General features: G+C 63.9%; 56 protein-coding genes and 1 pseudogene. 39 read left to right on the top strand and 18 right to left on the bottom strand.

Features of this window, described 5'->3' with window-relative positions; all coding sequences use genetic code 11:
- Positions 1-44 precede the first annotated feature (44 nt).
- Entirely contained in the window at positions 45-560 is a 516-nt protein-coding gene (locus FXB38_RS30130) for a hypothetical protein (protein ID WP_148754614.1), read from the top strand.
- Between the two features lie 257 nt (positions 561-817).
- Positions 818-4186, top strand: a complete 3369-nt coding sequence (locus FXB38_RS30125; RefSeq protein ID WP_347340244.1) for an adenylate/guanylate cyclase domain-containing protein — start codon at positions 818-820, stop codon at positions 4184-4186.
- A 128-nt stretch (positions 4187-4314) separates the two neighbouring features.
- Here the strand turns inward: FXB38_RS30125 and FXB38_RS30120 are convergent, their stop codons facing one another.
- Positions 4315-5538: a polyhydroxyalkanoate depolymerase gene (locus tag FXB38_RS30120; RefSeq protein ID WP_148754612.1), complete on the bottom strand. Its 1224-nt coding sequence runs from the start codon at positions 5536-5538 to the stop codon at positions 4315-4317.
- Between the two features lie 178 nt (positions 5539-5716).
- Here FXB38_RS30120 and FXB38_RS30115 point away from each other — a divergent pair, with 178 nt between their 5' ends.
- Positions 5717-6373, top strand: coding sequence for a glutathione S-transferase family protein (locus FXB38_RS30115; protein WP_148754611.1), 657 nt, complete (start codon positions 5717-5719; stop codon positions 6371-6373).
- Positions 6374-6654: 281 nt separating this feature from the next.
- Here FXB38_RS30115 and FXB38_RS30110 read toward each other — a convergent pair whose 3' ends face one another.
- The gene (locus FXB38_RS30110; RefSeq protein WP_148754610.1) at positions 6655-6879 is read right to left on the bottom strand and encodes a hypothetical protein; all 225 of its coding nucleotides are present in this window, start codon (positions 6877-6879) and stop codon (positions 6655-6657) included.
- A gap of 182 nt (positions 6880-7061) precedes the next feature.
- On the opposite strand from FXB38_RS30110, the gene FXB38_RS30105 reads away from it, so the two are divergent.
- The 9 genes from FXB38_RS30105 (at position 7062) to FXB38_RS30065 (ending at position 15357) form a co-directional block, all read left to right on the top strand.
- Entirely contained in the window at positions 7062-7409 is a 348-nt protein-coding gene (locus FXB38_RS30105) for a hypothetical protein (RefSeq protein WP_148754609.1), read from the top strand.
- Positions 7410-7629: 220 nt separating this feature from the next.
- Positions 7630-8463 (top strand): AraC family transcriptional regulator, encoded by an 834-nt coding sequence (locus FXB38_RS30100; RefSeq protein WP_187435245.1) that lies wholly within the window; start codon positions 7630-7632, stop codon positions 8461-8463.
- 137 nt (positions 8464-8600) lie between these two features.
- Positions 8601-9527, top strand: coding sequence for an SMP-30/gluconolactonase/LRE family protein (locus FXB38_RS30095; protein WP_148754608.1), 927 nt, complete (start codon positions 8601-8603; stop codon positions 9525-9527).
- A gap of 108 nt (positions 9528-9635) precedes the next feature.
- Positions 9636-10229, top strand: a complete 594-nt coding sequence (locus tag FXB38_RS30090) for a GNAT family N-acetyltransferase (protein WP_148754607.1) — start codon at positions 9636-9638, stop codon at positions 10227-10229.
- A gap of 14 nt (positions 10230-10243) precedes the next feature.
- A complete protein-coding gene (locus FXB38_RS30085) occupies positions 10244-11890 on the top strand; it encodes a GMC family oxidoreductase (RefSeq protein WP_148754606.1) in 1647 nt (548 codons plus the stop codon).
- A 743-nt stretch (positions 11891-12633) separates the two neighbouring features.
- Entirely contained in the window at positions 12634-13188 is a 555-nt protein-coding gene (locus tag FXB38_RS30080; protein WP_246230242.1) for a TetR/AcrR family transcriptional regulator, read from the top strand.
- A 67-nt stretch (positions 13189-13255) separates the two neighbouring features.
- Complete coding sequence (locus FXB38_RS30075; protein ID WP_148754604.1) at positions 13256-14449, top strand: MFS transporter; 1194 nt, start codon at positions 13256-13258, stop codon at positions 14447-14449.
- Between the two features lie 139 nt (positions 14450-14588).
- Complete coding sequence (locus FXB38_RS30070; protein ID WP_148754603.1) at positions 14589-15008, top strand: DUF4118 domain-containing protein; 420 nt, start codon at positions 14589-14591, stop codon at positions 15006-15008.
- Between the two features lie 139 nt (positions 15009-15147).
- Positions 15148-15357 carry a hypothetical protein gene (locus FXB38_RS30065; protein WP_148754602.1) on the top strand — a complete coding sequence of 70 codons (210 nt, stop codon included), beginning with the start codon at positions 15148-15150 and terminating at the stop codon, positions 15355-15357.
- Positions 15358-15460: 103 nt separating this feature from the next.
- Here FXB38_RS30065 and FXB38_RS30060 read toward each other — a convergent pair whose 3' ends face one another.
- Complete coding sequence (locus FXB38_RS30060) at positions 15461-16438, bottom strand: LysR family transcriptional regulator (protein ID WP_148754601.1); 978 nt, start codon at positions 16436-16438, stop codon at positions 15461-15463.
- Between the two features lie 116 nt (positions 16439-16554).
- Between FXB38_RS30060 and FXB38_RS30055 the strand changes: the two genes are divergently transcribed.
- The 12 genes and pseudogenes from FXB38_RS30055 (at position 16555) to FXB38_RS30000 (ending at position 28316) form a co-directional block, all read left to right on the top strand.
- Positions 16555-17592 (top strand): class 1 fructose-bisphosphatase, encoded by a 1038-nt coding sequence (locus FXB38_RS30055; protein ID WP_148754600.1) that lies wholly within the window; start codon positions 16555-16557, stop codon positions 17590-17592.
- 13 nt (positions 17593-17605) lie between these two features.
- Complete coding sequence (locus FXB38_RS30050; protein ID WP_148754599.1) at positions 17606-18481, top strand: phosphoribulokinase; 876 nt, start codon at positions 17606-17608, stop codon at positions 18479-18481.
- 16 nt (positions 18482-18497) lie between these two features.
- A complete protein-coding gene (gene tkt / locus FXB38_RS30045; RefSeq protein ID WP_148754598.1) occupies positions 18498-20519 on the top strand; it encodes a transketolase in 2022 nt (673 codons plus the stop codon).
- Between the two features lie 14 nt (positions 20520-20533).
- Positions 20534-21619: a class II fructose-bisphosphate aldolase gene (gene fba / locus FXB38_RS30040; RefSeq protein WP_148754597.1), complete on the top strand. Its 1086-nt coding sequence runs from the start codon at positions 20534-20536 to the stop codon at positions 21617-21619.
- A 29-nt stretch (positions 21620-21648) separates the two neighbouring features.
- A complete protein-coding gene (locus FXB38_RS30035) occupies positions 21649-23109 on the top strand; it encodes a form I ribulose bisphosphate carboxylase large subunit (RefSeq protein ID WP_148754596.1) in 1461 nt (486 codons plus the stop codon).
- Positions 23110-23120: 11 nt separating this feature from the next.
- Positions 23121-23528, top strand: a complete 408-nt coding sequence (locus tag FXB38_RS30030; RefSeq protein WP_148754595.1) for a ribulose bisphosphate carboxylase small subunit — start codon at positions 23121-23123, stop codon at positions 23526-23528.
- Positions 23529-23626: 98 nt separating this feature from the next.
- On the top strand, positions 23627-24559 hold the full coding sequence (gene cbbX / locus FXB38_RS30025) for a CbbX protein (protein ID WP_187435244.1): 933 nt from the start codon (positions 23627-23629) through the stop codon (positions 24557-24559).
- Positions 24556-25293: a ribulose-phosphate 3-epimerase gene (rpe, locus tag FXB38_RS30020; RefSeq protein ID WP_148754593.1), complete on the top strand. Its 738-nt coding sequence runs from the start codon at positions 24556-24558 to the stop codon at positions 25291-25293. Before cbbX ends, rpe begins: the two co-directional genes overlap by 4 nt.
- Before the next feature lie 89 nt (positions 25294-25382).
- Positions 25383-25607, top strand: a pseudogene (locus FXB38_RS30015) (hypothetical protein); the annotation flags it as partial.
- 110 nt (positions 25608-25717) lie between these two features.
- A complete protein-coding gene (locus FXB38_RS30010; protein WP_148754591.1) occupies positions 25718-25930 on the top strand; it encodes a hypothetical protein in 213 nt (70 codons plus the stop codon).
- 195 nt (positions 25931-26125) lie between these two features.
- On the top strand, positions 26126-27667 hold the full coding sequence (locus FXB38_RS30005) for a Do family serine endopeptidase (protein ID WP_187435243.1): 1542 nt from the start codon (positions 26126-26128) through the stop codon (positions 27665-27667).
- 286 nt (positions 27668-27953) lie between these two features.
- A complete protein-coding gene (locus FXB38_RS30000) occupies positions 27954-28316 on the top strand; it encodes a hypothetical protein (protein ID WP_148754589.1) in 363 nt (120 codons plus the stop codon).
- Positions 28317-28328: 12 nt separating this feature from the next.
- Here the strand turns inward: FXB38_RS30000 and FXB38_RS29995 are convergent, their stop codons facing one another.
- The 4 genes from FXB38_RS29995 to FXB38_RS29980 all read right to left on the bottom strand — a co-directional run bounded on the left by FXB38_RS29995 (position 28329) and on the right by FXB38_RS29980 (position 29782).
- Positions 28329-28601, bottom strand: coding sequence for a DUF6496 domain-containing protein (locus tag FXB38_RS29995; protein ID WP_148754588.1), 273 nt, complete (start codon positions 28599-28601; stop codon positions 28329-28331).
- A gap of 83 nt (positions 28602-28684) precedes the next feature.
- Positions 28685-28879, bottom strand: coding sequence for a DUF3072 domain-containing protein (locus FXB38_RS29990; RefSeq protein ID WP_148754587.1), 195 nt, complete (start codon positions 28877-28879; stop codon positions 28685-28687).
- 306 nt (positions 28880-29185) lie between these two features.
- A complete protein-coding gene (locus FXB38_RS29985; RefSeq protein WP_148754586.1) occupies positions 29186-29416 on the bottom strand; it encodes a hypothetical protein in 231 nt (76 codons plus the stop codon).
- Positions 29417-29512: 96 nt separating this feature from the next.
- Positions 29513-29782 (bottom strand): hypothetical protein, encoded by a 270-nt coding sequence (locus tag FXB38_RS29980; RefSeq protein WP_148754640.1) that lies wholly within the window; start codon positions 29780-29782, stop codon positions 29513-29515.
- Between the two features lie 112 nt (positions 29783-29894).
- On the opposite strand from FXB38_RS29980, the gene FXB38_RS29975 reads away from it, so the two are divergent.
- Complete coding sequence (locus tag FXB38_RS29975; protein WP_246230240.1) at positions 29895-30146, top strand: hypothetical protein; 252 nt, start codon at positions 29895-29897, stop codon at positions 30144-30146.
- Here the strand turns inward: FXB38_RS29975 and FXB38_RS29970 are convergent.
- Together FXB38_RS29970 and FXB38_RS29965 are read right to left on the bottom strand one after the other, a co-directional pair.
- Positions 30143-31636 carry a sensor histidine kinase gene (locus FXB38_RS29970; protein WP_148754585.1) on the bottom strand — a complete coding sequence of 498 codons (1494 nt, stop codon included), beginning with the start codon at positions 31634-31636 and terminating at the stop codon, positions 30143-30145. The genes FXB38_RS29975 and FXB38_RS29970 overlap by 4 nt on opposite strands.
- A gap of 13 nt (positions 31637-31649) precedes the next feature.
- Complete coding sequence (locus FXB38_RS29965; RefSeq protein ID WP_148754584.1) at positions 31650-37946, bottom strand: HAMP domain-containing protein; 6297 nt, start codon at positions 37944-37946, stop codon at positions 31650-31652.
- A 282-nt stretch (positions 37947-38228) separates the two neighbouring features.
- Between FXB38_RS29965 and FXB38_RS29960 the strand changes: the two genes are divergently transcribed.
- Positions 38229-38525 carry a hypothetical protein gene (locus tag FXB38_RS29960; RefSeq protein WP_148754583.1) on the top strand — a complete coding sequence of 99 codons (297 nt, stop codon included), beginning with the start codon at positions 38229-38231 and terminating at the stop codon, positions 38523-38525.
- Positions 38526-38532: 7 nt separating this feature from the next.
- Here FXB38_RS29960 and FXB38_RS29955 read toward each other — a convergent pair whose 3' ends face one another.
- Positions 38533-39039 carry a DUF4142 domain-containing protein gene (locus FXB38_RS29955; RefSeq protein WP_148754582.1) on the bottom strand — a complete coding sequence of 169 codons (507 nt, stop codon included), beginning with the start codon at positions 39037-39039 and terminating at the stop codon, positions 38533-38535.
- 96 nt (positions 39040-39135) lie between these two features.
- Here FXB38_RS29955 and FXB38_RS29950 point away from each other — a divergent pair, with 96 nt between their 5' ends.
- The 4 genes from FXB38_RS29950 (at position 39136) to FXB38_RS43105 (ending at position 40379) form a co-directional block, all read left to right on the top strand.
- Positions 39136-39330, top strand: a complete 195-nt coding sequence (locus FXB38_RS29950) for a hypothetical protein (protein ID WP_148754581.1) — start codon at positions 39136-39138, stop codon at positions 39328-39330.
- Positions 39331-39463: 133 nt separating this feature from the next.
- Positions 39464-39595 carry a hypothetical protein gene (locus FXB38_RS44675; protein ID WP_283812778.1) on the top strand — a complete coding sequence of 44 codons (132 nt, stop codon included), beginning with the start codon at positions 39464-39466 and terminating at the stop codon, positions 39593-39595.
- Between the two features lie 84 nt (positions 39596-39679).
- Complete coding sequence (locus FXB38_RS29945) at positions 39680-39886, top strand: hypothetical protein (protein ID WP_148754580.1); 207 nt, start codon at positions 39680-39682, stop codon at positions 39884-39886.
- 343 nt (positions 39887-40229) lie between these two features.
- Positions 40230-40379: a hypothetical protein gene (locus FXB38_RS43105; RefSeq protein WP_187435242.1), complete on the top strand. Its 150-nt coding sequence runs from the start codon at positions 40230-40232 to the stop codon at positions 40377-40379.
- Positions 40380-40442: 63 nt separating this feature from the next.
- Here the strand turns inward: FXB38_RS43105 and FXB38_RS29940 are convergent, their stop codons facing one another.
- The 7 genes from FXB38_RS29940 to FXB38_RS29910 form a co-directional block, all read right to left on the bottom strand.
- On the bottom strand, positions 40443-40892 hold the full coding sequence (locus FXB38_RS29940) for a DUF3147 family protein (protein ID WP_148754579.1): 450 nt from the start codon (positions 40890-40892) through the stop codon (positions 40443-40445).
- On the bottom strand, positions 40892-41239 hold the full coding sequence (locus FXB38_RS29935) for a DUF3147 family protein (RefSeq protein WP_148754578.1): 348 nt from the start codon (positions 41237-41239) through the stop codon (positions 40892-40894). The genes FXB38_RS29940 and FXB38_RS29935 overlap by 1 nt, the downstream gene beginning before the upstream one ends.
- Entirely contained in the window at positions 41236-41820 is a 585-nt protein-coding gene (locus tag FXB38_RS29930) for a phosphatase PAP2 family protein (protein WP_148754577.1), read from the bottom strand. The genes FXB38_RS29935 and FXB38_RS29930 overlap by 4 nt, the downstream gene beginning before the upstream one ends.
- A 77-nt stretch (positions 41821-41897) precedes the next feature.
- Positions 41898-42788, bottom strand: a complete 891-nt coding sequence (locus FXB38_RS29925; protein WP_148754576.1) for an SDR family oxidoreductase — start codon at positions 42786-42788, stop codon at positions 41898-41900.
- A gap of 47 nt (positions 42789-42835) precedes the next feature.
- Positions 42836-43387 carry a DUF4142 domain-containing protein gene (locus FXB38_RS29920; RefSeq protein ID WP_148754575.1) on the bottom strand — a complete coding sequence of 184 codons (552 nt, stop codon included), beginning with the start codon at positions 43385-43387 and terminating at the stop codon, positions 42836-42838.
- 81 nt (positions 43388-43468) lie between these two features.
- A complete protein-coding gene (locus tag FXB38_RS29915) occupies positions 43469-43696 on the bottom strand; it encodes a hypothetical protein (RefSeq protein ID WP_128953211.1) in 228 nt (75 codons plus the stop codon).
- An 8-nt stretch (positions 43697-43704) separates the two neighbouring features.
- Entirely contained in the window at positions 43705-45492 is a 1788-nt protein-coding gene (locus tag FXB38_RS29910) for a thiamine pyrophosphate-requiring protein (protein ID WP_148754574.1), read from the bottom strand.
- Positions 45493-45631: 139 nt separating this feature from the next.
- On the opposite strand from FXB38_RS29910, the gene FXB38_RS29905 reads away from it, so the two are divergent.
- From FXB38_RS29905 to FXB38_RS29895, 4 genes are all read left to right on the top strand, one after another.
- Positions 45632-46006: a PRC-barrel domain-containing protein gene (locus tag FXB38_RS29905; RefSeq protein ID WP_148754573.1), complete on the top strand. Its 375-nt coding sequence runs from the start codon at positions 45632-45634 to the stop codon at positions 46004-46006.
- 30 nt (positions 46007-46036) lie between these two features.
- Positions 46037-46195 carry a hypothetical protein gene (locus FXB38_RS43100; protein ID WP_187435241.1) on the top strand — a complete coding sequence of 53 codons (159 nt, stop codon included), beginning with the start codon at positions 46037-46039 and terminating at the stop codon, positions 46193-46195.
- 199 nt (positions 46196-46394) lie between these two features.
- Entirely contained in the window at positions 46395-47552 is a 1158-nt protein-coding gene (locus FXB38_RS29900; protein WP_148754572.1) for an HlyD family secretion protein, read from the top strand.
- The gene (locus tag FXB38_RS29895) at positions 47549-49168 is read left to right on the top strand and encodes a DHA2 family efflux MFS transporter permease subunit (protein ID WP_148754571.1); all 1620 of its coding nucleotides are present in this window, start codon (positions 47549-47551) and stop codon (positions 49166-49168) included. The genes FXB38_RS29900 and FXB38_RS29895 overlap by 4 nt, the downstream gene beginning before the upstream one ends.
- Here FXB38_RS29895 and FXB38_RS29890 read toward each other — a convergent pair.
- Positions 49165-49632 (bottom strand): winged helix-turn-helix transcriptional regulator, encoded by a 468-nt coding sequence (locus FXB38_RS29890; protein ID WP_148754570.1) that lies wholly within the window; start codon positions 49630-49632, stop codon positions 49165-49167. The two genes, FXB38_RS29895 and FXB38_RS29890, sit on opposite strands and share 4 nt — an antisense overlap.
- Positions 49633-49797: 165 nt before the next feature.
- Between FXB38_RS29890 and FXB38_RS29885 the strand changes: the two genes are divergently transcribed.
- The 5 genes from FXB38_RS29885 to FXB38_RS29865 all read left to right on the top strand — a co-directional run bounded on the left by FXB38_RS29885 (position 49798) and on the right by FXB38_RS29865 (position 54899).
- Positions 49798-50535, top strand: a complete 738-nt coding sequence (locus FXB38_RS29885) for an SDR family oxidoreductase (protein WP_148754569.1) — start codon at positions 49798-49800, stop codon at positions 50533-50535.
- A gap of 69 nt (positions 50536-50604) precedes the next feature.
- On the top strand, positions 50605-51606 hold the full coding sequence (locus FXB38_RS29880; protein WP_148754568.1) for an NAD(P)H-dependent flavin oxidoreductase: 1002 nt from the start codon (positions 50605-50607) through the stop codon (positions 51604-51606).
- Positions 51607-51714: 108 nt separating this feature from the next.
- Complete coding sequence (locus tag FXB38_RS29875) at positions 51715-52134, top strand: hypothetical protein (protein ID WP_148754567.1); 420 nt, start codon at positions 51715-51717, stop codon at positions 52132-52134.
- A gap of 118 nt (positions 52135-52252) precedes the next feature.
- A complete protein-coding gene (locus FXB38_RS29870; RefSeq protein WP_148754566.1) occupies positions 52253-53818 on the top strand; it encodes an alkaline phosphatase D family protein in 1566 nt (521 codons plus the stop codon).
- 262 nt (positions 53819-54080) lie between these two features.
- Positions 54081-54899 carry an aldo/keto reductase gene (locus tag FXB38_RS29865; RefSeq protein ID WP_148754565.1) on the top strand — a complete coding sequence of 273 codons (819 nt, stop codon included), beginning with the start codon at positions 54081-54083 and terminating at the stop codon, positions 54897-54899.
- Positions 54900-54915: the final 16 nt, after the last annotated feature.

Here is a 54915-nt window from a genome sequence, read left to right as displayed (position 1 = left end):
TCAGGGGCGGCCGGTAGGTCGCTTATTACCTGAGGAGTTCCCCAATGAAGATAAGCAACGCAGTTTCCAGCGCATTATCCGTAACAGGATACGTCGGAAATCTTCGGATTGCTCGTTCTGACCTGATCAAAGCGGCCCATCTTCTTGAAAGAATTGGGCTCGCAGCCATCGGGGCATCTTGTGGCCTCTATGTGGGTGCGACCTTGTTGCGTCAGAGAGGTGGACTGTTTGAAAGCGGCTGGATCGTGCTGCTAATGATGCTCTACGGAGCTCTTAGCTGTTATGTCGGAATTGATTTGTCTGGCAGCGTCGCGCGGAAGTCGATTTCGAGCATCTCGGAAGAGTGGAATGGTTCCGAGGTGGCAGAGATCATGAGCGCCGCAGGAACGTTCGGCGCTGCGATGGCAGCAACTCTCTCCGTCAGCATCCTTGTCCTTGATCAAAACCTGCCCAATGGCCTGATAGGCTTTGTTGCCGGCTCTTGGGTGGTTGGCTCTTCGCTTCAAGTTGCGGCGGGCACGATGGCTCGTACCCGCGGAGTCCCCATGGACAAGGAATGATGATGTGCTCACGGAAGACATCTGTTTGGACGCTAGTGTTTGGCTTCGGCTTCAGTCTGAAAGCGAGTAGCTGGCGATCTTTCGCAACTCAGTAGTCAAACGTTTGCGTGCCGGCGATTTTAGCGGTGCAACCGTTCGCATCGAGCACTATCCATGGAAGTGGTATCGGCACTGAGCAGCCTAATTTGTCGCACGACAAACAAGGCGTGCCATCGTGGTCACGTTGGGATATCGTCCCCGCGCCGTGGTCCAAAATTCTGCGAAACCGCCAACCACACGATCGGTGGGAGCCAATGCAGATTGCGGAGTGGCTCGAGAACCTTGGACTTGGACAATACGCGGAGCGTTTTGCCCAAAATGGGATCGACGTGGACGTCCTTCCCGAACTGATGAGCGAGGACTTCGATAAGCTCGGAGTCCTGCTCGGCCATCGCCGTAAAATGCTGCGTGCTATTGCTGACCTCGATCCGGCCGCGTTGATCGCATCGCCGGCTCCTCCTCCTCAGGACGCCGAGCGGCGCCACCTCACCGTTATGTTTTGCGATCTGGTCGGCTCGACTGCACTCTCGGCGCGTCTCGATCCCGAGGATATGTGGGAGGTGATCCGGGCCTACCGCGCCGCCTGCGCGAGCGTCATTGCTGCCTATGACGGCAAGATAGTCAGGTTCGTCGGTGACGGAATACTCGTCTATTTCGGCTATCCCCGCGCCCACGAGGATGATGCGGAGCGCGCAGTGCGAGCGGGCCTGGACGCCATCTCAGCGATTAGTCGGCTCAAAACAGGCGCCGACGAGCGGGTTGAACTGCGGATCGCAATCGCGACCGGGCTTGTGGTGGTCGGCGACCTCATCAGCGGCGATGCGTCAGAAGAGCACGCAACGGTCGGCGATACACCAAACCTCGCTGCCCGGCTCCAGAGCCTGGCGGAACCGGGGGCGGTCGTCGTTGCGTCGTCGACGCGACGGCTGCTTGGCGACCTCTTCACTTTTCGCAATCTCGGCCGCCGCGAGGTCAAGGGGATATCCGAACCCATCGCGGTCTGGGCGGTCGAGGGGGCGGGCGCATCGGAGAGCCGGTTCGAGGCGGTCCGTGCGGCCCGCTCGATCGGCTTTGTCGGCCGCAAGGAGGAGATTGAATTCACGCTCTCGCGCCAGCGGCTCGCATGGCAGGGGCAAGGCCAGATGGTGTTGATTTCTGGCGAAGCGGGCATCGGCAAGTCGCGCATTGTCGCAACGCTGTCCGAAAGTCCCGCCTTGGGGGCGCACCGCCGGGTGCGGTATCAGTGTTCGCCCTACCACACCAACAGCGCGCTTCATCCCTTTGTCGCGCAGATCGAGCGTGCCGCCGGCATCTGCTCGCACGACACGCCCAGGCAAAAGCTCGACAAGCTTGAGACAATGCTGGCGCTTGGAACACAGCAGGTCGCCCCAGCTACACCCCTCATTGCGGCTCTCCTTTCGATTCCAACCAGCGACCATTGTCCACCGCTCGGGTTGAGTCCAGCGCAGCAGCGACGACAGACATTTGCCGTCCTTCTCGATCAGCTTGAGGGGCTGGCGCGAGAGCAACCCCTGCTGGTTGTCTGCGAGGATATGCATTGGGCCGATGCCACGACGCTTGAACTGTTCGATCTCGGGGTCGACCGGATCAGGGGACTCCCGATACTCGTGCTCATGACGGCCCGGCCGGAGTTCGAGCCTTCCTGGTCGGGCCTTGCCAACGTCAGCTTGGTGCGGCTCGACCGGCTCGATCGGCGGGACACGCGCGCGCTGGTCGAGGAGGTGACCGTTGGTCGCCATCTGCCACGCGAAATGATGAAGCAGATCATCGACAGGACGGATGGCATCCCGCTATTCGTCGAGGAACTGACAAAGATGGTGCTGGAGTCCGGACTGCTCGTCGAAGATGCCGGGCGCTATCGCCTCGGTCGTCCGCTCCCGCCGCTCGCTATTCCGGCGACGCTGCAGGATTCTCTGATGGCGCGGCTCGACCGGCTGGCTCCAGTCAAGGAGGTGGCGCAGATAGGCGCCGCTATCGGTCGCGAGTTCTCATACCCGCTGCTGAGATATGTGGCGGGACGCGATGATTTGACGCTCAGCGCTGCGCTAGAGCAACTCGGAGAGGCCGGACTGCTGGTGCGTCGCGGGGCTCCTCCCGAAGCAGACTATAGTTTCAAGCACGCTCTCGTTCAGGAAGCAGCTTACGAGAGCCTGCTTAAGAGCAAACGGCAGGTGCTTCACGCGCGTATCGGCGATGTCCTGCGTGAGAAGTTTCCGATCGTCGCCGAGACTGAACCTGAAATTATAGCACACCACTTCACGGAAGCCGGGCTGAGCGAAACCGCCATCGAGTGGTGGCGCAAGGCGGGCCAGCAGGCGTTGAAACGTTCGGCCTATTCCGAAGCGATTGCACATTTTGGCAAGGCGATTGCCACCGCCGATGAATTGCCCGATGAGCCTGGCCGGTTGATGAGCAGGCTGCATCTTCAAATCGCATATGGCCGCGCATTACGAGGCAGTCTCGGGCACAGCGCCCCGGAAACGGTGGCCGCATGGACGCGCGCCCGACGGATCGCAGCCGACATCAACGATCCGGTTGAACTTGCGCCAGTCCATTCGGGCCTCTTCAATGCCTGCCTGACACACGGCGAGTTCGCTCCGATGCGGGAGTTGGCGGATTCCATCATGAGCGCCGCTGACCGACGACCGCACTCGCCAGTGGCCGCCGTCGTCGCGCATTGGACGGGTGGAGTCACCTGCTGGTTCGGGGGTGACTACTTGAACGCGAGAGCGCATCTTGAGCAGGCACTCGATATCTATGGTGCCGAGCCGGATCCCGCGACGTTCAGGGCCTCGGCGCTGGATCTCCCGTTCGTGATCATGAGGTTTCTTGCCCTGGTGCTTTGGCCGCTTGGCGAAATCGCTCGCGCACGCCGCCTCGCCGCTGAAGGGGTGAGCGCTTCGGGCGAAAAGCGGGCGCTTTCCCAGGCCAATGCGCTTGTCCATCGAGCCGTGTTCGACGGACTATGCGGGGGCATGTTGCAGCAAACAGAGACGATCCTGGCGCTCGGTCTCGCTCGCGACCATACGATGCCGCTGTATGTGGCCGCCGGCACCTACCTGCATGGCCTGGCCAAGTGGCGCGCCGGCGATCGAACGGCCGGACTGACGGACATGCGTCGCGGCTGGGCCTTGCTGCACGAGAATGACTGCTATCTCTGTGAACCGTTTTGGGGGATGCATGTCGCGATGGCGAACGCGGAGTCCGGCCAACTCGAAAACGGGCTGGAAATCTTGAGCGAATTGATCACATCCGCAGGGCAATCCGGCCAGCATTGGCTTGATGCCGAGCTGCATCGTGTCCAGGGGGAGCTCTTGTTGCGTCACGACTCTGCGGCCGATTCCATGGCTGAAAATGCCCTCAATCGCGCGCTGGAGATCGCTCGACACCAACAGTCAAGGACTTTTGAGCTGCGCAGCGCCCTTGGACTTGCGCGCCTGCACAAGAAGAATGGCCGGGTGGGCGCAGTGTCCGTGGCGCTGGCTCCCGTGCTCGCTGGATTCGATGCGGAGCGAGATCTTCCAGAAGTTATTGAAGCGAGGGAACTGCTCGAGAGGGAGCCTTAGCTACGTGCCGTTTCTCCAGCTGGCCGTGGCAAGAGAGGCATCTCGATCGTTCCGCCCGCATCTTCGAAGCTCGACGCCCAATTGCCTATTGGGTTCGCAGCGCGACGCGAGGGCGAGGGAATGCAGCCTCACGAATTCACGTGCACGAAGTCCCGCAGCAGTGGATAGATCTCGTTATTCCAGCGCTTGCCGGAGAACACGCCGTAATGGCCGACGCCGGCCTGCATGTGATGGACGCGGCGATAGGCGCGGACGCCGGTGCAGAGGTCCTGCGCTGCGAGCGTCTGGCCGATCGAGCAGATGTCGTCCTTCTCGCCCTCGACGGTCATCAGCCCCATCCGGCCGACGGCCCTGGTGTCCACGGGACGGCCGCGATGCATCAGCTTGCCCAGCGGCAGCAGATGCTCCTGGAATACGTCGCGCACCGTCTCGATGTAGAACTCGGCCGGCAGGTCCATCACCGCAAAGTATTCGTCATAGAAGGTCTTGATGCTCGCCGCCTTCTCCTTCTCGCCCTTGGCGATGTGGTTGGCGAGATCCACGTGCTGCTTGATGTGGCGCTCGAGGTTCATCGAGACGAAGGCGGTGAGCTGCACGAAGCCAGGATAGACTTTCCGGAGCGCGCCGCGGCACTGCACCGGCACGTAGTTGATCAGGTTCTGCTCGAACCATTCGATCGGCTTGCTCTTGGCGAAGTCGTTGACCTTGGTCGGCTGGATCCGCGTGTCGATCGGCCCCGCCATCAGCGTCAGCGTCGCCGGCCGCGAGGGATGGTTGCCCTCGCACATGATCGCGGCGGCCGCGAGCGCCGAGACCGAGGGCTGGCAGATCGCCACCATATGCGGGCGCGGGCCCAATTGCCCGAGGAAGTCGACCAGATGCTCGGTATAGTCGTCGAGCCCAAAGCGGCCCTCGCTGCGCGGGATCTCGCGCGGATTGTGCCAGTCGGTGATGTAGACGTCGTGGTCCTGCAGCAGCGTCTTCACCGTGCCGCGTAGCAGCGTGGCGAAATGGCCGGACATCGGCGCCACCAGCAGCATGCGCGGCTGCTCGGTCACGCCGTCCTTCTTGAAATGCAGCAGCGAGCCGAACGGCGTCGCGTAGGCGACCTCCTCGGTGACGCCGACCTCGCGATTGCCCACCATCACGCTGTCGATGCCGTAGGCCGGGCGGTCATAGGTGAGGGTGGAGCGCGAGATCAGCTCCAGCGCCGCCGAGAGCCGGCCGACGACCTGGTCGGACAGGCCCTGCGGCACCAGATTGAGGAATTTGAGCGCGGACGAGGCGCCCGCCCGCCACGGCGCCGTCAGGTCCATCTGGTTCTGAAAAGCCTGATAATACATCGACATCATACTGAAGCGCCCACCTGTCCGATGGTGCCATGCAATATCGGAGCCAGAAGCGCGTCGGGCCGCCCTTAAAACTGGCACGTCGCTTGCTGCTCATTTCGCAGGAAGCACAGGTGACGGGCGCGCCCAGGCTGGGCGGCGTGCAAGTCACTGCAAGTCAAAGGCGTGAGGGAAAGGCCCTATGGCGAAGGCGACACTGACCATCAGCAGCAAGAACTACTCGTCCTGGTCGCTGCGTGGCTGGCTGCTGACGAAGTTTTCCGGGCTCGATTTCGAGGAGATCGTCACCGCGCCGGACGATGCGTCGGCGCGCGCCGAAATCCTGCTGCTGTCGTCCTCGATCCTGGTGCCCTGCCTGCGTCACGACGGCGCCACCGTCTGGGATACGCTCGCGATCGCCGAATATCTCAACGAGGCGATGCCGGACGCCGGACTGTTGCCCGCCGATCGCGTCCAGCGCGCGCATTGCCGCTCGATCTGCGGGGAAATCCATTCCGGCTTCACCACGCTGCGCGCCTCGCTTCCGGTCAATCTGAAGGGGCATTTTCCCGGCTTCAAGATCTGGTCGCGCGCGCAGGCCGACATCGACCGGGTCTGGTTCATCTGGCGCGACTGCCTGGCGAAATCCGGCGGCCCATTCCTGTTCGGCGAGACCCGCACCATGGCGGATGCGATGTACGCCCCCGTGGTGACGCGCTTCGTCACCTATGACGTCAAGCTCGAGCCGCGGCTCAAGGCCTATGCCGACACCATCATGGCGATGCCCGAGATGAAGGAATGGATCGTGGCCGCGAAGGAAGAGCCGGCCGAGATCGAGGAGCTCGAGGTCGAATATTAGGCAGACGCTGCACCGCTCTGCCTGTTTCCGGGGCGGCGACGGACTGCGCCCCAGCCGCCCCCTATGTCCTTGTCAATATTAACTTTTGGCGCCGGCAATTGGCGAGGGGCAGCGGTCACGTCGCGCAGATATTGTGCGCCATAGCGGGGCCTTGTCGACATCTAGCCGTGAACAGCCGCGTACAGCGCCAAACGGCTGATTCGGACGTGATTCGTTCGGGCCGCGTTCCGTTCGTTAAGGCTGAGCGCGGCCCTGTTGCATTTTGAGACAGACGAGTGCTGTCAGGCCACGCCGGAATGCTTTAAGCGCGGCACGCGCCAGCCGATGACGGTGGCTTCCACCGGGACGCCGGCCGCGTCGTTCTGCCAGCGGCCCTCGACATAGCGGCAGGCGAACGGCAGTTGATACGTTCCGCTGTGATCCTCGCACAGCACTTCGACCGGCAGGCCAGCTGGCGGCTCGCCGGCACCGTCGAATTCCGCCAGACGTCTATCGCGCGTTGCCATTCCAAAAATCTCCCCTAATCAAAGCCGCGGAAAGAGCGCCCACTTCTTCCGCGCGCGGTTCACTGCTCCCCGTCCGAGGGAACAACCAAGCTCAACGCGAGAATGCGGTACGAGTGTGGTAGCTTCGGGGAGGCGCGCTCAATCGGCGCACATTGCCGTGATTAATTTGATGAGGAACCGGAATGCCGCGCACGCTCGCCGCCGTTTGTTTCGCCATGTTAGCGCTCGTCGCGCATGCGCCGGCGCACGCGCAGGACGTCCCTGGCATCGAGATCTGCACGGTCGAGAAGACCATGGAGCGGCGCACGAGCTGTCTCCAGAGCAATGTCGATTTTCTCCAGAAGACCATCACCAGGCTCAATCTCGATCACCAGCAAAAAGTCGATGCCGCCAACCGTCAGATCGACGCGCTAAAGGTGACGCTCATAGGCCTCCAGAAGACCATCGGCGATCTCCAGGCGGCCCAAGTGAAGCAGGCGGACGATCTGAAGAAGAAGCAGGACGCGCCGCCGCCGAAGGATGCGAAGTAGGTGGTGTCATGTCCCGGACGCGGCGTGGCATGAAATGACGCGACGCAGAGCCGGGACCCAGGGACCACGAGATCGCGGCAATATGGGCCCCGGCTTAGCAGCGCACCACGCCGCGAAGCGCGGCGCGTTGCACTGCATCCGGAGCACGCGAGCAATCCTGATCAAGCGGAGCGCAGAAAGCACGCGCATCATCGCCACGCTTCGAACGAGAGTCGTAACCATGAACCCAGCCCAGCGCGCGCTCTGGTACATCGAGAGCCATCTGGCCGAGCCGATGACGCTCGACGAGATTGCTGCGATCGGGGGCGTGTCGCGGTTCCACATGGTGCGTGCGTTTGCCGCAGCAGTCGGCCTGCCGGTGATGCGCTACGTGCGCGCACGGCGGCTGAGTGAGGCGGCGCGCAACCTTGCCAAGGGCGCGCCGAATATTCTGTCGCTGGCGCTGGAGGCGGATTACGGCTCGCACGAAGCATTCACCCGCGCGTTCCGCGACCAGTTCGGCACCACGCCCGAAGCGGTGCGGGCCGCGACATGCGTCAACCATCTCACACTTCAGGAGCCGATCCTCATGGAGTCCACTATGCTCGACGATCTCAAAGCCCCGCGTTTCGAAACTGCAAAGGCCTTCCTCGTCGCCGGCCTCGCCGAGCGCATCACCTGCGACAACGGCGCCATCATTCCTGGCCTGTGGCAGCGTTTCCATCAGGAGGTCGCCGGCATTCCCGCGCGCGTCGGGAGCGTCGCCTACGGCGTGTGCTGCAACGGCGACGATGCCGGCAATTTCGATTACATCGCCGGCGTCGAGGTTGCTGACTTCTCCGATCTGCCGCGCGGGCTCGGCCGCATCCGCATCCCCGAGCAGCGCTATGCGGTGTTCACCCACACCGACCACGTCGCCTCGATCCGCCGCACGGTCAACACGATCTGGAATCAGTGGCTGCCGGCCTCGGGCCTGAAGGCCGCGGACGCGCCGAACTTCGAGCGGTACGATGAGAAGTTCGATCCCGTGACCGGCAACGGCGGCTTCGAGATTTGGGTGCCCGTAAGAGAGTAGCGCTGCAACGCTGGCATACCATCCCGCTTGCTTGGCAAGGGGGACCTACTTTGTCATAACCGCTGGCAAAACTTGCCAGCGGGGCCCGTGCCGGACATCCCGAGCAAGCCATAACAAGCAGCCGGGAGGGTCCCCCAATGTCCAACGTCCGTGTTCTCGCCACCGACCTCGAATTTCCAGAAGGGCCGGTCGTGATGCCTGATGGTTCGGTGGTGCTGGTGGAAATCCGCGGCCAGCGCCTGACCCGCGTTTATCCCGACGGCCGTAAGGAGATCGTGGCCAAGGTGCCGGGCGGTCCGAACGGTGCGGCCCTCGGCCCCGACGGCAAGATCTACATCTGCAACAATGGCGGCTTCTCCTGGATCCCGACCCGCAACATGATCATGCCGGGACCGCAGCCGGACGATTATCTCGGCGGCTCGATCCAGCGCGTCGATCTGCAATCCGGCAAGGTCGAGACCGTCGTGACCAAATGCGGCGAGCACGATCTGCGCGGGCCGAACGATCTCGTGTTCGACAAGCATGGCGGCCTGTGGTTCTCCGACCTCGGCAAGCGTCGCGCCCGCGAGATGGATGTCGGCGGCATGTACTATCTCAAGCCCGGCATGAGGGAGATCGTCGAGGTCGTGCACGGCGTGCTGCCGGCCAATGGCATTGGTCTCTCGCCGGACGAAAACACTGTCTACATCGCGGAGACGCCTACGGGCCGGCTCTGGGCCTATGAGCTCTCCGCGCCCGGCACGCTGAAGCCGCGCGAGGTGATCTATCGTGGCGAACGGGGCAACCCGATTTGCGGCCTCGGCGGCTACCAGATGTTCGACTCGCTCGCGGTGGAGGCCAACGGCAATGTCTGCGTCGCTACGCTTGTCTCCGGCTGCATCTCGGTGATCGCGCCGGATGGCACCCTGGTCGAGCAGGTCCCGACCGGCGACCGCGTCACCACCAACATCGCCTTCGGCGGCCCCGGGCTCAAGACCGCCTACATCACGCTATCGGGGAAAGGCGAGCTGGTCGCCATGGATTGGCCGCGCGGCGGTTTGCCGTTGAATTTTTTGAATAAGTGAGCCAAGCCGTCATTGCGAGGAGCGAAGCGACGAAGCAATCCAGCTGCCTCCGCCGTAACATTCTGGATTGCTTCGCTTCGCTCGCAATGACGTAAGGAGACAACCTCAATGCCCTGGCCTGATCCCATCACCCTGCGTGGACAGCACGCCCGTCTCGAGCCGCTGTCGAAGGAGCATCGCGAGGGGCTGGTGGAGGCCGTGAAGGACGGCGAGCTCCACACGATCTGGTACACCGCGATCCCGACGCCAGAGAACGTGGCCAAGGAGATCGACCGCCGCCTCGGCCTCCAGGCCGCGGGCTCGATGCTGCCGTTCACCGTGTTCGACGCCGCCGGCAAGATTGTCGGCCAGACCACCTATATGAACATCGATGCTACCAACCGCCGCGTCGAGATCGGCTCGACCTGGTATGGCAAGAGCGCGCAGCGCGGCCCGCTCAACACGCAGTGCAAGCTGCTGCTGCTGACTCATGCCTTCGAGACCCTGAACTGCATCGCGGTCGAATTCCGCACGCATTTCTTCAACCACCAGAGCCGCCGCGCCATCGAGCGCCTCGGCGCCAAGCAGGACGGCATTCTGCGCAGCCACCAGGTCGCGCCAAACGGCACGCTGCGCGACACCGTCGTGTATAGCATTACCGCGGCCGAATGGCCGACGGTGCGCACGCATTTGAATTATCAACTCAACGACAAGCCGCGCTGAGCGGCCGAGGCACTATGGATAGATTTGATTACGTGATTATCGGCGCGGGCTCCGCCGGCTGCGTCCTCACCAGCCGGCTCAGCGAAGATCCCGCCACCAGCGTCTGCGTGCTGGAGGCGGGCCCCAGCGACTGGCATCCGTACATCCATCTGCCGGCGGGTTTCATCAAGACCTTCCACATGAAGAGCATCAACTGGGCCTACCAGCAGGAGGTCGGGCCCTACACCGGCGGGCGCAGCATCTACGCGCCGCGCGGCAAGACGCTCGGCGGCTCGTCCTCGATCAACGGCCATATCTACAATCGCGGCCAGCGCATGGATTTCGACACCTGGGCGCAGATGGGCAATCGCGGCTGGGGCTATGCCGACGTGCTGCCCTATTTCCGGCGGCTCGAGAAGCGGGTCGGCGAGGGCGAGGACATCTATCGCGGGCGCGACGGCAAGCTCACCGTCACCACGATGGAGTGGCGCGATCCGCTCTGCGAAGCCTTCATGGAAGGAGCGGTCTCGCTCGGCATCCCCCGCAACCCCGATTACAACGGCGCGAAGCAGGAAGGCGTCTCCTACTGCCAGCGCACCATCGACAAGGGCCTGCGCGTCTCCGGCTCGACCGCGTTCCTCAAGCCCGCGATGAAGCGGCCGAACGTGCATGTGCACACGCATGCGCACGCCACCGAGATCATCTTTGAAGGCAAGCGTGCCGTCGGCGTGCGCTACATGAAGGGCGGCCACGGCGGCACGCCGGTCGAGGTGCGCGCCAACAAGGAAGTGATCCTCTCCGGCGGCACTTACAATTCGCCGCAGCTGCTGCAGCTTTCCGGCGTCGGCTCGCCGGACCTGTTGCGGGCCCATGGCGTCGAGGTGCGTCACGCACTGCCGGTCGGTGAAGGGCTGCAAGATCACTATGCCCCGCGCACGGTGGCGCGCGTAAAAGACATCAAGACCATCAACGAGCTTCGCCGCGGCTTCTCGCTGTGGGTCGAGGCGCTGAAATGGGCGACCGCGCGCCGCGGCCTGCTCTCGCTGTCGCCGACCATGGTCTATTGCTTCTGGCATTCCGGCGAGAGCGCTGATAGTTCCGACTTGCAGCTCACCTTTACGCCGGCGAGCTACAAGGAAGGCGTGCAGGGCCAGCTCGAGGACGAGCCCGGCATGACGGTCGCCTCCTGGCAGCAGCGCCCGGAAAGCCGCGGCTATGTCCGCATCCGCTCGAGCGATCCGTTTGCGCCGCCGATCATCCAGACCAACTATCTCGACGCCGAGCTGGACCGCCGTGTCATCGTCGGCGGCATGAAGCTCGCGCGGCGCCTGCTGAAATCCGCGCCGCTGTCGCCCTATTACGCCTACGAGGATTTCCCGGGCCCGAACATCAATACCGACGACGAGTTCCTGGCCGCCGCCACCGAACGCGGCACCACCACCTTCCACCCCGGCTGCACCTGCCGCATGGGCCCGGCGGATTCGACCTGGGCGGTGGTCGACGACCAGCTTCGCGTCCACGGCCTCGAAGGCTTGCGCGTGATCGACGCCTCGGTGATGCCGCGCATGATCTCGGCGAACCTGAATGCGTCCACGATGATGATCGCGGATCGTGCCTCGGACCTGATCCGCGGCAAGCAGCCGATGGAAGCCGCCCGCGTGCCGGATGCAGCGGTGGCGTAAGCTGCGTAGGGTGGGTTTAGCCTCGCGGTTGCGCGAAGCGCAGTCCGCGCGGCGTAACCCACCACTTCTCTCGATGCGGAAACCAAAGAGGTGGGTTACGCTGACGCCAACCCCCTACGAACTGAAGGCGTCGTGGTCATTGCCGCTGTGCATTTTTCCTTGCGCTACTTGCGCACAGCGGACCGTGGGTGCGAGGTCAGCACCCGGCCTTCCCTGCGCCCTCTTTCATGAGGGTGTAACGGAGAGAGCATAGCTCGGGCGGAATATGCCGCGAGGATGCGAGCGTGTGTCTGCGATTGAGATGCGAGTTGGAAACCGCGATGCCGCACCTTGCTCCGTCATTGCGAGCGCAGCGAAGCAATCCAGACGGTCACCGCGGAAAGACTCTGGATTGCTTCGCTGCGCTCGCAATGACGAATGGAGAGAGCGGCGAGCTCAAATCTCTCACCGTCACCCTGAGGTGGCCGCTTTTTCAGCGGCCCTCGAAGGGCGACGGCCCGGCTGCGTCATCTCGGCCGTTCATCCTTCGAGGCTTGTTCAGCGGCGCATGCGCCGCCGAACGCGCGCCTCAGGATGACGGGACTGGCCGCGTCAGCATCGCAAGCCTGCCCGTCCCCATCCTCCCAATCACAACCAGGTGTCTTGATTAGGAAACGATTATTCCCTATTATCCCGCAATGCAAAAATCCGCACGTCAGTCTCAATCTTCTCCCCAGCCGCCGGGCCGTCCCCGGGAGTTTGACATGGAGACGGCCCTCGACGGCGCGATCCGGGTGTTTTGCGAGCGCGGCTATCATGCCACCTCGATCGGAGAGCTGACCGCCGCGATGCGGCTTGCCACGGGCAGCGTCTACAAGGCGTTTCGCGACAAGCATGCCGTGTTCCTCGCCGCCTTCGAACGTTACGCCACGGTGCGCGGGGAGCAGACCCGCGCCGCGGCGGCGCGGGGTGCGAACGGCCGCGAAAAATTGCGCAACGTGCTGCTGTCCTATGTCGAGCACTCCCAGGGCAGCGAGGGGCGCCGCGGCTGCATCGTGGTCGGCAGTGCGGTCGAGCTGTCGGCGGTCGATCCGGTGATGCGGGCGCGCGTCACGGCGCAGCTCAAGACCAACGAGAACTTCATCGCCGGCCTCATTCGCGAAGGGCAGGCGGACGGCTCGATTCCGGACCATGTCGAAGCGGACGACACCGCGCGGCTGATGATCTGCATGACGCAGGGCCTGCGCGTCGTCGGCAAGGTGCGCCTGCCGCTCGACTGCGAGCGCCTGGCCGGCGTCGCGATGAAGCTGCTTGCCTGAACATTAGTCAAATTAGGAAATGATCGTTTCCTATATCTGGAGACTTTGACGTGCCGGAGAGTTTGGAATGACGATGAATGCCACGATCGACGCCGCACCCGAGCCGGATGCCGTGTCGCAACGACTGACCTTCGTGCTTGCCGCGGCCTGTGGCATGGTCGCCGCCAACATCTACTACGCCCAGCCGCTGATCGCCCCGATCAGCGCCGCGCTCGGCCTGTCGCATGCCGCCGCCGGCCTGATCGTGACCATGACGCAGATCGGTTACGGCACCGGCTTGCTCTTCATCGTGCCGCTCGGCGATCTTGTCGAGAACCGCATGCTGATCTGCACCGTCATCACGCTCGGTGCGGCGGCGCTGCTCGCGGCCGCGTTTGCGACCCATGCGCTGCCGTTCCTGATTGCCGCGCTGTTCATCGGCCTCGGCTCGGTGGCGGTGCAGGTCATCATTCCCTATGCCGCCCATCTCGCGCCGGAGGCCATTCGCGGCCGCGTCGTCGGCAACGTCTCGACCGGATTGATGCTCGGAATCATGCTGGCGCGGCCGGTGTCGAGCTTCGTCACGGCGGCGCTGTCGTGGCATGCGGTGTTCTTCGGCTCGGCAGCGTTGATGATCGTGCTCGCGGTCGTGCTGCGTCTCACGCTGCCGAAACGCAGGCCGGTGGCCCGGATGCATTACGGCGCGCTGCTGCTGTCGATGCCGCATCTGGTGCGCGCGACGCCGCTCTTGCGGCGCCGTGCGCTCTATCAGGCCGGCCTGTTCGGCGCCTTCACCCTGTTCTGGACGGTGGTGCCGCTCCAGCTCGCGAGCCAGTTCGGCTTCACGCAGAGCGGCATCGCCCTGTTCGCGCTCGCCGGCGTGTCCGGCGTGTTCGCGGCGCCGATCGCAGGACGGCTGGCCGATCGCGGCCATAGCCGCATCGCCACGATCGCCGCGATGCTGTTTGTCGCCCTGGGCTTCCTGGTGACGCATGTCGGCGCGGCCGGGTCCGTCCTCAATCTCGCCTGCCTCGTCGTTGCCGCGATTGCGATCGATTTCGGCGTGCAGGGCAATGTCATAGTGGGCTTCCGGGCCATCTTCGTGCTTGGGCACGAGAACCGCAGCCGTCTCAACGGGCTCTATATGGCGACGTTCTTCGCGGCCGGTGCGGCCGGGTCTGCGCTCGGCACCTGGGCGTTCGCGCAAGGCGGCTGGACGCTGGCCTCGGCCATTGGCCTTGCGCTGCCGGTCGCGAGCCTGATCTACGCGGCAACCGAATAGAGGTACGATTGTGTGCCGTGGCCGTTTACCAAGGGTTGGGTCGGCGGCCCGGCGGGTGCAATTTCCGTCTCGCGGATTCCCTTGAGCTGTAGTACTTTGGTCGCAAGCAGCCTGGTTAAGCGGCGGCAGGGGAGGCCCTATGAGGCGTGCGGGACTGTATGGCGTACCGCGAGTACGGCCATGGTCGTGGCAGGCGTTTGTGCTCGGTTTTGTCGTTGTCGCGGTGTCGGCTGCGCTTCAAGCCGTCTGCGTTGTGCTCGGCGCAAAGCTCTACTTCGCGGCGTTCCTGCCCAGCCTGTTCGTGCTCGGCATTGTCGCGGGCGCACCGGCAGCGGTGTTCGCCGCACTGCTCACTGTTCCGCTGGTGTGGTGGGCGTTCATCCCGCCCTTCTTCGAGTTCACGCCGCTGTCCAGTGCGAGCGCGGATTCCATCAACTTGTTCTTCTTGCTGGCCGTGCTCCTGATCGGCCTCGCCGATCTCTGCCGCGCGAGCATGACGATCATCAGCCGCGGCGGACTCAAATCCTCCGGCGAGAGCGCGGCAACGAATTCGCAATAATCAGGTGTTGTACGGAGCGTGCGCGTTGCGCGCGGGCAACAGTCCGGCAACCATCCGTGCAGCTGGATCGCGCCGCTAACTTTTCGAAAAAGATTTGGCCGCAATTTCCTCCGTGGGAATACGAGGGAGTTTTTTCGACATGAACGGCCAAATCAACGGACACGCCATTTTCGAGAACGTGCGCCGCTACCGCGGCATCGCATCGCTCTATCGCCAGACCGCGGCGTTTCGGCCGGGCCAGCGCTGGTCGCTGCTTCAGCAGGCCAGCGAGTGGGAAGCCCGCGCGCTGTCGGAGCTGGAGGCCTATTTCGCCGCGCGCGCCGATTACGCCACGCCGCTCGCTGCCTGATTGTTAACCATCCGACGCGAACGTCAGCGAAGGGCCTCCTCCAGATCATCGTCATTCTGGCGGCGACGATCGCAATGAAGCTGATGGGTAAGCGCCGGCGGCGCTATCGCCCGCCGAAATCGGGCACCTCGGGCAGATAATTCGCGCCTTCCGATCCCAAAAAATCGAACATCGCCTGCGCCGGTGGCAACAGCACCTTGTCGCTGCGGCGGATCACGTACCATTGCCGGACAATCGGCAGGCCCGCGACGTCGAGCACGATCAGTCGGCCTTCGGCGAGCTCATGCGCCACCGTATGCGCCGAGATGAAGGCGATGCCGAGTCCGGCGATCACCGCCTGCTTGATGGTCTCGTTGCTGCTCATCTCCATGCCGATGATCGGTTCGAGATCGGACTTCTGGAACATTCCCTCCATCAGCGTGCGTGTGCCCGATCCCGGCTCGCGGGTGAGGAAGGTCTCGTGCACGAGATCGGTCAGGCTGAGGCCCGAATCCTTCTCCAGCCAATGCCCCTTGCGCGCGACGATGATGTGCGGATTGCGCCCGAGTTGGCGTACGTCGACGCTGACGTCGGCCGGTGGCCGACCCATCACCGCGAAATCGAGCTCGTAGCCGTGGATGGCCTCGCGGATCTCCTCGCGGTTGCCGATAGTCAGCTTGATCTCGATCTTCGGTGAGCGCTTGGAGAATGCCGCGATTGCGTGCGGCACGAAATATTTCGCGGTCGAGACCGCGCCGAGATGCACCGTGCCGGCGGTTCTTCCGGCGAGCAGGTCGAGCGCGCCCTGACAGTCCGTGATCGCGGCCTCGACGCGCTCGGCGAGCGCCAGGACCTCGCGGCCTGCCTCCGTCAGCAGCATGCCGTCGCCGGTCCGCTGCACCAGCGGCAGGCCGGCGAGGTCCTGGAGCTGCCTCAGCTGCTGGGTTACGGCCGGCTGGGTCAGCCCGAGTTGGGTCGAGGCCGCGGTGACGCTGCCCTTGGCCGAAAGCGCCGCAAGCGAGCGCAACTGCCGGATCGTCAGATGCCGGAGCTGGGCCGCCGCATGGCCGGGACCACTATAAGAAAATTCTTTGGCGCTCATTATAATTAGAAATTTTCCTTATTAAGCTGCCCCTGTCAATCTCCTTATGCCGGGACCGACCGCACCGACCTCCGCCGGGGAGGGAACTGGATGCGGCGCCCAGAAGGGATGGACGCATGACCGGGCAACTCAGGCTGGACGACCACCTTCAACGGTATTCCGAGACGGCACCGCACGCGCTGGCGGTGGGGGCCGCAGTCGATGCCATCGCGGCGGCCGCGATCGAGATCGCCGACCTCATCAGCACCGGCGATCTTGCGGACGCCTCGGGCCTGACCACGGGCCGCAACAGCGACGGCGATCTCCAGCGCGATCTCGACATCCAGGCGGATGCGATCCTGCGCCGCTGCCTCGGCAAGGTGCCGGTCGCGGCGCTGGCATCGGAGGAGATGCGCGAGCCGCAGATCGGAGACCGCGAAGCAAAGATCTGCGTCGCAATCGATCCGCTCGACGGCTCCTCCAACATCGATCTCAACATGACCGTCGGCACGATCTTCTCGATTCTGCCCGCGCCGGACGACCTATCGCTCGCTTTCCATCAGCGCGGCTCGGCGCAGCTCGCCGCGGGCTTCGTGACCTACGGCCCGCAGACTTCGCTGGTGCTGACGCTCGGCGACGGTGTCGACATCTTCACCCTCGACCGCAAGGCCGGCTGTTTCCGGCTCGCGCGCAGCAGCGTGCAGATCTCCGAGGCGTGCGACGAGTTCGCGATCAATGCGTCCAACCGCCGGCATTGGGACCCGCCGATGCGTGCCTTCATCGACGAATGCCTCGCCGGTGTCGACGGACCCGCCAACCATAATTTCAATATGCGCTGGATCGGCTCGCTCGTCGCGGAGGCCTATCGCATCCTCACCCGCGGCGGCATCTTCCTCTATCCCTCTGACGCGCGTCCTGGCTATGGCGACGGCCGCCTGCGTTTGACCTACGAAGCCCATCCGATGGCGATGATTATCGAGCAGGCCGGCGGCTCCGCTTCGACCGGGCGCGAGCGCGTCCTCGACCTCGCGGCGGACAGCCTGCACCAGCGCGTGCCGCTGGTCATGGGGTCGAGTAACGAGGTGCGGCGCGTCGCCGAGCTGCACTGCGATCCGCTGCTCGTTGCCAGCGTCTCGGCGCCGCTGTTCGCGCGGCGCGGCTTCTTCCGGTTGTGATGGGAGGCAACGAATGTCCAGGAAGCATCCGATCATCTCCATCACCGGCTCGTCTGGCGCAGGAACGACCTCGGTCAAGAAGACCTTTGAGCAGATCTTCTTCCGCGAGAAGGTCAACGCCGTCTACATCGAAGGCGACGCCTTCCATCGCTACGACCGCACCGAGATGCGCACGCAGATGGCCACGGAGGCCGAGCGCGGCAACAAGCATTTCAGCCATTTCAGCCCGGAGACCAATCTGTTCGAGGAGCTGGAGCGCGCGTTCCGCGACTATGGCGAGACCGGCACCGCGGTGACGCGGCACTACGTGCACGACGCCGAGGAATCCGCGCTGCACGGCGTCGCGCCCGGTGCTTTCACCGAATGGGCGCGGCTGCCCGAGAACTCGGACCTGCTGTTCTACGAGGGCCTGCACGGCGCCGTGGTTACCGACAAGGTCAATGTCGCGCGCTATGCCGACCTCAAGATCGGCGTCGTGCCCGTGATCAATCTCGAGTGGATCCAGAAGCTGCACCGTGACCGCAGCGCGCGCGGCTATTCGACCGAGGCCGTCACCGACACGATTCTGCGGCGGATGCCGGATTACATCCACTACATCTGTCCGCAATTCACCGACACCGACATCAACTTCCAGCGCGTGCCGACGGTGGACACGTCCAATCCGTTCATCGCGCGCTGGATCCCCACGCCTGATGAATCGATGGTCGTGATCCGCTTCAAGAATCCGCGCGGCATCGACTTTCCCTATCTGCTCTCGATGCTGCCGCACAGCTTTATGTCGCGCGCGAACTCCATCGTGTGTCCGGGGGCGAAGTTGGATCTGGCGATGCAGCTGATCCTGACGCCGCTGATCATGCAGCTCATCGAGCGCAAGCGAAACCTGAAGTAAACCAGGGGAGGATCCAATGAACATCTCCGTCCACGCCGACGCCGACCTCACCGCGGTCGCGCACTCCGATCTCGCCAATGCCGTCCGCTTCCTCGCGGTCGACGCCATCGAGACATCGCAGTCGGGCCATCCCGGCCTGCCGATGGGCATGGCCGATGTTGCGACGGTGCTGTTCTCGCGCTTCCTGAAGTTCGACTCGGCCCATCCCAATTGGCCGGATCGAGACCGCTTCGTGCTCTCGGCCGGGCACGGCTCGATGCTGCTCTATGCGCTGCTGCATCTGACCGGTGGCGATGTCAGCCTCGACGACATCAAGGCGTTCCGGCAATGGGGCTCGAAGACGCCGGGCCATCCCGAATATGGTCACACGCCGGGCGTCGAGACCACGACGGGCCCGCTGGGGCAGGGCATTGCGACGGCCGTGGGTATGGCGCTCGCCGAGCGTATGGCCAATGCGCGGCATGGCGACGGCCTCGTCGATCACTTCACCTATGTGATATCAGGCGATGGGTGCCTGATGGAAGGGATCAGCCAGGAGGCGATCTCGCTTGCAGGTCACCTCCAGCTTGGCCGCCTGATCGTGCTGTTCGACGACAACGGCATCTCGATCGACGGACCGACCTCGCTTGCGACCTCGGACGACCAGCTGGCGCGCTTCGCTGCATCCGGCTGGTCGGTGCGCCGCGTCGATGGGCACGATCCCGAGGCTGTTGCTCAGGCGATCGCAGAGGAACGTGAGAGCGCAAGGCCGTCGCTGATCGCCTGCCGCACCATCATCGGTTATGGCGCGCCGGACCGACAAGGTACCGAGAAGGCGCATGGCGCTCCGCTTGGCACCGAGCAGACCGCGGCGGCGCGGCGGACGCTTGGCTGGGACTATCAGCCGTTCGTGGTGCCGATCCCGATCCTGAAGGCGTGGCGGATGATTGGGCAGCGTGGGCAAGTGGATCGCCTCGCTTGGCTCGATCGTTACGAATGCGCGACGCCCGAGCAGCGCGACCTGTTCATCGAGGGCAAGTCGGTTGCCCTGCCGATCGCCTATGCCCAGGCCTCGGCGAAATTGCGCGAACGCTTTGCCACCGAGCGTCCAAAGCTTGCGACGCGACAGGCCTCGCAACAGGTGCTCGACGGCATCGCGGGAACGATTCCCGGACTTGTCGGCGGCTCCGCGGACCTGACACATTCGAACCTGACGCATGCCAAGGCGCAGGCGCCTGTCCGACGTGACGCGTTCGCCGGCGATTACATCCACTATGGCATTCGCGAGCACGGCATGGCGGCTGCGATGAACGGACTCGCGGTGCATGGCGGCTTCATTCCCTATGGCGGCACGTTTCTCGCCTTCTCCGACTACAGCCGGCCGGCGATCCGCCTTGCGGCCCTGATGCGGCTGCGTGTCATCCATGTGATGACGCACGACTCCATCGGCCTCGGCGAGGATGGTCCGACGCATCAGCCGGTCGAGCATCTCGCCGCTCTCCGCGTCATTCCGAACCTGCTCGTGTTCCGTCCCGCCGATGCGGTGGAGACGCTGGAAGCCTGGGACTGCGCGCTCGAATCGGAGGATCGTCCGTCCGTGCTGTGCCTGTCGCGCCAAGCGTTGCCGACCTTCCGCAGCGATGTGCGCGGCAGGAACCGGGTCGCGCGCGGCGCCTATGTGATTGTCTCGCCCGATGGCGGACGCGACGTGACACTGGTGGCGACCGGCTCGGAAGTCTCGATCGCGCTGGAAGCGGCTCGCCTGCTCGCGACCGAGCATGTCCGCGCCGCCGTCGTGTCGGCGCCGTGCTTCGCCCTGTTCGAGGAGCAACCGGACGATTATCGCGCCGCGGTTCTCGGCACGGCGCCGCGTGTCGGCATCGAGGCGGCCGTCGCCGGCGATTGGCATCGCTGGATCGGCGCTGAGGGCGAGTTCGTCGGCATGCGCGGCTTCGGTGCCTCGGCACCGGCTCCGGTGCTCTACCGCGAATTCGGCATCACGCCGCAAAGCGTCGCCGAAGCTGCCCGGCGGGCGATCGCCCGCGCTCGCAAGCAATAACAGGAGGACCCTTCGTGGCCCGTATCACCCTTCGCCAATTACTCGATCATGCCGCCAGCCACGGCTACGCGGTGCCGGCATTCAACATCAACAACATGGAGCAGGGCATCGCGATCATGCAGGCGGCGGCCGAAGTCGATGCGCCCGTCATCATCCAGGCCTCGCGCGGTGCCCGTAGCTATGCCGGCGATCTCATGCTTTCGCACATGATCGACGCGCTGGAGCGAACCTATCCGGACATTCCACTCTGCATGCACCAGGACCACGGCAACGACGAGGCCACCTGTGCCAGCGCCATCGCACATGGCTTCACCTCGGTGATGATGGACGGTTCGCTCAAGGCGGACGCGAAGACGGCGGCCGACTACGACTACAACGTCGCGATCACCCGCCGCGTCGTCGATCTCGCGCACTGGGTCGGCGCCTCCGTCGAAGGCGAGCTCGGTGTGCTCGGCTCGCTCGAGCATGGTGGTGGTGAGCAGGAGGATGGCCACGGCGTCGAGGGCAAGGTCAGCCACGACCAACTGCTGACCGATCCCGACCAGGCCGTCGACTTCGTTCGTGCCACCAAGGTCGATGCGCTCGCCATTGCAATGGGTACTTCGCACGGCGCCTACAAGTTCAGCCGCAAGCCGGATGGCGACATTCTGGCGATGCGGGTAGTCGAGGAGATTCATCGCCGGCTGCCGAACACGCACCTCGTGATGCACGGTTCCTCGTCGGTGCCGCAGCCGCTCCAGGACATGTTCAACCAGTTCGGCGGCGAGATGCCGCAGACCTGGGGCGTGCCGGTCGAGGAGATTGTCCGGGGCATCAAGAGCGGCGTCCGCAAGGTCAATATCGACACGGATTGCCGGCTCGCCATGACCGCCGTGTTCCGCAAGGTTGCCGCACAGAATCGCAACGAGTTCGATCCGCGCAAATTCTTGAAGCCCGCGATGGATGCGATGCGCGAGCTTTGCCGCGATCGTTTTGAGCAGTTCGGCACCGCGGGGCACGCCAGCAAGATCAAGGTCGTTCCCTTGAGCGAGATGGCGCGGCGCTACCGTACCGGCGAGCTCGACCCCAGTGCCGACGCCCGCGAGCCAGTCGCAGCCTAATCATGCAGAGAGAAGAGCAGGAGAGAGTCATGAATGCACATGCAGGAACCGTTCGCGGCAAGGAACGCTATCGCTCGGGCACGATGGAATACGCGCGCATGGGCTATTGGGAGCCCGACTATGTGCCAAAGGACACCGATGTCATCGCGCTGTTCCGCGTCACGCCGCAAGACGGCGTCGACCCGATCGAGGCCTCGGCGGCCGTTGCCGGTGAATCCTCCACCGCGACCTGGACGGTGGTGTGGACCGACCGCCTGACCGCTGCCGAGAAGTATCGCGCAAAGTGCTATCGCGTCGATCCGGTGCCCGGCACCCCTGGCTCGTATTTCGCCTACATCGCCTATGACCTCGACCTGTTCGAGCCGGGTTCGATCGCCAACCTGTCGGCATCGATCATCGGCAACGTGTTCGGCTTCAAGCCGCTCAAGGCGCTACGCCTGGAGGACATGCGCTTCCCGGTCGCCTATGTGAAGACATTCCAGGGACCGGCGACCGGCATCGTGGTCGAGCGCGAGCGGCTCGACAAGTTCGGCCGACCGCTGCTGGGCGCAACAATCAAACCGAAGCTCGGACTCTCCGGCCGCAACTACGGCCGCGTCGTCTACGAGGCGCTGAAAGGCGGGCTCGACTTCACCAAGGACGACGAGAACATCAACTCGCAGCCCTTCATGCACTGGCGCGACCGTTTCCTCTATTGCATGGAGGCGGTGAACCGCGCGCAGGCGGCCTCCGGCGAGGTCAAGGGCACGTATCTGAACATCACTGCCGGGACGATGGAGGACATGTACGAGCGCGCGGAGTTCGCGAAGGAGCTCGGGTCGTGCATCGTCATGATCGACCTCGTGATCGGCTACACCGCGATCCAGTCCATGGCGAAATGGGCGCGCCGCAACGACATGATCCTGCATCTGCACCGCGCCGGTCACTCGACCTATACGCGGCAGAAAAACCACGGCGTGTCGTTCCGCGTCATCGCCAAATGGATGCGGCTGGCCGGCGTCGACCACATCCATGCCGGCACCGTGGTCGGCAAGCTCGAAGGCGATCCCAACACCACGCGCGGCTATTACGACGTCTGCCGCGAGGATTTTAACCCGACCAGGCTCGAGCATGGCCTGTTCTTCGACCAGTCCTGGGCGAGCCTGAACAAGATGATGCCGGTGGCCTCCGGCGGCATCCATGCCGGCCAGATGCACCAGCTGCTCGATCTGCTCGGCGAGGACGTCGTGCTGCAATTCGGCGGCGGCACCATCGGCCATCCCATGGGCATTGCGGCGGGCGCGATCGCCAACCGCGTGGCGCTGGAGGCGATGATCCTCGCCCGCAACGAGGGCCGCGACTATGTCCATGAAGGTCCGGAGATCCTGGCCAGAGCCGCCGAGACGTGTACGCCGCTGAAGGCCGCACTCGAGGTCTGGAAGGACGTCACCTTCAACTATCAATCCACAGACACGCCGGACTTCGTGCCGACCGCGCTCGAAACGGCTTGAGGAGACGCAACATGAAACTCACCCAGGGCTGCTTCTCATTCCTGCCCGATCTTACCGACGATCAGATCACCAAGCAGGTGCAGTACTGCCTCGCCAATGGCTGGGCGGTGAACATCGAGTTCACCGACGACCCGCATCCCCGCAACACCTATTGGGAGATGTGGGGCCTGCCGATGTTCGATCTCCAGGACGCCGCCGGTGTGATGATGGAGCTCGCCGAGTGCCGCAGGGTCTATGGCGACCGTTACATCCGCATCAGTGGCTTTGACTCCAGCCATGGATGGGAGTCGGTGCGCATATCGTTCCTGGTCAACCGCCCGCCGCAGGAGGCTGAATTCGAGCTGGTGCGGCAGGAGGTTGGCGGCCGCGCGATCCGGTACAGCACCATACGCAAGCCGGCTGCCCACGCCTCGCAATAGCCACTCCCTTCCGCGCGGAGCACTCCCTGCTCCGTATCCTTGGCGGACTACTGCTTCGCCGCTCCCCTCGCGGCGAAGCTCTTTTCTTCGAGGTGCCCATGCTCGACGTTCCCCATGCAACGGCCGCCGAAGGCGGTGAGACCCATTTCGATCTCCGCAAGGAGGCCGAAGCGGCCGGGATCACCGACACGCTGCAACAGCTCGATCAGGAGCTGATCGGCCTCCGCCCGGTCAAGAACCGGGTGCGCCAGATCGCCTCGCTGCTGCTGATCGAGCGGATCCGCCAGCGTGCGGGCCTCGCATCGGCACCACCGACACTGCACATGTCGTTCACCGGCAATCCCGGTACCGGCAAGACCACAGTGGCGTTGCGCATGGCAAAGATCCTGCACGGGCTCGGCTTCGTGCGGCGCGGGCAGGTGATCTCGGTGACGCGAGACGATCTTGTCGGGCAATATATCGGCCACACCGCGCCGAAGACGAAGGAGATCCTGAAGAAGGCGATGGGCGGCGTGCTCTTCATCGACGAGGCCTACTACCTGCACCGGCCCGACAACGAACGCGACTACGGCCAGGAGGCGATCGAGATCCTGCTCCAGGTGATGGAGAACCAGCGCGAAGACCTCGTGGTGATCCTCGCCGGCTATGGCGAGCGCATGACGAGCTTCTTCGCCTCCAATCCCGGCTTCCGCTCGCGCATCGCCCATCACATCGAATTTCCGGATTATGCGGAAGCCGAGCTGCTGGTCATCGCCGAGCTGATGCTGAGGGAGCGCGGCTACCGCCTCTCGGTGGCTGCGCGCGAGGCCTTCGAGAAGTACATCGCGTTGCGCCGGACCCAGCCGTTCTTCTCCAATGCGCGCTCGATCCGCAACGCCGTCGATCGCATTCGTCTGCGGCAGGCCGATCGCCTGGTGTCGGATCTCGACCGCATGCTCGACGTTGCCGCTCTCGAGACAATCGATCCCATCGACGTCCTGGCGAGCCGTGTCTTCAGCGGCGGGGCAGATGCGCGGAGTGCAAAGACATGACCAGGGAGATCATTATCGCCCCCTCGATCCTTGCGGCGGATTTCGCGCGCCTCGGCGAGGAGATCGCAGCGATCGATGCGGCCGGCGCCGACTGGATCCACTGCGACATCATGGACGGCCACTTCGTGCCGAATATCAGCTTTGGCGCAGATGTCGTCAAGGCGATCCGTCCGGCGACGAAGAAGGTCTTTGACGTGCATCTGATGATCGCGCCTGTCGATCCCTATCTGGAGGCGTTCGCGAAGGCGGGGGCCGATGTCATCACCGTCCATGCCGAGGCGGGCCCGCATCTCGACCGTTCGCTCCAGGCGATCCGCGCACTCGGCAAGAAGGCAGGCGTCAGCCTGTGTCCGGCGACGCCCGAGAGCGCGATCGAATATGTGCTCGATCGTCTAGATCTTGTGCTGGTGATGACAGTCAACCCCGGGTTCGGCGGCCAGTCCTTCCTCGAATCCCAGCTCGAGAAGATCAGGCGCATTCGAAGCATGATCGGCGAGCGGCCGATCCGTCTCGAGGTCGATGGTGGCGTCACACGGGACAATGCCGCTGCGGTTGCCGAGGCCGGCGCGGATACGCTCGTGGCGGGTTCCGCGGTTTTCCGCGGCAAGAGCAGTGCCGACTATGCCGCTAACATCGCCGCCATTCGCGTTGCCGCGGAAGCCGCCCGGGTTCCGAAACTGCAGGAACATTCCGCGCTGCCGATGCGTGCAGGAGAAGGCGGGCGCATCCGGTAGACTACGGAGGCGTTGCGCGCGACCGCGACGTGTTCCCTGGGTCTTACGGCGGAAGCTGCTCGCCAATGCCGCCTCCGCGCTGTGTCGCGCCGGTGGTCGCGGAAGGGGTGGAGACGGAGGCGCAGCGTGCCTTCCTGGAACACGAGGGCTGCGGGGAGATGCAGGGCTATCTCATCGGGAGGCCCGAACCGATCGAACAGTATTGCGATCTGATCGGCATCAACGTCGAACGCCGCCGCTACGCCTTGAACTCATCGCAGCTTCCAGGCTCGGTTCGCCCGATAGGAACCAATGGGCGTCTGCAGGTTTTCTGAAAATTAACCCAGGTTAAGCGGGCCGTGGGCGCAAGAAATGTTTTGCATAACCGCCATCGGCCTGACGCAAATCAGGGTAATAAGCCTGTGTGAATGCGAGGGAGGGTCTCATGGAGAACGTACGTCGCTACCGCGCGCTGGCGTCCCTCTGTCGCCAGCAGGCGGCCTATCGGCCGCTCCAGAACTGGCAGCTGCTCGGCCAGGCCGAACATTTCGAATATCTTGCCGAGATCGCGCTGAAGGCGCATTTCGACGCGTGCAATGCGCAACGCGAAGACGACGCCATCGCAGCTGCGGTATGGGAGCGCCCCGCCGCGGCTTAGAGCGCTCTAACTGCAATTCCTCAACGGGCTGCTCGCCGGGCTTTCATTGCGCAGCGCGACGTCCGTTTCGAGAATCTGGCTTGCGGCCGCCGGCCGCACTTTCTTTGCCAAGATTTAATCGCGTGGACGGGACGCCGTAAGGTGACGATGTCCATGTTGGGTGCAAGGCGACTTACCCAACATGGACATTTCAACATGATCGATCGCGTCAATTCCGACACCACCAAGAGCCGTACAATTCTGAAGCCGCGCCGGCTTGCGCTGCTTGGCACCGTGGCCGCACTTGGCGTGGCCGTGCTGGCTGCGTCTCCCGCTTCGACGCCGTTCGGCGTGAACTCCCTGATTGCGCCTGCGCAGGCAGCTGAAAGCGCCGCGACGCCGCCGGGCTTCGGCGACCTCGTCAGCAAGGTCAAGCCCGCCGTCATCTCGGTGCGCGTGAAGATCGACCAGGACAACGACAAGAGCGCGATGCTGCAACAGAACCGGATGGATTCGGATGAGGATTCTCCGTTCGACCAGTTCTCGCGGCAGTTCGGCTTTCCGGGCGGCATGAACGGCATGCCGCGCCAACGTCACCAGGTGGTCACGGGCGAGGGCTCAGGCTTCTTCATCTCGGCCGACGGCTATGCCGTGACCAACAACCACGTCGTCGACCATGCACAGTCGGTGCAGGTGACGACGGACGACGGCACGATCTACACCGCGAAAGTGGTCGGCACCGATCCGAAGACCGATCTCGCGCTGATCAAGGTCGAGGGCAAAAAGGACTTTCCGTTCGTGAAATTCTCCGACCAGAAGCCGCGGATCGGCGACTGGGTGGTTGCTGTTGGCAATCCCTTCGGCCTCGGCGGCACCGTGACGGCCGGCATCGTCTCGGCCAGCGGCCGCGACATCGGCAACGGTCCGTATGACGACTTCATCCAGATCGATGCGCCCATCAACAAGGGCAACTCCGGCGGTCCGGCCTTCGACATGAACGGCAACGTGATCGGCGTGAACACCGCGATCTTCTCGCCCTCGGGCGGCTCGGTCGGCATCGGCTTCGATATTCCGTCCTCGACTGCAAAGCTCGTGGTCGCGCAGTTGAAGGACAAGGGTGCTGTCACCCGCGGCTGGCTCGGTGTGCAGGTGCAACCGGTGACGGCGGAGATCGCCGACAGCCTCGGCCTGAAGGCGGCGCGCGGCGCAATCGTCGATAACCCGCAGGATGGCAGCCCGGCGGCGAAGGCCGGCATCGAGGCGGGCGATGTCATCACTGCCGTCAACGGCACCGCGATCAAGGACTCCCGCGATCTCGCCCGCACCATCGCCACGCTGGCGCCGGGCACGTCCGTGAAGCTCGATGTCGTCCACAAGGGCGACACCAAGACGGTGACGCTGGCGCTCGGCGAACTGCCTACCGAGCGGCAGGCCCAAGGAAGCGGCAACGCTGACGACGGCAAGACGCAGCAGGCCCCCGGCACGCCGCGCCTCGGCCTCAGCCTGGCGCCCGCTGGCGACGTCCAGGGCGCAGGTCAGAAGGGCGTCGTGGTCACGGAGGTCGACCCGCAGGGACCGGCGGCGCAGCGCGGCATCCAGACCGGCGACGTCATCCTCAATGTCGGCGGCAAGGCAGTCGCCACTGTCGGCGACGTCCGCTCGGAGCTGGCGCAGGCCAAATCGTCCGGCAAGAACAGCGTGCTGCTGCAGGTGAAGAATGCGGAGGCGACCCGGTTCATCGCGGTGCCGCTCGCCTGATCTGATCACGCCTCTTGGTCTCGACGGCAAATTCAAAAGGCGGCCTGCGGGCCGCCTTTTTCGTGCGCGCCTTCCGAGATACCCACAGGCCGCCGATAACATTCTCGTTAACGGCAGCAATGATGACGGGTTCGTCCGAAAAAGCCGCGTTCACTCGTCAGACTTTGAGATCGCGTGTTGTGCTTTGGCGGCAATGACGGCGCCGAGGCAAATTGCAGGAGTGGAACTTCGGACCTCCGGCCGCTTTGTGGAACCGGCCGGTGGTTCGCATTTGATCGGTGCCGACATGGATCGATTGAAGCTCTCGCTGAAGCTTGCGCTGCTCGCGGCGCCTCTATTGCTGTCGACCGGAAGTGCCATGGGGCGCGATGATGGCCGCTTCACCGATTCGCCGCTAAAACCCTGGTTCGACAGCCTGCGCAGCCATCTCGGTCCGTGCTGTTCGGACGCGGACGGCGTTGCCGTGGCCGATCCTGACTGGGACTCGCACAACGGGCACTACCGAGTCCGGCTTGATGGGGAATGGGTCGAGGTCCCCGACGAAGCTGTGATCACCGAGCCGAACCGCGCCGGTCGCACCATGGTCTGGCCGGTCAAGACGGCGTTCGGCGTTTCGATCCGCTGCTTCATGCCCGGCACCATGATCTGACGCCGATCGGCGTCATCGCTTGGCGGATTTGCTCTTGGCGGATTTGCGCTTCGAACTCTTCTTCGCGCTTTTCTTCTTGGACGTCTTCCGTTTCGAAGCCTTCTTCGGGACCTTCTTGCCCTTCTTGCGCGCTTCCGAGAGGCCAATCGCAATCGCCTGCTTGCGGCTCTTTACGCGTCCGCCGCGACCGCTCTTCGCAGTCCCCTTCTTGTAACGCCGCGTCTGGCGCTCGACATCACTGCTGGCGCTGCGTGAGTAGCGGCGCTTCTTTGCCTTGCGTGCCATCAACTCTCTCCCTTGGCCTCCCCTTGGCCTCGGAAGAGAACAGGAGTGCTGACCCAACGTTCCAAAGGCGCCGGCCGCGAGCCTTAGAAGGAGTTCGCGAGTTCGATCTCCGCTTCCAGCACCTGGATGCGGTGCGCCGCTTCGGTAGAGGACAGACTGCGATCGTATTGCGCGGGTTGGTAGGCCTCTTCACTCAGCCGCTTCAGTCGCAGCCCCTGCGCCCGGGTCATCTGCTCCATGAGGAAAACCTTGGCGTCGTATTTGCCCTGAACCTGCATGTCCGCTCTCCATTCTGAGTTCATGGCTTGACTATATGTTCTTATTTTGTTCTAGCAAGCCTCTAACAAGTCATGGACAACAGAATTAATGAAATTCGACGTAGAATCAGTGCCTTGAGGCTGGAGATGGCCGATGTCGAGGTGGCCGTACGCGATCTCGTCAATCGCGATCGCGACTGGCAAGGTGTTGATTTGAGGCGGGCCGGCCGGGATGCTGTGACCCGCGCACCGACCATGTGACCCTGAGAGGATGTTCGATCATCCAAGAACAGGCCCCGCTCTCGCGAAGCCTGTTCTCTGGCGAGCTTACTTGGTGTTGCCCGGGGCGCTCTTGTTGTTCGTCATGGTGCCGCCCTGGTCAGAGCCGCCCTGACCGGAGGTGTCGCTGCCCTTGGACTTCGTGTTGGCGCCTGTCGTTTGCGAGGACGAGGTCGATGATTCATGCTTGGCCTTGTGTGACTTGGCCTGTGCGGCGAAGGGCGCGGCGGCGAGGCCGGTTGCCAACATCACGGCGAGAGCGAGCTTGGTCGTGTTCATGCGCGGGAACTCCCTGAGTTGAATTGACGCAGGCACCCAACCGCTATTTGCCGCGGGAGTTCCGAACAATACGTCGCATTGCGCCTCACGCGCGCTTCAAGATTCCTTGTCCTCGTTGAGGATGAGCACGACGCCCGTCAGGGCGGCACCGATGGCAAACGTCGTCACCATCGTGCCGACAAAGACCAAGGCTGCCGCACGGCCGCCGTGGTTCAGCAATTCTGCGACCGCAGGATTGACCAGAATGAGCGCGAGCGTGAAGGCCAGACCGAGTGCAGCGCCCATCATCGCATGCGTCATTAATTTGATGACGCCGGTGGGAGAGATCAGGCTTGGCGACCTATTTGGCGACTTTTTTGCGCGCATGGAACTGCCGATCGATCTGTCATGCAAACGCGTGCCGCAATCGCGGGTTCCAATGCGCATGAAGGAATTGTCATCTGCCGCTTCATCCGACGTTCATGCCGACTTTGCGAAGATGAACGCCATCAACACGGGAACATTCGATATGGGCAAGGTGGTCTTTCTCTATCGCTCGCTGGCCTACCGTAACGCGGCGGCCGACATGTTGCGTAAGGCACGCAAGCTGCCGCGCGGTGCGGAGCGCAGCGCCGCCCGCCGCTACGCGACGGCGTTGCGCGATCTCGCGCGAACGGAAGCCTGGCTCGAAGGGCGTGTCGCCGATGAACCGCGGCCGATGTTACGGCTGAAGGTCGCTGCGTCGCGCTAACCCGACGCGCGCTGAAGTTCGGGAGAGGTGCTGGCCTCGAACTTGTCCTGCACCGCCGATGTTGCCGCGCTCTTGCGCGTCAATGGCACATCAAGGCGGCACAACAAGCCCTCTGGACGCCAGTCGAACTGCGCCTGTCCGCCGAGCTGGGATTCGACACTGGCCAGCAGGCTTCTTGTGCCAAAGCCACGCGACTTCGGCGTCCTGACCAACGGCCCTCCGGTCTCGTCCCACGTCAAGGTGAGGAGATCGTTCTCGGCCTGCCAGCCGATCGCGAGCCGCCCCGACCGGGTCGAGAGCGCGCCATACTTGGCCGAATTGGTGAAGAGCTCGTGCAGCGCCAGCGCCAGTGTCTGGGCGGTCGCCGGCAGCAACTGCACCTCGGGACCCCCGAGCTTGATCTGTCCGCCGAGCGAATAGGGCGCAAGCTCTTCCTCGATGAGCTTGGAGAGCTCGGCGCCCTGCCAGCTCGACAGCGACAGGATGGTGTGCACGCGCGCGAGCGCATTGATGCGCCCCTCGACGGCATTGACGTAAGCCTTGACCTCGTCGGCGCGGGTGAGGCGCACGATCGACTGTGCCAGAGCCAGCGCATTCTTGGCGCGGTGATCGACTTCGCGCGCCAGCAGGTTCTGCCGTTCCTCGGCGCGCTTGCGTTCGGTGATATCGACCGTGACGCCGCTCACCCGCACGACTCGACCGCCCGGATCCATAGTCGCGGCGGCCGTGCCGACGCACCAGCGCACATCACCATCGGGCCGGCAGACGCGGAACTCTCCTTCATAGGCGTGCGCGCCGGTATCGAACGCGGCAATCGCCTGGCCGAACTGGTCCACGTCATCCGGGTGCAGCAGCGCCTGGATGTTGGCCGAGGTGACGTTGAACGTCTCCGGTGTCACGCCAAAGATGCGGTACTGGCCTTCGTCCCACATCCAGTCGCCGTTGACCCAGTCCCAGTCCCAGGATCCCATCTTGCCGGCGGCGATTGCCATGCTGCGCCGCTCTTCGCTTTCGCGCAGTTTTGCGGTGGAGTTCTCGAGCTCGGCGGTGCGGGCACGGACACGATCCTCGAGATCCTGGTTCAGCCGTTCGAGCTCGCGCGTCTTGCGATAGAGCTCGGCAAACACCTTGACCTTGGCTCGCAGCACCTCCGGCACGACAGGAACTGGCACGTAGTCGACGGCCCCCATCTCGTAGCCGCGCAGCCGGTCGATGTCGCTGACCTGGATCGCCGAAATGAAGATCATCGCGGTCTTTTGGAAGCGCGGATGCTCGCGGATCATTGCCGCGAGCTCGAAGCCGTCGAGCTCGGGCATGCAGACATCGACCAGGATCACCGCGATCTCGGTCTTGAGCAGCACCTCCAGCGCCTCGCGGCCGGACGAGGCGATCACGAGGTTCTCGCCGAGTTCCTTTAGGATCACCTCGTAAGCGAGCAGCTTGGCCGGCTGGTCGTCGACGAGGAGGATATTGACCTTTTCGTGGTCCATTCTCGGATCCAACTCAGCGATGCAGCCACATGCGGATCGCAAGCAGCAATTGATCGGTGTTGACGGGTTTGGCGAGGTAGTCGGACGCGCCGGCTTCCAGGCATTTTTCGCGATCGCCCTTCATCGCCTTCGCCGTCAGCGCGATGATCGGCAGGCGCAGGAAGGCCGGATTCTCGCGGATCACGCCGATGGTCTGATAGCCATCCATCTGCGGCATCATGATGTCCATCAGCACGATGGCGATTTCCGGGTTTGATTCGACCAGCGTCACCGCTTCGCGGCCGGTGGTCGCTGTCAGCACCTTCATGCCGCGTCGTTCCAGTACGCTCGACAGCGCGAAGATGTTGCGCGCATCGTCGTCGACGAGCAGCGCGGTCTTGCCGATCAAATCCTCATCGGAACTGTTCAGCTTCTCCAGCATGCGCTGCTTCTCGACCGGCAGCTCCGTGATCACGCGATGCAGGAACAGGGCGGTTTCGTCGAGCAGGCGTTCGGGCGATTCCACGCCCTTGACCACGATGCTGCGCGCCATGGTGTGAAGTTCCGCATCCTCTTCCGCGGAGAGCTCGCGGCCAGTGAACACCACCACGGGAACGTTCGACAGCGTGTCGTCGCGACGGATCTGCTCCAGCACCTCGAAGCCGCTCATGTCGGGCAGCCTGAGGTCGAGCACGACGCAATCGCAGGGCGCCCCGCGCAGTGTCGACAGGGCACCGGCGCCAGTGTCGGTGGTCACGATCTCGATGTCGTCGTGATGCAGCAGCTCCCGGATCGACAACTGCTCGGCCTCGTTGTCCTCGACGATCAGCAGCCGCTTGCGCCGCGGTCGCGCGTATTCCTTGATCTGCGTCAGCGCGGCGGCAACGCCTTCGGTCGTCGTCGGCTTGTTGACGAAGGAGAAGGCGCCGCGGGCCAGCGCATGTTGGCGGTCCTCGTCGAGCGTGATGATCTGCACGGGGATGTGGCGTGTCAGCGGGTTATGCTTGAGCTGGCTCAGCACCGTCCAGCCGAGCATGTCGGGCAGGAATACATCGAGCGAAACGGCGCGCGGCTGATACTGCTTTGCGAGTTCGAGCGCCTCGGCGCCGCGTGCGGCGACCAGGACCTTGAAATCCTTGTCGCGTGCTAGGTCGACCAGGATGCGGGCATAATGCGGATCGTCCTCGACGATCAAAAGGATGCTGTCACCAGGCTCGAGATTGAGGCGGTCGTCGGGCAGTTGCTCGATGACGCGTTGCTGTTCCGGTGCGGCGGCCTGGAGTGCCGGCGGCTGGTTGTATTGTTGCGGCGCTGGTGCTGCGCGCGGCGCCAGCGTCGGACCGGAATATTTTAGCGGCAGATACAGCGTGAATGTCGAGCCCTTGCCCGGGGCGCTGCGCAGGTGGATTTCGCCGCCGAGCAGGCTCGCGAGCTCGCGGCTGATGGCGAGGCCAAGGCCGGTGCCGCCGTATTTACGGCTGGTGCCGGCGTCCGCCTGCTGGAACGCCTCGAAGATCAGCTTCTGCTTCTCCAGGGGAATCCCGATACCGGTATCGGAGACCTCGAAGGCGATCACGACCGGCGCGGAGTTCAGCACGGGATGATCCGTGCCCCAACCGCCGAGCGCGCCGGCGACCTTCAGCCGTACTTCGCCCTCGCCAGTGAACTTGAAGGCGTTGGAGAGCAGGTTCTTCAGCACCTGTTGCAGGCGTTTGGAGTCGGTGACGAGGCTGCGCGCGAGGTTCGGATCGACGTCGATCTTGAACGACAGATTGCGGTTCTCCGCCTCATGCCGGAACGGCCGTCCGACCGTCTCGAGCAGGTTGGCGGTGAGGATTTCCTCGGCGTCAACCGTCACCGTGCCGGACTCGATCTTGGAGAGATCGAGAATGTCGCTGATGAGGTTCAGGAGGTCGGTGCCGGCGCCGTGGATGGTGCGGGCGAATTCGACCTGCTTGGCGGAGAGGTTGCCGTCCGGATTGTCGGTGAGCTGCTGTCCGAGGATCAGGATCGAGTTCAGCGGCGTGCGCAGCTCGTGGCTCATATTGGCCAGGAATTCGGACTTGTACTTCGAGGTCAGCGCGAGTTCGGTCGCCTTTTCCTCGAGCGCGCGGCGGGCCTGCTCGATCTCCTGGTTCTTGCGCTCGACCTCGACGTTGCGCTCGGCGAGCTGCTGCGCCTTCTGCTCGAGCTGGTCGTTGGTCTGCTGCAACTCGCGCTGCTGGGTCTGGAGCTCGCCGGCGAGCTGTTGTGACTGCTTCAGCAGGCCTTCGGTCTGCATCGTCGCTTCGATCGAATTGAGCACGATGCCGATGGAGTCGGTGAGCTGCTCCAGGAATGTCATCTGCGAGGTCGTGAACGAGGTGAGCGAGGCGAGCTCGATCACCGCCTTGACCTGCCCCTCGAACAGCACCGGCAGCACCACGAGGTTCTTCGGCGCGACGCGGAGGAGCGCCGAGTTGATCGGCACCACGTCGGCGGGAATGTCGGAGACCATGCGCGGGCGCCGGTCGAGCGCGCACTGGCCGATCAGGCCGTCGCCGAACGGAAGCACGCGCTGATAGGGATAGACACCGTCGCCGGCATAGGAGGCCAGCAGCAGGAGCTGCGGATTGTCCTCGTTCTCGACCTGGTAGATCACGCCGGTATGCGCGTTGACCAGCGGCGACAGCTCGGTCAGCAGCAACCGGCCGACGGTCGTGAGATCGCGCTGGCCCTGAAGCATGTTGGTGAACTTGGCGAGGTTGGTCTTCAGCCAGTCCTGTTCGGTGTTCACGTCCGTCGTCAGACGGAGATTCGTGATCATCGTGTTGATGTTGTCTTTCAGCTCGGCCACTTCGCCGCGGGCATCGACCTGAATCGACCGCGTCAAATCGCCCTTGGTCACGGCGGTCGCCACCTCGGCGATCGCGCGCACCTGCGAGGTGAGGTTGGCCGCCAGCAGGTTGACGTTGCCCGTGAGGTCCTTCCAGGTGCCGGCGGCACCGGGCACGTCGGCCTGACCGCCCAGGCGGCCTTCGACGCCGACCTCGCGCGCCACCGACGTCACCTGGTCGGCGAAGGTCGCGAGCGTCTCCGTCATGTTGTTGATGGTGTCGGCAAGTGCTGCGACCTCGCCCTTCGATTTCACGGTGAGGTTCTGCTTGAGGTCGCCGTTGGCGACCGCGGTCACCACCTTGACGATGCCGCGGACCTGCTCTGTCAGGTTCGCCGCCATGAAGTTGACGGTGTCGGTGAGATCCTTCCAGGTGCCGGCCACACCGGGCACCTGGGCCTGACCGCCGAGCTCGCCTTCGGTGCCGACCTCGCGCGCAACGCGGGTGACTTCGCCGGCAAACGCGTTGAGCTGGTCCACCATGGTGTTGATGGTGTTCTTGAGCTCGAGGATTTCGCCCTTCACGTCCACGGTGATCTTGCGCGAGAGGTCGCCGCGCGCCACGGCCGTTGTGACTTCGGCGATGTTGCGGACCTGCGTGGTGAGGTTCGCGGCGAGCAGGTTTACGTTGTCAGTGAGGTCCTTCCAGGTGCCGCCGACGCCGGGCACGACGGCCTGACCGCCGAGCCGGCCTTCGGTGCCGACCTCGCGCGCCACGCGCGTCACTTCCGCCGCGAAGGAGCGGAGCTGCTCGACCATCGTGTTCAGGGTATCCTTGAGCAGCAGGATTTCGCCGCGCACGTCCACGGTGATCTTCTTCGACAAATCGCCGCCGGCGATCGCGGTCGCGACCTCGGCGATGTTGCGGACCTGGGCCGTCAGGTTCGAGGCCATGAAGTTGACGTTGTCGGTGAGGTCCTTCCAGGTGCCGGCAACACCGGGCACTTCAGCCTGGCCGCCGAGCTTGCCTTCGGTGCCGACCTCGCGCGCCACGCGCGTCACTTCGCCTGCGAAACCGTTGAGCTGGTCCACCATGGTGTTGATGGTGTTTTTGAGCTCGAGGATTTCGCCCTTCACGTCCACTGTGATCTTGCGTGACAAGTCGCCGCGCGCCACTGCGGTGGTCACTTCGGCGATGTTGCGGACCTGGGCCGTGAGGTTGCCCGCCATCGAGTTCACAGAGTCCGTCAAGTCCTTCCAGGTGCCGGCGACGCCGGGCACGTTGGCCTGACCGCCGAGGCGTCCTTCGGTGCCGACCTCGCGCGCGACGCGCGTCACCTCGCCCGCGAAGCGGTTGAGCTGGTCGACCATCGTGTTCAGCGTGTCCTTGAGCTGAAGGATCTCGCCGCGGACGTCCACCGTAATCTTGCGTGACAGGTCGCCACCGGCGATGGCGGTTGCGACCTCGGCGATGTTGCGGACCTGGGCCGTGAGGTTACCCGCCATCGAGTTCACGTTGTCGGTGAGATCTTTCCAGGTGCCGGCGACGCCCGTCACCTGGGCCTGACCACCAAGCTTGCCCTCGGTGCCGACCTCGCGCGCCACGCGCGTGACTTCGCCGGCGAAGGCGTTGAGCTGATCGACCATGGTGTTGAGCGTTTCCTTCAGCTGAAGGATTTCGCCCGAGACGTTCACCGTGATCTTCTTGGACAGGTCGCCCTTGGCCACCGCGGTCGCGACCTCGGCGATATTGCGGACTTGACCGGTCAGGTTCGAGGCCATCGAGTTGACGCTGTCCGTCAAATCCTTCCAGGTGCCGGCGACGCCGCGCACCTGGGCCTGGCCGCCGAGCTTGCCCTCGGTGCCGACCTCGCGCGCGACGCGGGTGACTTCGCCGGCGAACGCGTTGAGCTGGTCCACCATGGTGTTGATGGTGTCCTTCAGCTCCAGGATTTCGCCGCGGACGTCCACGGTAATTTTCTTTGACAAGTCGCCGCCGGCGACCGCCGTCGTCACCTCGGCGATGTTGCGAACCTGCGCGGTCAGGTTCGACGCCATCGAGTTGACGCTTTCCGTGAGGTCCTTCCAGGTGCCGGCGACGCCGAGCACGTTGGCCTGGCCGCCGAGCCGGCCTTCGGTACCGACCTCGCGCGCGACGCGCGTGACTTCGCCGGCGAAGGCGTTGAGCTGGTCGACCATGGTGTTGAGCGTTTCCTTCAACTGAAGGATTTCGCCCGACACGTTCACCGTGATCTTCTTGGAGAGGTCTCCGCCCGCGATAGCGGTGGCGACGTCGGCGATGTTGCGGACCTGCGCCGTCAGGTTCGAGGCCATGAAGTTGACGTTGTCGGTGAGGTCCTTCCAGGTGCCGGCCACGCCGGGCACCTGGGCCTGGCCGCCGAGCTTGCCTTCGGTGCCGACCTCGCGCGCCACGCGTGTCACTTCCGAGGCGAAGGAGTTCAGCTGGTCCACCATGGTGTTGATGGTGTCCTTCAGCTCCAGAATTTCGCCGCGCACGTCCACAGTGATCTTGCGGGACAAGTCGCCACGCGCCACGGCGGTGGTGACGTTGGCGATGTTGCGGACTTGCGCGGTGAGGTTGCCGCACATCGCGTTCACGGAGTCAGTCAAATCCTTCCAGGTGCCGGCGACGCCGGGCACGATGGCCTGGCCGCCGAGCTTGCCGTCGGTGCCGACCTCGCGCGCGACGCGTGTCACTTCGGAGGCGAAGGAGCGCAGCTGGTCCACCATCGTGTTGATGGCTTCCTTGAGCTGAAGGATCTCGCCGCGGACATCGACGGTGATCTTCTTGGACAAGTCGCCGTTGGCCACCGCGATCGTCACCTCGGCGATGTTGCGAACCTGGTTGGTCAGGTTGTTCGCCATCGAGTTGACGCTCTCGGTCAGATCCTTCCAGACGCCGGTCACCTCCGGCACCTGGGCCTGGCCGCCGAGCTTGCCTTCGGTGCCGACCTCCCGCGCGACGCGCGTCACCTCCGAGGTGAACACGCCGAGCTGCTTGATCATCGTGTTGACGATGGTCGCCGATTGCAGGAATTCGCCGCCCAGCGGGCGGCCCTCGACGTCGAGCTTGACGGTTTGCAGCAGGTCGCCCTGCGCCACGGCTGCGACCGCGCGGGTCACCTCGCGCGTCGGCCACAGCAGGTCGTCAATCAGCGTGTTGACGGAGCCTTCCATGTCGGCCCAGGAGCCGGAGGCGAGGCCGAATTTCACGCGCTGGCGGGTCTTGCCTTCGCGTCCCACCACCTGGCCGACCAGCTCGAGCTGCTGCGCCATGCGCTGGTTGGCGGCGATGATTTCGTTAAAGGTGTCGGCAATCTTGCCGTCGATGCCGAGGTAGTCGCCGCTCATCCGCACCGAAAAATCGCCGCTGCGCATGGCCTGGAGCGCAAGCAGCAATTCCGGCCGGGAATCCTGCTCCGACATACCGTTGGGTTTTGGTTTTGGGACGCGACGACCGGAGCGTGATGCCGTTCCGGGATCGAGGTCGCTCATGCTATTTCCCCCGCGGGCGTCGGCCGAATCTTAGGCGTGACGCAACTGTCAAAATAGAGCGTTAGCCAAATTCGAAATCAAGCGCCAAGGTTGCGACGCGAGGAATTGGAACCTGCCGTGCTCAGCCCGGCCAAACCAACGGCGAAGACTGTTGAGAGTTCCATCCGATTACCCAAAATTCTCACCCAAAGGGTGGGCGTTCCAAATTCCGGAGCCGCCCGCCATCGTTAGGAACGCCGGCACAAGCCCCCAAGTTAGCCCGCAGACCCAGGGAGAGAGCATATGAAAGCCGGATTGGCCGTCTTCATCGCCGCATCATTAGCCGCCGGATCGGCGCTGGCGCAGGCCGGTGCGCCAAGCGGGCGCGGAGCCGTGACCGGCGATCCCGCCGCAAGCTCCGCCACCCCGCATGCGGGCTCGCAGACCACGGGGGCCGCCCCCAAGTCAAACCCCAGCGGCAGCGGCACTTCGACCTCGGGCGGGAAAGATGCCAATGGAGATGCCGGCCGGGACAAGATGCCCGACAGCGACCGCACCGTCCGGCCGATGGGCCAGCAGCATCATCCGGAGGACAAGTAGGGCTGCTCTACCTGTCGGCCATGGTGCGTTCGGCGTCCTTCAACTGTGCGCGCAGCACCGGCAGGTGCTCGTGCGCGAAGGCGGCGAGCGCAGGATTATCAGGCGTCCTCAGATAGCGCTCGAGCAGGGCGATCGTGGATTCGTATTCGGGAATCTGCGCGGCATAGAAACTCCGGACATAGGCCGGCCCATCCGTATCATCGGGCTTGGCGAGACTGATGCCGGCCGATTTTGTCACGCACGGCTCGGTGCCGATGGCGTCCTGAATCTCCTTGAGCGCCTTGTCGCGCTTGGCCGCCTCTTCGGCGCGCAAGGCGGCAAGGTTCTTCACCTCCGCATTGCCGTTCAGGTCGGTGCTCTCCAGCAGGCCCTGCTGGAAGCGGCTGAAGGCGTAGAGGCCGCTGATGACGTCCGTCGCGTCAGGCGCGCGATCACCGCGCACCTGCTCGCCGGTGCTGTCGGCAAGAGCTGCGGTGCCTATGAAGGCCAGGACGATCGCGACAAATATCCGCATGAAGATCCAATGACTTGTAACGTGCGAAGTTCCGGCAGAGGTTACGATCATGTAAGGGCGGTTGCACGGCGCGGGTTCCATGCCCACGTCTTACCCATGAAACAGTCTGACATCTTCAGGGACAACGCCGAGAACTGCCTGCAATTGGCCGAGCGCTCGGAAGGGCAACCCGCTTATAATCGCTATTCGCGCATGGCGGATGCCTGGATGGCCTTGGCAAAAGAGCAGGACTGGCTCGATGGCGAAGTCCCGCCCGTTAAGGTCAGCATCCTGCAAAGCCAGAGTGCCTGACCGCTCTCGTTTCCGTGAGTCCCATCCGTGAGTCCCAGTGTGAGACCGCTCACGGAATGAGCGGCACCAATCAACCATCATCCGGGAATAGTCGATCGCGTTGATTTTTCCGATTCCAGAAGGAGGTTTTGCGATGGCTCCGCGTCTGGCACTTTTCTCACTCATTCTCGCCTTTGGCGTTTCGGTCGCGTTCGCGACGGCGACGACGGTCCGGCAGGTGCATCAGGAGAACGCATCCGTGGCGGTGCATGCGGCGCATAGCTAGCGTCGCACACCTTTCGCATGTTCGGAACATTCGACGCACCGGAGCGTAAGCGCTTCGAGGCATCGGAACACGCGAGAGGAAATCATGGCACATTCCGACCACGGCATCGTCAAGGACAAGCGCGCGGAGGATCAGCCGCGCGACAAGCAGCGCGCGCAAACTGCGCACAAGACGGGCCGGAGGGACTCGCCGTCGCGCGAGGCGACGCGCGATCCCAAGCTCAACGATAACAGCAAGACGCCGGGCTCCGGCATGACGCCGGACGATTCTGGCGCTGCGCCGAGCGGCTAATTAAGCGAGGAACGAATCCCCGCACGATGAGTCGACTGATTGCTTCCGGTTGTCATGCCCCCGGTGAGCCGGAAGTAATCTCCAAGGACGGCCCTGGCACCCACCGTGCCGGGGTCGTCGTGCTTGTGAGAGGCTGGAAATCAATCCTCGGCGTCGCCTTCCGGCTTCGTTGTGCTTGAATCGGAAATCATCAGCTGCAGACAGCTCTTCCGGCGAGAGCATGACCTGTTCCGCAGGAGTCCGAAAATGCGTCAATTGAGAATGATAGTCAAATAAAATCAATAGCTTGCGTCTTGAAACGTTTTCCCTGCAGGCGCATTTTAAAGACGAAGGGAGACGCGCCATGACGGACAAGGTCAGGTTACCCCGCAAGCTTTCCGAGGAACCCGAAGCACCAAAGCCGGTGCGGCCGAGCCATCAGAAGGTCATTGAGCAAGTCGAGCGCTGGGCCAACAGCCCGGGCCTGCAACCCCCGAGGACCGACGACGCGTAGACCGTCGGGGAAGTAGGGTTTGTGATGCTACGGGAAGACGCCGCGGCTTCTCGCTGATCGCTCTCAGCGTTCAGCGGGCGTGGTTTGGGTGGTGATGCGAAGCTTCCGCCTCAACCACCACGCTGACACCGAGACAGCAGCCCATACCAGGATGGCGGCTGCGAATGCCCCGGTCACGTTAGCCGCAACCAGGGCGTAGAAGGTCGCGGCGAACGCCGCAAGACCGAGGCTCCCAAGGCCGGCACCCGCAGCATCGAGAGCTGCAGCCTGCTGCCCGCGTCTCCGCCCCGAGAGGCCCGCCTTCTCTTTGGCCCGGCGCTCGTGGCTTTCGATCAGCGTCGCGCTGGCGCAGAAGATGGCAGGAAGCGCGAGGAAGAGCCCGCCGACGGCGACGCCATACCGTGTGCTCACGACGCCTGCGAAAACCGTCGCCAGTCCGCCGAGCAGGAAGCGAACGCTGTACTCGTACCAGCGCGTTTGCTTCAGGGACGACGATGACAGTTTGACCAGCATCAGGCGGCGCCTCCGAAACCCGCGAGCAGGGCAAAAGCAACCGCAAGCCATACGACGGAAGCGACGATGGTGGCTGGTAGCGCCGCTAGTCGAAACCTCATCAGGAGATGGCAGACGGCGAGGCTGTAGCAAGCGAGGGCTGCCGCGCCATAGATCATGGTCCAGCTTTCCGCCGCAGCATATTGCGGGCCGTGTTGGACGACAGCGATGCCCAGCGTCGCCAGTGCCACCGATGGCGCGGCACTGAGCAGGCCGCCAAAGCTTTTGGGCCGCAACATATCGCCGAGGATCGCGAAGGCGGACACGATCATGCCGCCGGCGATGAAGCGGAGAACGTACTCGGTCATGATCGGGCCCGCCGATCCGGGGGCTTCGTGCTGCGATTCGTGAGCGTCCATGGCCTCATCATCCGCTCGATGACGATGCCCAGGGTGAAGCCTGCGACCACATCGCTGGCCCAATGCGCAAGCAAGGCGACGCGCGTTAGCGAAAGCCCCACGGCGATGAAGCGCACGAGACGTCGGCGGGCGGGCGGCAGCAGGCCGGCCGCGGATGCCAGCGCGCCCATATGCACGGCATGGCCGGACGGAAAGGCATCGCGCGCCCGTCCGGAGAACGGGATGCCGCGGCGATGGCCTCGTACCGTGAGCCGGTCCGGCCTGACCTGATCGAACGCGGATTTGAGGATGTGGGGCAGTATCGCCGTCACCAGCGACACCGCGAGGATGTGGTTGGCCGCATTGCGCTCTTCGGCAGAGCGATGCCTGGTGTAGAGCCAACCCGCAGCGGCGAGAGCGAGCAGCACATGTTCATCCGCGCCCCAGGTCAGCGCTTCGACAGCCTCCTCGATCTCCGGGTTGGTGCGACCTGCGATCTCATTCGCGATCGCGGTATCGATCCGTGTGGGTTTGACTGCTACGAGCGCCATTGATCCCAGGTCGGCGAAAGGTTCTCCATGACAGTTTTGTAAAGCCGAACACCGACGATTGTTCCTGAGCCGAGGCGTTACGGCTGTCCCGATCCGCCCGCGGAGCCGTAGACCTGGCCGGTTGCATAACTCGCATCGGCAGCTGCGAGCTGCACGTAGATCGAGGCGAGTTCGGCGGGCTGACCGGGGCGGCCGAGTGGCGTCATGCCGCCAAACTTTTCGAGCTTCTCCATGGTGGCGCCGCCCGAAACCTGGAGCGGCGTCCAGATCGGCCCCGGTGCAACGCCGTTGACGCGAATGCCCCTGGAGGCGAGCTGCTTTGCCAATGACTTCACGTAATTCATGGTCGCCGCCTTGGTCTGCGCATAGTCGTAGAGATCCGGCGAGGGATCGTAAGCCTGCTCGGATGTGGTGGCGACGATGCAGGATCCGGGCTTGAGATGCGGCAGCGCCGCCTTGATGATCCAGAACGGCGCGTAGATGTTGGTCTTCATGGTGGCATCAAAATCCTCTGACGAGACGTCGAGGATGGAGGCGCGCGCCTGCTGTCGCGCCGCGTTGTTGACGATGATGTCGAGCCCGCCGAGGCCCTGCACGGCCTGCTCGACCAGCTTCCTGCAGAAGGCTTCGTTCTTGAGGTCGCCGGGGATTGCGAGGCCGGTGCGGCCTTCCTTCTTGATCAATGCGATCACCTCCTGCGCGTCGGGCTCCTCCGCAGGGAGATAGTTGATGGCGACGTCGGCGCCCTCGCGCGCGTACGCGATCGCGGCCGCGCGGCCCATGCCGGAATCGCCGCCGGTGATCAGCGCCTTGCGTCCGGCGAGCCGCCCGGAGCCCTTGTAGCTCGCCTCGCCATGGTCAGGTCGCGGCTCCATCCTGCCGGCGAGGCCGGGCCAGGGCTGCGACTGCTTCTTGAACGGCGGTTTCGGATAGCGGGTGAGGGGATCGATCAGGTCGTGCTCGGCCATATCAGTGCTTCCTTTCGCCCTCGAAGATGCCAGCGAAGCCGCAAGTCTTACTTCGACTGTCCGACGCTCGGCGCCCTGCCAAGCTCCTTGGCCATGTCGAGATGATGCCGGAGTGCTGGCAGCGTCTTGTCGGCCCAATCCTTCAGCGCGGCATTGTCGCCGCCCTTGGCATAGCGATCGAACAGCGAGGTCGCGTCCTCGTGGGCGCTGACCTGATAGGAATCATAGTCCGAGCTGAAGTCCTTGCCCGAGGCACTCTTGAGCTTGTCCAGCTTGCTCTGGTGCGAGCTGTCGAGTGCAGTCGGCAGGGTCGCCTGCACCTTGCCATCGCCGACGAGGGCCTTCAGCTCGCCGCTGGTCTTGGTGTGGTCGGTCACCATCTGCTGCGCGAAGCTCTTCTCCTGCGCGTTGCCCTTCTGCTCGGCGAGCTTGCTCGATTCGATCTCGAACATGTCGCTGACGGCGACCTCCTTGACGAAATCGGCGGTGGTCGGTGCGACGCCCAACGCCGAGTTGACGCCGGTCTTCTCACCTAACGACTGCGCGAGAGCAGGGCCTGCGAGCAGCACGCAGGCAAAGGCGATGACGGTACGTTTCATGGTCCGGTCCCTCTGATTGGCCACGCGGCCTTTGCCGCGCGGATCTTTGCGGCGACCAACACGGCCCCGGGGCCGATGTTCCTAATCCGTTGGATGGCGGCCGGTGCGGGGATTGATCGGGTCGGTCGGCTTGCGCCGCAGCCGTTCCGGCAGGAACGGCTCGGATGGCGAGGCCGACGGCTCGGCCCGCACGTCGGCATGGCGCTGGGCCCGCTCATGCGGCGTCTGGTTGGTGTTGATCTGGCGCTTCACGTCGACGCCGTCGACGGGATCGTTGACGCCATGCTGAATGTCACGGAAGTCGCTCATGGTTCACCTCATTCCTTTCCGGGCAGGATCTTTTCCAGCACTTGCCGGGCCGCTCCCTTGATCACGCCGGTCTCGTCAGGATCGCCCTTCATCAAGGCGAGCGAGAAATTCTTCGCCTGCTGCAGGGTGATGTGCGGCGGCAGCGGCGGCACTTCGGGATCGGTCTTCACCTCCAGCACGACGGGCATCTCGCTTGCCAGCGCCTGTTCCCAGGCCGAGGCGAGCAGTTGCGGGCGGTCGACGAAGATGCCGGTGAGGCCGATCATCTCGGCAAAGCGCGAATAGGGCACGTCGGGGATGCGCTGCGAGGCCTCGAATTTGGGGTCGCCATTGATGATGCGCTGCTCCCAGGTCACCTGGTTGAGGTCTTCGTTGTTGAAGACGCAAACGACGAAGCGCGGATCGCGCCATGATCGCCAGTATTTCGCGGCGGTGATCAGCTCGGCCATGTTGTTCATCTGCATCGCGCCATCGCCGACCAGCGCGATGACAGGCCGGTCCGGATCGGCATATTTCGCGGCGAGCGCGTAGGGCACCGCGGCGCCCATCGAGGCGAGGCCGCCGGAGAGCGAAGCCGTCATGCCGCGCCGGATCTTGAGATCGCGCGCAAACCAGTTGGCGCAGGAGCCGGAATCGCTGGTGATGATGGCGCGCTCTGGCAGGCGCGACGACAGCTTCCAGGCGACGAGCTGCGGATTGATCGGCGCGGCGGGCTGATGCGCACGGTCGTCCAGCGTCTTCCACCATTTGGCGACGTTGTTCTCGATGCCCTTCCGCCAGGCGCCGTCGCTCTTGGGCGCGAGCCGGGGCAGCAGGCTCCGCAAGGTCTCCGCGGCATCGCCGACGAGGCTGACTTCCATGGGGAAGCGGATCGACGTCATGCCGGCATCGATGTCGATCTGCACGCCGCGCGCGGCGCCTTCCCTTGGAAGGAATTCTGCGTAGGGGAATGCAGAGCCGACCATCAGCAGCGTGTCGCATTCCATCATCATGTTGTAGCTGGGCTCGGTGCCGAGCAGGCCGATCGAGCCCGTCACCCACGGCAGGTCGTCCGGCAGCGCCGCCTTGCCGAGCAGCGCCTTGGCGCAGCCGGCGGACAGGCGGTCGGCGACCGCGATCACCTCGTCGGTGGCATGCAGCGCGCCGGCACCGATCAGCATCGCGACCTTGTGGCCGGCGTTGAGAACCTCCGCGGCATGATCGAGTTCGGCTTCGCGAGGGATCACGCATGGGGCACTGTAGCCGACACCGGAATGCAGGGTGCCGTGGGCACGGGGCGGTCCTTCGTAGGGCTCTTCCTGGAGATCGTTGGGGAAGATGATTGCAGTCGGAGCCCGGCGTGCGAGCGCGATGCGCACCGCGCGATCGATCAGGTGCCGCACCTGGGCGGGTGAGGACGCTTGCGCGACATACGCGCTGGCGACGTCCTTGAACATCGAGACGAGGTCGAGTTCCTGCTGATAGCTTCCGCCGAGCGCGTTTCGCGCCTGCTGGCCGACGATCGCCAGCACCGGCTGGTGATCCAGCAGTGCATCGTAGAGCCCCGTGATCAGATGTGAGGCACCAGGTCCCGATGTCGCGATGCAGACGCCAAGCTCGCCGGAAAATTTCGCATAGGCGCTGGCCATGAACGCCGCCATCTCCTCGTGCCTGGCCTGCACGAAATCGATCTTGGCCTCGGCCCGGTTCATGGCGCCGAACACGCCGTTGATGCCGTCGCCGGGGTAACCGAAGATATGGCGGACGCCCCACTGATGCAGACGCTGGACGATGAAGTCGGAGACGGTCTGGGACATCGTGGACGGCTCCCGGTTTCCTGATCTGACATCAAGAACAGCGCGTTCCCGGCGATGTTCCTGTTGGCCGCAGGCGCCTTCTGGAACGATCACCCCTTCACGCAAGTTGATTCACACATTGGCTGAGTGGAGGATCCAAATGTTGAATCAAGGCGAACTGGATCGCGCCGAGATGGGCCGTCTGATCGGCAGCGACAAGGTCGAGGGAACGTCGGTTTACGGCGCGGATCGCAACCGGATCGGTTCGATCGAACGCGTGATGATCGACAAGATCAGCGGCAAGGTGTCCTACGCTGTGCTCGGCTTTGGTGGATTTCTGGGCCTCGGCAACGATCACTATCCCTTGCCCTGGCAGTCGCTGAAATACGACACCGAGCTCGGCGGCTATGTCACCGGAATCACTGCGAAGGCCCTTGAAGGGGCGCCGAAGTATGGCGCGCGCAGCGATTGGAACTGGAGCGATGACGCCGCGACGCGCAGCATCAACGCCTATTACGGTGTTCCCTTCGCCTAACCGGTTGGCGGAGAGACAGAGGGAGATCAGATGAGCCAGGAAAAGCCCACCGACGATCCCCGGCAGCAGAATGACTGGGGATCGCACGCCCAGACGGACAAGCCCTGGAAGGGTAATCCGGAGAAGGAGCAGAGGTCCGGCGAGAAAAGGCCGGACCTGGAGAAATGGCACGAGACCAAGACGCACTGAACAAGACGCATTGAACAAATGCGCAGGCAAATTTGTGGGCGCGGTACAGATGGTGCCGCGCTTCTTTTTTGCGCAATGCATTCACGAATGAGAGCGGTGCTCCCACAACCCGGAACCATGCCTTAAGGCTACGGTTAGGCTCCCGGTGTGCACGCATGGCAAAGCCGTTCGCTGCATAGTTTCGATCGAGGTGTTCGCAGTGGATGCTCAAACCCGGGAGCGCGGGCCGTCCGCGGAGCAACCGCAGAAGCTGGAAGCTCCAAAGAATTCGCCGGACCCCGAGCGCCAGACCAGGGATCAGTCCGGCAAGCCGGCCAAGACCCCGTCGCTGCGCGAGCGGCTCCGCGAGCACTGGCTGCTCGCGACCGTTGGCGCCGTCGTGCTGATCGCAGCGCTGGCCGGCGGTCTGCTCTATTGGCTCGAGGTCCGCCACTACGAATCCACCGACGACGCCTTTGTCGCCGCGCGCAGCTTTTCCGTGGCCTCGAAGGTCGGCGGCTACGTGACTGATATCCCGGTCACGGACAACCAGCATGTCAACGCCGGCGATCTCCTCGCCAAGATCGACGAGCGCGACTATCGCATCGCCGTCGATCAGGCAGCGGCGCAAGTAGAGGTCTCCAAGGCCAACATCGCCAATGTCGAGGCGCAGATCGATTCCCAGCAGGAGCAGATCAAGCAGGCCCAGGCCCAGCTCGAGCAGGCGCAGGCCCAGCTTCAGTTCTCGCAGGAGGAATTTGCGCGCGCCCAGAATCTGGTCGAGAAGGGCGCCGGCACCGTGCAGCGCCAGCAGCAGACCCGCTCCGATCTTCAGGCCCAGCAAGCCAACACCGAGCGCGCCAAGACCGCGGTGATAGCCGCGCAACTCGGGATCAAGACGCTGCAAGCCCAGCTCGAAGGTGCCAAGGCGCAGCTCGAGCAGTTCCAGGCTCAGCTCGATCAAGCGAAGCTAAACCTGCAATATACCAGTGTTGTCGCCGCGCAGTCCGGCCGCGTCGTCAAGCTCTCCGGCGCCAAGGGTACGTTCGTGACCGCAGGCCAGAGCCTGATGATGTTCGTGCCCGATGATGTCTGGATCGTCGCCAACTACAAGGAGACCCAGCTCGCCGACATGCGACCTGGCCAGCCGGTGGAGATCCGCATCGATGCCTATCCCGGGCGGAAGCTGACCGGCCATGTCGATTCCGTGCAGCCGGGCTCCGGCACCGCTTTCAGCCTGCTCCCGGCGGAGAATGCAACGGGCAATTACGTCAAGGTGGTGCAGCGCGTGCCGGTGAAAATCGTGGTCGACAATTGGCCGGCCGATCTGCCTGTCGGTCCCGGCATGTCGGTCGTGCCCTGGACCAGGGTGCGATGACGGACGCCACGCAAGACGGCGCATCTGCCGGCGGCTGGTCGCCGGAACGCTCGGCGGCCGGCGGCCATAATCCATATCTCATCGCTTTCGTGGTCTCGATCGCGACTTTCATGGAGGTGCTCGACACCACCATCGCCAATGTCGCGCTGCGCCACATCGCAGGCGGGCTCGCGGTCGGCATCGACGAGAGCACCTACGTCATCACCAGCTATCTGGTCGCCAATGCCATCGTGCTGTCGATCTCAGGCTGGCTGTCGACCGTGATGGGCCGCAAGCGCTTCTACATGATCTGCGTGGCGACCTTTTCGGTGGCCTCGCTGTTGTGCGGCCTCGCCTGGAGCTTGCAGGCGCTTGTGTTGTTCCGGATTCTGCAGGGGCTGGGCGGTGGTGGCATGGCGACCAGCGAGCAGGCGATCCTCGCTGATTCTTTTCCGCCGCAAAAACGCGGCCAGGCGTTTGCGATCTATGGCGTCGCAGTCGTGGTCGCCCCAGTGATTGGCCCGACGCTCGGCGGTTGGATTACTGATACCTACTCCTGGCACTGGGTGTTCCTGATCAACGTGCCGATGGGTCTGATCTCGCTGTTCCTGGTCGGCACGCTGGTCAAGGAGCCGTCGGGCGCGGAAGAGGAGAGGGCGGAGCTGCTGAGCAAAGGCCTGCGCGTCGACTACATCGGCTTCCTGCTGGTCGCGATCGGGCTCGGTGCACTCGAATTCGTGCTTGACGAAGGCCAGCGCAATGATTGGTTCGGATCGAACATGATCCTGTCCTTTGCACTGCTTGCCGCCTTCAGCCTGCTCGCATTGATCCCGTGGGAGTTGATGCGGGATGATCCGATCGTCGACATCCGCCTGCTCGGCAGGCGCCAGTTCGGGTCCTGTTTCCTGGTCATGCTTGGCACATTTGCGGTGCTGATCTCAACGACGCAGCTATTGCCGCAGCTCTTGCAGACGGAGCTTGGCTACACCGCCATGCTCGCGGGACTGGTGCTGTCGCCGAGCGGCGTCGTGACGATGATGTTGATGCCGGTGGCGGGACGACTGGTCACGATGGTGCAGCCGAAATATCTGATCATGTTCGGCGCTGCGACGGCCGCGCTTTCGATGTGGCATCTGACCGGGCTTACCGGAGACATCAGCTACGGCTACGCCGCGCTGGCGCGAATCTATCTCGCGGTCGCTCTTCCCTTCCTATTCCTTCCGGTGACGACGGCATCCTATGACGGCTTGCCACCCGAGAAGACCAACCAGGCCTCCGCCCTGATCAATGTCGCCCGCAACATCGGTGGCTCGATGGGCGTGGCGCTGGCGCAAACGCTCTTGGCGCAACGCCAGCAATTCCATCAGAGTCGCCTGATCGAGCACGCCGCGCCGTCCGATCTCGGCTATCAGCAAACCATCGACGCAATGACGCGCTTCTTCCAGGCCCAAGGCTCGAACGCAACGGACGCTGCCTCGCAAGCGATCGCCTGGATCGGCCAGACCCTCCAGCAGCAGATCGATCTTCTTGCTTATATCGACGTGTTCTGGACGCTTGCCGTTATTGCGGCGTTGTTGATCCCGATTGCCGCGGTCATCCGACCGGTCGATTTGCACGCCCCGGCGCGAGGGCACTAGGCAGCGTCAGCTCCTCGCCGCCCCGGCCCCGCATGAACGTGCACCTGCTTCGCATGTAGCACCTCGCCGCATTCCGAGCACACCATCACCGGATCGAACAGCTTGCCGCAACTCTTGTGCTCGTGCAGCAGCGGGCGGCCGCGCTCGTCACCCATGTGGGTGTCGCCCCAATGCACCATCGCCATGATGATCGGATAGAGATCGAGCCCCTTCTGCGTGAGGATGTATTCGTAGCGCTTGGGAGACTCGGAATAGGGGACGCGGCGCAGGATGCCGAAGCGGACCAGCTTCTTCAGTCGCTCCGACAGAAGATGCCGCGTGATCTGGAGCGACGACTGGAATGCCTCGAAGCGGCGCACGCGCAAGAAGCATTCGCGCAGGATCAAGAGCGTCCAGCGGTCGCCGACCACGGCGACGGTGCGGGAGAGCGAGCAGGGCTCCTCGTCCAGCGTATCCCACTTCATGATCCCGTCTCCGGCCTGGGCAACCATAAGTCTGAAAAAAGAACTGACTTGAATGATCAGGGGTATTTCTAGAGAAACTTAGCATCCGGCGTCAAAGTTTGACAGTTCTATTTTAGAACTATAGCCTCCCGGCCCAATCACATGCTGTCACCGGAGGAGGCGACCTTGCCCAAGCGAAACGCGACCGCGGCCGTGATCGGGGCCGGCGATTTCATCGGCTCCGAGATTGCCAAGAAATTCGCCGCCGAAGGCTTTTCGATCTATGCGGGCCGCCGCAACGGCGACAAGCTCGCGCCGCTGGTGAAGGACATCGAGGCCGCCGGCGGCGAGATCCACGCGCGCTCGCTGGATGCGCGCAAGGAGGAGGAGGTCATCTCCTTCCTCGACGATGCCGACAAGCATGCGCCGCTGGAGGTCTGCATCTTCAATGTCGGCGCCAACGTCAATTTTCCGATCCTCGACACCTCCGAGCGCGTGTTTCGCAAGGTCTGGGAGATGGCCTGCTATTCAGGCTTCCTCGCAGGGCGCGAGGCAGCGCGGCTGATGCTGCCGCGCGGCGGCGGCAAGATCTTCTTCACCGGTGCGACGGCGTCCTTGCGCGGCGGCAGCGGCTTTGCGGCGTTTGCCAGTGCCAAGTTCGGACTGCGTGCGGTGGCGCAGGCGATGGCGCGAGAGCTCGGGCCGAAGAACATTCACGTCGCCCATCTCATCATCGATTCCGGTGTCGACACCGAATGGGTGCGGCAGCGCCGGCTCGAGGCGCTCGGGCCGAATGCGCTTGATAATCCCGATCTGCTGATGCCGCCTTCGGCGGTCGCCGATTCCTATTGGCAGCTCTATCAGCAGCCCAAGAGTGCTTGGACCTTCGAGATGGAGATCCGCCCGTTCGGAGAGAAATGGTGACCGCGGCGCAGAAGTGCGGCTAGACTGTCCCCAAGCAGAGCTGAAGCAAAATTCCGGGAGGATATGTACGTGAGGACGGCGATCACCGAACTGTTCGGCATCGAGCACCCGATCATCCAGGGCGGCATGCATTTCGTCGGCTTTGCGGAGCTTGCCGCCGCCGTCTCCAATGCCGGCGGGCTCGGCATCGTCACCGGCCTCACGCAGAAAACACCGGAGCTGCTCGCCAAGGAGATCGCGCGTTGCCGCGACATGACCGACAAGCCATTCGGTGTGAACCTCACCTTCCTGCCGGCCTTCTCGGCGCCGCCTTATCCGGAATACATCGCAGCCATCGTCGAGGGCGGCATCAAGGCGGTGGAGACCGCGGGCCGCAGCCCGGAGGCCTACATGCCGGCGCTGAAGGCGGCAGGCATCAAGGTGATCCACAAATGCACCTCGGTGCGCCACTCGCTGAAGGCCGAGCGGATCGGCTGCGACGCCGTCAGCGTCGACGGGTTTGAGTGCGGCGGCCATCCCGGCGAGGACGACATTCCCAACATGATACTGCTGCCGCGCGCGGCGGAGGAGTTGAAGATCCCGTTTGTGGCCTCGGGCGGCATGGCCGATGGACGCAGCCTCGTCGCGGCGCTGTCGTTGGGTGCTGCCGGCATGAACATGGGCACGCGTTTCATCGCGACCAAGGAAGCACCTGTCCATCAGAACGTGAAGAACGCGCTGGTCGCGGCGACCGAGCTCGACACCCGCCTGATCATGCGGGCCCTGCGCAACACCGAGCGCGTGCTGAAGAATGCGAATGTCGACCGCCTGCTCGAGGTCGAGCGCGAGAAGGGCGCCAAGCTGACCATCGACGACATCCACGACCAGGTCGCGGGTGTCTATCCCAAGGTCATGCTGGACGGGCAGATGGATGCCGGCGCCTGGAGCTGTGGCATGGTCGCAGGCCTTATCCACGACATACCCTCCTGCAAGGAACTCGTCGATCGCATCATGACCGAGGCGGAACAAATCATCCGCAGCCGGCTTATGGGGTTCCTGGACGGGACGAGTGCAACGCGAAAGGTCGCCTGACATCGCCTAACTTCTTAACCACGGCGGCAGTTGACCGCTGGAATTGCACGCGGCGCCTCCTAGATAGACGCAGATTACTCCTTTAATAATCAATTTCAGGAGGCGTCCGTGGTCCTGAAAAGCGTTCCTTTCGCTGTTGCCGTTGCCCTCGTGCTTGCATGGGGCAGCATCGCACGCGCTGACGACTACAAGCCTGATGAATACCTTGGCCTTGACCTCTCCAAGGCCGTGCTGTCACCGAAGCGGCTCGGACCCGAGACGCATTTCGCCCCAGTCGCGCTAGAGGCGAAGGGTGGCACCGAGGCGCAGGCTCGCGCCGAGCCGGTCGACGTGCCTAAGAAGGTTGCGGCGGAGCGCGTGCACGTCTCCGAGCCGAAGGTGGCGCACGCGAAGAGCGCGCAGCCGCGCGGCGCAGCCCGCACGAAGCTCGCGCATCGTCACGGCAATCCGCTGGACGCCCAGGCGATGGACACGCGTATCCAGACCTGGCCGTGTCGTTCCGGCGGCATCTGCAACTGGAAGCGCTGACCAGTTCGAGAACGTCATCCCCGCGTCGTAAAATCGTAGGCGCAGAGTCAAGAAACCGTAAGGGTAGGAGTCAAGGAGCGCAGGCACCTTCCGTCGCGATTCGACGAAGGTTTCCTGAATGGCGACGCTCCGCGCTTCACGCGCATGGACCCGGCGGCAGTTTTTGGTCCGCTCCACCTCCAGCCTCGCCGTCGCCTCGCTCGCAAAGCCGAGCATCAGCCGCGCCGCCGATCGCCCGCAGATCGCGGGCGGCATCCAGTCCGGCGACGTCTCGGACGGCTCTGCCGTGATCTGGGCGCGCGCTGATCGGCCTGCTCGAATGCAGGTGGAATGCTCGACGGTCGAGAGCTTCAAGACCATCATCGCGTCCGCTTCGCGCGACGCTCTGCCCGACGCAGACTTCACCGCAAAACTGCAGCTCGACGATCTGCCGCCCGGGCAGGACGTCTTCTATCGCGTGCGCTTCGACGACATCGCGAGCGGCATCGCCGGCGAAAGCCGCGTCGGCCATTTCCGCACTGCGCCGGCCGAGGGGCAGTCGATCTCGTTCCTGTGGTCAGGCGATGTCGCGGGGCAGGGCTGGGGCATCGACATCGCGCGAGGCGGCTATCGCAGCTATCGCACCATGCTCGACAACCGCCCGGACTTCTTCATCCACTCCGGCGATCACATCTATGCCGACTGCACGATTTCGTCCGAGCAGAAGCTGCCGAATGGCGAGATCTGGCGCAACGTCGTGACCGAGGAGAAAGCGCAAGTCGCGCACACACTGGCGCAGTTCCGCGGCAACTACAAATACAACCACCTCGATGAGAACTTCCGCGCCTTCCATGCGCAAGTGCCGATGTTCGCGCAATGGGACGATCACGAGGTCACCAACGACTGGTCGCCGACCGGCAGCTATGACGAAGCCGGTTACGAGGAGGACGGCACGCCGCGCCTGGTCGCGCGTGCTCGCCGCGCCTTCTTCGACTTCATGCCGATCCGGGACATCGGCGCACGCCAGGGCCGGGTCTATCGCAAGATCGCCTACGGCCCGCTGCTCGACGTCTTCATGATCGACATGCGCAGCTATCGCGACGAGACCTGGAACAAGGGCAACGATCATCGCGGCTGGGTTCTTGGCGCCGAGCAGCTCGCCTGGCTGAAGCGGGAGCTCGCTGCCTCGCTCGCTACCTGGAAGGTGATCGCGGCAGATTTGCCGATCGGGCTGATCAGCCTCGATGCCGTCGCGCTCGGCGACGGGCCGCCCGACCGGCGTGAGCACGAAATCGCCGATCTGCTTGCGTTCATCAAGCGCGCCTGTATCCGCAACATCGTCTGGCTCACCGCCGACATGCACTACACGGCCGCGCACTACTACGATCCGAACAAGGCCCGGTTCAGCGATTTCGAGCCGTTCTGGGAGTTCGTCTCCGGCCCCCTGCATGCAGGCACCTGGGGCCCCGGCGAGCTCGACAACACGTTTGGCCCCGTAGCGATGTACCGGAACGGGTGCAGCGAAACCCAGGGCGAGAACCTCGCGCCCTGCTTCGGCCTGCAGTTCTTCGGCCGCGTTGACATCGACGGCACGAGCGGCGTGATGACTGTCACCTTGAAGGACGTCGACAACCGCGATCTCTGGTCGGTCGATCTCGTGCCGCAGCCGCAGGCGCGCCCGGCTATGGTTGCGCAGCATTCGTAAAGGGACGGGTCATTCTCACCGTCGTCATGGCCGGGCTTGACCCGGCCATCCACGCCTTCCCCTTGTGGGGTCAAGAACGTGGATGCCCGGGACAAGCCCGGGCATGACGGTGAGGAAGCACCTAACCCGATCTTGATTGGCTGCCGCCCGCCTGCCGCGCTATAGTGGCCACTCCCGCCACCTCTTTTCCATCACCGAAGAGACTGCTCACGCGGCATCGCCGCGCGCATCCGGCGGGCTGAAATGCTCAGGAGCCTGTTCAATGGACAATCTGAAAACACAGGGCATCAGCATGCCCAAGCTCGGCCTCGGCACCTTCCGCATGCAGGGCGACGCCTGCCGCGCTGCGGTCGAGAGCGCGCTGTCGATCGGCTATCGCCACATCGACACCGCCGAGATGTATGCCAACGAGGAAGCCATCGGCGCCGCGCTGGCTGCGGCCTCCGTGCCGCGCGGCGAGCTGCACATCACGACAAAAGTCTGGCACGAGAACCTGGCGCCGGACGCGATCCGCCGCGCCTTCGATGACAGCCTGAAGAAACTGAGGCTCGACCACGTCGATCTCTATCTCGTGCACTGGCCGTCGAAGTCGGCGAACTGGGGCCAGGTGTTCGAGACCTTGATGAAGCTGAAGGAGAAGGGGCGCACGCGAGCGATCGGTGTCGCCAATTTCACCACGGCGCTGCTCAAGGTCGCGGTCGAGGACGTCAAGGCGCCGATCGCCTGCAACCAGATCGAATATCACGCGATGCTGGATCAATCGAAGGTGCTGGCCTATCTCAACGCCAAGTCGATACCGCTTGTCGCCTATTGCCCGCTCGCGCAGGGGCGCGTTGCATCCGACCCGGTGCTCGCCGAGATCGGCGCGAAACACAACGCGAGCGCGGCGCAAGTGGCGCTGAAATGGCTGCTCGACCAGGATGGTGTCGCCGCGATCCCGAAGGCATCGCGCCGCGAGAGCCAGCAAGCCAATCTCGATGCGCTGACGATCACCCTCGACGATGCCGACCGCAAGAAGATCGCGGCGCTGCTGAAGGACAAGCGCTGCGTCAATCCCGGCTTCGCGCCGGCCTGGGACTAGTCACGTGAATCTAAAG

The sequence above is a fragment of the Bradyrhizobium cytisi genome, assembly GCF_008123515.1.
Lineage (GTDB): Bacteria > Pseudomonadota > Alphaproteobacteria > Rhizobiales > Xanthobacteraceae > Bradyrhizobium > Bradyrhizobium cytisi.
This window is presented reverse-complemented; position numbering and strand designations above follow the sequence as displayed.

What these genes read in the sequence shown, in the direction of transcription:
- FXB38_RS30130 (WP_148754614.1), top strand. Translation starts at nt 45, where the DNA reads ATGAAGATAAGCAACGCAGTTTCCAGCGCATTATCCGTAACAGGATAC.
- FXB38_RS30120 (WP_148754612.1), bottom strand. Translation starts at nt 5,538, where the DNA reads ATGATGTCGATGTATTATCAGGCTTTTCAGAACCAGATGGACCTGACG.
- FXB38_RS30115 (WP_148754611.1), top strand. Translation starts at nt 5,717, where the DNA reads ATGGCGAAGGCGACACTGACCATCAGCAGCAAGAACTACTCGTCCTGG.
- FXB38_RS30110 (WP_148754610.1), bottom strand. Translation starts at nt 6,879, where the DNA reads ATGGCAACGCGCGATAGACGTCTGGCGGAATTCGACGGTGCCGGCGAG.
- FXB38_RS30105 (WP_148754609.1), top strand. Translation starts at nt 7,062, where the DNA reads ATGCCGCGCACGCTCGCCGCCGTTTGTTTCGCCATGTTAGCGCTCGTC.
- FXB38_RS30100 (WP_187435245.1), top strand. Translation starts at nt 7,630, where the DNA reads ATGAACCCAGCCCAGCGCGCGCTCTGGTACATCGAGAGCCATCTGGCC.
- FXB38_RS30095 (WP_148754608.1), top strand. Translation starts at nt 8,601, where the DNA reads ATGTCCAACGTCCGTGTTCTCGCCACCGACCTCGAATTTCCAGAAGGG.
- FXB38_RS30090 (WP_148754607.1), top strand. Translation starts at nt 9,636, where the DNA reads ATGCCCTGGCCTGATCCCATCACCCTGCGTGGACAGCACGCCCGTCTC.
- FXB38_RS30085 (WP_148754606.1), top strand. Translation starts at nt 10,244, where the DNA reads ATGGATAGATTTGATTACGTGATTATCGGCGCGGGCTCCGCCGGCTGC.
- FXB38_RS30080 (WP_246230242.1), top strand. Translation starts at nt 12,634, where the DNA reads ATGGAGACGGCCCTCGACGGCGCGATCCGGGTGTTTTGCGAGCGCGGC.
- FXB38_RS30075 (WP_148754604.1), top strand. Translation starts at nt 13,256, where the DNA reads ATGACGATGAATGCCACGATCGACGCCGCACCCGAGCCGGATGCCGTG.
- FXB38_RS30070 (WP_148754603.1), top strand. Translation starts at nt 14,589, where the DNA reads ATGAGGCGTGCGGGACTGTATGGCGTACCGCGAGTACGGCCATGGTCG.
- FXB38_RS30065 (WP_148754602.1), top strand. Translation starts at nt 15,148, where the DNA reads ATGAACGGCCAAATCAACGGACACGCCATTTTCGAGAACGTGCGCCGC.
- FXB38_RS30060 (WP_148754601.1), bottom strand. Translation starts at nt 16,438, where the DNA reads ATGAGCGCCAAAGAATTTTCTTATAGTGGTCCCGGCCATGCGGCGGCC.
- FXB38_RS30055 (WP_148754600.1), top strand. Translation starts at nt 16,555, where the DNA reads ATGACCGGGCAACTCAGGCTGGACGACCACCTTCAACGGTATTCCGAG.
- FXB38_RS30050 (WP_148754599.1), top strand. Translation starts at nt 17,606, where the DNA reads ATGTCCAGGAAGCATCCGATCATCTCCATCACCGGCTCGTCTGGCGCA.
- tkt (WP_148754598.1), top strand. Translation starts at nt 18,498, where the DNA reads ATGAACATCTCCGTCCACGCCGACGCCGACCTCACCGCGGTCGCGCAC.
- FXB38_RS30035 (WP_148754596.1), top strand. Translation starts at nt 21,649, where the DNA reads ATGAATGCACATGCAGGAACCGTTCGCGGCAAGGAACGCTATCGCTCG.
- FXB38_RS30030 (WP_148754595.1), top strand. Translation starts at nt 23,121, where the DNA reads ATGAAACTCACCCAGGGCTGCTTCTCATTCCTGCCCGATCTTACCGAC.
- cbbX (WP_187435244.1), top strand. Translation starts at nt 23,627, where the DNA reads ATGCTCGACGTTCCCCATGCAACGGCCGCCGAAGGCGGTGAGACCCAT.
- rpe (WP_148754593.1), top strand. Translation starts at nt 24,556, where the DNA reads ATGACCAGGGAGATCATTATCGCCCCCTCGATCCTTGCGGCGGATTTC.
- FXB38_RS30010 (WP_148754591.1), top strand. Translation starts at nt 25,718, where the DNA reads ATGGAGAACGTACGTCGCTACCGCGCGCTGGCGTCCCTCTGTCGCCAG.
- FXB38_RS30005 (WP_187435243.1), top strand. Translation starts at nt 26,126, where the DNA reads ATGATCGATCGCGTCAATTCCGACACCACCAAGAGCCGTACAATTCTG.
- FXB38_RS30000 (WP_148754589.1), top strand. Translation starts at nt 27,954, where the DNA reads ATGGATCGATTGAAGCTCTCGCTGAAGCTTGCGCTGCTCGCGGCGCCT.
- FXB38_RS29995 (WP_148754588.1), bottom strand. Translation starts at nt 28,601, where the DNA reads ATGGCACGCAAGGCAAAGAAGCGCCGCTACTCACGCAGCGCCAGCAGT.
- FXB38_RS29990 (WP_148754587.1), bottom strand. Translation starts at nt 28,879, where the DNA reads ATGCAGGTTCAGGGCAAATACGACGCCAAGGTTTTCCTCATGGAGCAG.
- FXB38_RS29985 (WP_148754586.1), bottom strand. Translation starts at nt 29,416, where the DNA reads ATGAACACGACCAAGCTCGCTCTCGCCGTGATGTTGGCAACCGGCCTC.
- FXB38_RS29980 (WP_148754640.1), bottom strand. Translation starts at nt 29,782, where the DNA reads ATGCGCGCAAAAAAGTCGCCAAATAGGTCGCCAAGCCTGATCTCTCCC.
- FXB38_RS29975 (WP_246230240.1), top strand. Translation starts at nt 29,895, where the DNA reads ATGAACGCCATCAACACGGGAACATTCGATATGGGCAAGGTGGTCTTT.
- FXB38_RS29970 (WP_148754585.1), bottom strand. Translation starts at nt 31,636, where the DNA reads ATGGACCACGAAAAGGTCAATATCCTCCTCGTCGACGACCAGCCGGCC.
- FXB38_RS29965 (WP_148754584.1), bottom strand. Translation starts at nt 37,946, where the DNA reads ATGAGCGACCTCGATCCCGGAACGGCATCACGCTCCGGTCGTCGCGTC.
- FXB38_RS29960 (WP_148754583.1), top strand. Translation starts at nt 38,229, where the DNA reads ATGAAAGCCGGATTGGCCGTCTTCATCGCCGCATCATTAGCCGCCGGA.
- FXB38_RS29955 (WP_148754582.1), bottom strand. Translation starts at nt 39,039, where the DNA reads ATGCGGATATTTGTCGCGATCGTCCTGGCCTTCATAGGCACCGCAGCT.
- FXB38_RS29950 (WP_148754581.1), top strand. Translation starts at nt 39,136, where the DNA reads ATGAAACAGTCTGACATCTTCAGGGACAACGCCGAGAACTGCCTGCAA.
- FXB38_RS44675 (WP_283812778.1), top strand. Translation starts at nt 39,464, where the DNA reads ATGGCTCCGCGTCTGGCACTTTTCTCACTCATTCTCGCCTTTGGCGTT.
- FXB38_RS29945 (WP_148754580.1), top strand. Translation starts at nt 39,680, where the DNA reads ATGGCACATTCCGACCACGGCATCGTCAAGGACAAGCGCGCGGAGGAT.
- FXB38_RS43105 (WP_187435242.1), top strand. Translation starts at nt 40,230, where the DNA reads ATGACGGACAAGGTCAGGTTACCCCGCAAGCTTTCCGAGGAACCCGAA.
- FXB38_RS29940 (WP_148754579.1), bottom strand. Translation starts at nt 40,892, where the DNA reads ATGCTGGTCAAACTGTCATCGTCGTCCCTGAAGCAAACGCGCTGGTAC.
- FXB38_RS29935 (WP_148754578.1), bottom strand. Translation starts at nt 41,239, where the DNA reads ATGACCGAGTACGTTCTCCGCTTCATCGCCGGCGGCATGATCGTGTCC.
- FXB38_RS29930 (WP_148754577.1), bottom strand. Translation starts at nt 41,820, where the DNA reads ATGGCGCTCGTAGCAGTCAAACCCACACGGATCGATACCGCGATCGCG.
- FXB38_RS29925 (WP_148754576.1), bottom strand. Translation starts at nt 42,788, where the DNA reads ATGGCCGAGCACGACCTGATCGATCCCCTCACCCGCTATCCGAAACCG.
- FXB38_RS29920 (WP_148754575.1), bottom strand. Translation starts at nt 43,387, where the DNA reads ATGAAACGTACCGTCATCGCCTTTGCCTGCGTGCTGCTCGCAGGCCCT.
- FXB38_RS29915 (WP_128953211.1), bottom strand. Translation starts at nt 43,696, where the DNA reads ATGAGCGACTTCCGTGACATTCAGCATGGCGTCAACGATCCCGTCGAC.
- FXB38_RS29910 (WP_148754574.1), bottom strand. Translation starts at nt 45,492, where the DNA reads ATGTCCCAGACCGTCTCCGACTTCATCGTCCAGCGTCTGCATCAGTGG.
- FXB38_RS29905 (WP_148754573.1), top strand. Translation starts at nt 45,632, where the DNA reads ATGTTGAATCAAGGCGAACTGGATCGCGCCGAGATGGGCCGTCTGATC.
- FXB38_RS43100 (WP_187435241.1), top strand. Translation starts at nt 46,037, where the DNA reads ATGAGCCAGGAAAAGCCCACCGACGATCCCCGGCAGCAGAATGACTGG.
- FXB38_RS29895 (WP_148754571.1), top strand. Translation starts at nt 47,549, where the DNA reads ATGACGGACGCCACGCAAGACGGCGCATCTGCCGGCGGCTGGTCGCCG.
- FXB38_RS29890 (WP_148754570.1), bottom strand. Translation starts at nt 49,632, where the DNA reads ATGAAGTGGGATACGCTGGACGAGGAGCCCTGCTCGCTCTCCCGCACC.
- FXB38_RS29870 (WP_148754566.1), top strand. Translation starts at nt 52,253, where the DNA reads ATGGCGACGCTCCGCGCTTCACGCGCATGGACCCGGCGGCAGTTTTTG.
- FXB38_RS29865 (WP_148754565.1), top strand. Translation starts at nt 54,081, where the DNA reads ATGGACAATCTGAAAACACAGGGCATCAGCATGCCCAAGCTCGGCCTC.